We start from the raw sequence: 56,423 nt of genomic DNA, 5'->3' as shown, positions 1-56,423 counted from the left end.
AGATCCGCTGGCGCCGCTGGATGACGAGTAAATATCTCGGCGAATGGCTGCACGATGCCAACCACTACCGCATGCAGCTTCACGGCGATGCCGCCGACAACCCGGACCAGCGCATCAGCGACGACATCAAGATGTTCGTCAGTCAGACGCTGGGGCTAGGCATCGGGCTGTTGAGCTCGATCGTGACGCTGGCATCCTTCGTCGTAATTCTCTGGGGCCTGTCCGCGGCGGCGCCGTTGCATCTGTTCGGTAGCGACGTGTCGTTCCCCGGCTATCTGGTGTGGGGCGCGCTGGTCTACGCCATCTTCGGCACGGCTCTGACACAGTGGATCGGCTCGCCGCTGGTGCGGCTCGATTTCGATCAGCAGCGGCTGGAGGCCGATTTCCGTTTCAACCTGGTGCGGGTCCGCGAAAACTCCGAACAGATCGCGCTGCTCAAGGGCGATCGCGCCGAACGCGAGCAGCTATCGACGCGCTTCGGCAGCGTGGTCTCCAACTGGTACGGCATCATGAGCCGGACCAAACGGCTGACTGCGTTCACGCAGAGCTACTCGCAAGCCGCAGTGGTGTTTCCCGTCATCCTGTCCGCGCCGGCCTATTTCGCCAGCAAGATCCAGCTCGGAACCGTGATGCAGATCATGGAAGCGTTCGGCAAGGTGCAGGATGCGCTGTCGTTCTTCATATCGGTCTATCGCACCATGGCGGAATGGCGTTCGGTGGTCGCCCGTCTCGACGGCTTCGAACGATCGATCGCGGAGGCGGAGAGGCTCGCGACCGATCCCAGCGCAGTCAAAGCGGCCCCCGCGGCGAGCGATGCGATCGCGCTGCAACAGCTTCTGGTGCGACTGCCCAACGGCGCGCCGTTGGTCTCAACGACCGAGCTCAAGCTTCGTCCTGGCGAACGCACGCTGGTGACCGGGCCGTCCGGCGCGGGCAAGTCGACGCTGTTCCGGGCCGTCGCCGGCATCTGGCCGTTCGGCAGCGGCTCGATCGTCATTCCCGAGCACGCCTCGCTGATGATGCTGCCGCAAAAGCCCTATTTCCCGATCGGCTCGCTGCACGCGGCGATCGTCTATCCCGCCGAAGCAGAAAAGTTCAGCGCTGACAGGATCAGGGAAGTGCTCGGCCAGATCGGACTGCCCCAGCTCGCTTCACGGCTAGAAGAAGAGGGACACTGGAACAGAATGCTGTCGCTCGGCGAGCAGCAGCGCCTGGGGCTGGCGCGCGCGCTCTTGCATGCACCCGACTACCTGTTCCTCGACGAGGCCACCGCCTCGCTGGACGAGCCCTCGGAAGCCGCGCTCTATCGTTTGCTGATGGAGGAATTGCCGGCCACCACGATCGTCTCGATCGGCCACCGCTCGACGCTGGAGGAATTCCACCAGCGCAACATCGCGCTGGTCCGCGATGGCGACCGGTTTGGGTTGCGGGACGCGACCAAGATCGCGGCGTCGCCTTAGACTAGAGCGCGGTGCGCGAGCCGCGCTGATGAGCTTCGTAGCCCGGGTGGAGCGGAACGCGCAACCCGGGACACCTGTGCCAGCGTCTACCGGCGGTCCCGGGTTACGCTGGCGCTCCACCCGGGCTACGAGACTACAGGACGCAGTCGGCCTGCTCGCGCAGCACGCGCCACCGGAACAAATGAAAAGGGCGGCGGATTGCTCCGCCGCCCTCTTGATCCACGTGTATGGAACTTACTTCAGGTTCGAGATCGCGGTCAGGTCAGCCGAGAGCTTGGCGATACCCGTGGCGCCGCACCAGTTGGAGCTGAAGCCACCCGGGTTGATCGGCGTGAAGCTGCCGTCGAAGCGGGCGGTGTAGTCGCTGGTGAAGGCGTTGCAATCACCCTTCGAGAGGTTGGTGTCGGTGTAGCGCAGATCGAGCGTGAACACCTTGTAGGTGAAGCCGATGCCGATATTCCAGGTGTTGTAGCTCGGCTCCGGGATACCACCGGGGAACGGTCCGCCGCCAAGCGGGCTGGCAACGGTGGTGCCATAGAAGGAGTCGGAGGTGCCGAGCCACTGCCGACCGAACTCGCCCGAGATGTACATGCCGACGCCGGAAGAACCGAAGATGGTCGAGGGCGCGGTCCACTTGGCGGTGACCGACGCGTAGTTGCCCCAGGCGCCGAGGTTCAGGAAGTTCGGCGAGTAGTACTCGTTGAAGCCAACCGCCCACTGGTCGTTGATGTTGATGTTGAGCTTGGCGTAACCTTCATAGAAGCTCGCGCTCTTCTTGGCGAAGTTGCCGTTGATCGGCAGGCCACCCGTGATCGGGTCTGAATTGCCGAACGGGCTGGCGGCGCAGCTCGAGTCCGACCCCGGAATGCCGGAGCCCGGGAGCGCGGCGGAATTGAAGCACGAGCCGCCCGGATACAGGTAACCCCAAACACCGAAGTCGAAGGCGAAGATGCCGAAGGTCGGGCGGATACCGCCGTAGATGTCGATCTCGGCAGCGGCGCGGTTCGGGAAGGAGATGCTCTCACCGGCGGCGCCGATGTAGAGCTGCAGGTCCTTGGTGACGTTGTAGCGCGGTTCGAAATAAGCCGCGACCGAAGGCTTATGGTTCGACTGGGTGATCCCGCGGAACACGTAGTCGCTCATCAGTGCAGCGCCGAAGGCGAAATCCCAGGGTTCGAACGCGGGCGGCGGCGGCGCCTTGACGGCCTTCACCGCCATATCGGCAGCCATTGCCGAGCTTGAGAACGTTGCCAGCGCCGTTGCTAACAAGGCCAGTTTCTTCATGAAGGATCCCCACACGTTCAAAAAACAGTCCAGCTCTTCCGGCCCCCCGGGGCGAGCGATCACCGACTGCGACCAAAATCCGCAGCCAATCTGGAACGCGACCCCCCTTGTGTTGAAGCAAAAAAGACGAGCATGTGCCGACTTTTTAGGCGTTCTGCCCCTTTTGAAAGAGGTTGTTGACGGGTGTTGCAATCTCACAACAACTTTACCGACTTCCCCTCCTCGTGAAGTGCGCCCGCGCCGCCCAACCGTGGCGGGCTGAGTCTCTTCTGCAACGGTCCGACGAATCATCCCTGTAGCGCTACGATCCATGCGCCTGAAAACGAAAGAGCCGCAGCGGTAAAGCGCTGCGGCTCTTGCGTCAGGTTTGGCTTGGTTGCGTCAGGACGGACTGGATGAGTCCTCCGAGCCTTCCGACCTCTCCGAAGGGCTGGGGGTAGCCCAGCTCGGACCGAGTTCAGGCTCCGGCGCGGGAGTGGGGGCAGCGACCGGGGCCGCCGGCTTGGGAGCTGCAGCTTTCTTTGCCGCGCTCTTCTTGGCAGCCTTCTTCGGCGCGGCCTTTTTGGGCGCCGCCTTCTTGGCGGCTTTTTTCGCGGCCTTCGTTACCGACTTCTTCGCGGTCTTCTTGGCAGCCTTCTTGGCAGATTTCTTCGCGGCCTTCTTGGCGACCTTCTTCGCAGACTTCTTCGCCGCTACCGCCTTCTTAACCTTCTTGGCCTTTTTCCCCTTCTTACCCTTCTTCGCTTTAGCCATCGTGATCCTCCTGTTGCCGCTGATTCAGTCTGTCGAGCGCTTCGAATAGTCCGCTTGCCCGGATCAGGATCGTGCTTGTTCGAAGCACCTCCCGCCCCGTCCTTGGTCGTGCATGGCCTCCGCGCAAACGCGTGCGTCTGTCGTGGAGAAAACCGCTACCCGCATCGCCCCAACACGGCCCCCGGGTCCGGTTCATGCTCGATAGGCAATCGATCAATTCACCCCTGGCCGAGGACCTCCTGTCGCCCAATCGAGAAGCTCAATCGTGTGCACCACAGGAACTGACGTACCGCTGGCAATCTGAACCATGCAGCCAATATTGCCCGCAGCGATCATGTCCGGCTTGATTGTCGCGAGGTTGGCGAGCTTCCGATCGCGCAACCTCATCGCAACGTCGGGCTGGAGAATGTTGTAGGTCCCCGCCGAACCGCAACACAAATGGCTCTCCGGTACATCTTTCACCACGAATCCATTCTTGGAAAGCAATACTTTCGGAAGGCCTGTGATTTTCTGCCCGTGCTGCAGCGAACAAGCGGAGTGATAGGCGATGGTGACCTCGTCTTCGAGGCGCGGCGGATCGAGCTCGATGCCGGCCAGATATTCGGTGATGTCCTTTGCCAGCGCGGAGACCTTTGCGGCCGGAGCAGCGAATTCGCGGTCCTCGCGCAGCATGAAACCATAGTCCTTGATCACGGTGCCGCAGCCTGACGTGGTCACCAGGATGGCGTCGAGGCCGCGCTGTTCCGCCTCCCTCCCCCATGCCGTGATGTTGGCCCGGGCGCGCGCGAGCGCATCGCCATCCTGTCCGAGGTGATGGGTCAACGCGCCGCAGCATTGCTCGTCCTTGACCAGCACCACCTCGATGCCGTGGCGGGTCAGTACGTTGACGGCGGCCTTGTTGATGCGCGGCGCGAGCACCTGCTGGGCACACCCCTGCAACAGCGCGACCCGTCCCCGCCGTGTCCCAACCGCCGGAAACACGCTTCCCGATGGCGGGCCCGCCGGCGGCAGATTGGATGGCGCCAGCGCCAGCATCGCCTTGATTCGCCGGAGCAGGCTTGGGGTGGGTTCAGCCTTGGGCGTCGGCAATAGCGCCGCGAACGGACGAGCCAAGCGGGCGAGCACCATGCTGGTGCGGAAGGCGGCGGGTCGCGGCAGCACGAAGCCGAGCACGGAGCGCAGCAGTCGCTCGGTGAACGGCCTCTGATAGTCCCGCTCGATCCTGCCCCGGGCCTGGTCGACGAGATGCATGTAATGCACGCCGGACGGACAGGTGGTCATGCAGGCGAGGCAAGAGAGGCAGCGGTCGATATGCTTGACCACCTCCGCCGTCGGCGGCTTGTCCTTCTCCAGCATCTCCTTGATCAGGTAGATGCGGCCGCGCGGACTATCGAGCTCGTCGCCGAGCAGCACATAGGTCGGGCAGGTCGCGGTGCAGAAGCCGCAATGGACACAGGCGCGCAGGATCTTGTCGGCCTCGGCGATATCGGGATCGGCGAGTTGAGCGAGCGAGAATTCGGTCTTCATGATGCATTCCCCCGCGTCAGTCGGCCGCGGTTGAGGATGTTCTTGGGGTCAAAGCTCTGGCGCACGCGCTCGCTGAGATCGGCGAGCCCGCGCGGCTGCGGATGGAACACGTCGACGGCGCGCCGGACCTCCTCGGATGCGCGGATCAGGGTGGCGTGGCCGCCGGCAGCCTCGACGCGGCCCCTCACCTGCGCGGCCTGCGCATCCGCCTTGGGCGGCACCGCCGCCCAGATCAACCCGCCGCCCCAATCGTAGATCACATCAGCGCCGGTCTCCCGTGCCAGTGCCTGCCCCAGCGCGCCGCCCGAGGCCGGGGGACAGACGATCCGCCATACCGGCCAGGCGCCGAGCGTGCCAGCCGCCGCGAACGGCGCGACGTCGCGCAGCGCGCTCCAGATCGAGAGGGAGGCGGCGTCCTCGATGGCCTCGACCGCGCCGTAGGAGGCGAGCGTCTTGGCGAGGTGGGCCGCACGGTGCGCGGCCGATGCCGCAATCCCCTCGAGCCGCAACAGCGTGACGGCCTGCTCTGGCGCCCCCAGAGCAGCGAGCGCGGCAACGGTCAGCCGGAACGCCGAGTTGGGCAGATGCGCCGCACCGGAGACATCGAAGGGCGAGCCGAGCGCCGCGGTCATGGCACGGCCCGCCGTGACGTCGTCCAGACCGCGCAGGACGAGCGTCCGCTCGGCTTCCGGCTTCGGCATCACCTTCAGCGTCACCTCCGTCATTACCGCGAGCGTTCCCCAGGAGCCACTGAGCAATTTGCAGAGGTCGTAGCCGGTGACGTTCTTCACCACCTTGCCGCCGGTCTTGAAGCTGTCGCCGAAGCCGGAGACGGCATGGGCGCCGAGCAGATGGTCGCGGACGCCGCCGGACTTGATCCGGCGCGGCCCGGCGAGTCCCGCCCCGATCATGCCGCCGATGGTGCCGCTCCCTTTGGTGCCGAGCAGCACCGAGCTATCGACCGGCTCGAAGGCGAATTGCTGGTTCTTGGCATCGATCAGCGACTGCACGTCGGCAAGCGGCGCGCCGGCCTGCACGGTGATGATCAGCTCGTTCGGCTGATAGGAGACGACCGCGTTCAGCGCGGCGAGATCGACCACCGCATTGGTCGCCATCGGATGGCCGATTTCTCGCCTGGAACCGTGGCCGATGATCTCGAGCGGCTGCTCGGCGGCGATCGCCGCCCGGACCACCTGCTCGACGTCTGCAGCATCCCGTACCTTCCTGATGTCCACGCCTACCGCCTTGCCCTTCCACCGCAACCGCTGCTGTTCTTGCCATCCCTTCTATAGGCATCGATGCCGGACACAAGGGCACGATGGTGGAAGATAACGGTTTCGCAGTCGCCCGCCGCCGATCGATTCGGCACGCGATCCCGGCGCCTCCATCCGCTTAGATATTTCGATCACCATCGAATCGATTTCGAACATCCTTCGCTCGATATCGAATTATCTACGGCGGCAGGAGATGTAGGAAGCAGCTTCCACGCAACCCAATCAAAGGAGCAACGGCTATGGGTCAATATGCAATCGACAAGACCGTGAGAGACGCCGTCGAGGGCGGCGGCTTGCTGGTGGTCGCGCAATGGGAGGCGAAGGAAGGCCAGGCCGACCGGATCGCCGATATCCTGTCGCGCTTCCTGCCCGAGGCGCAGCGCGAGGCGGGTGCAAAGCTGTTCCTGATCTCGCGCGCCAACGACAACCCAGCGCAGTTCCTGTTCTACGAACTGTTCCGCGACGAGGCCGCCTTCAAGGCGCATCAGGACAGCGCGCATTTCAAGACCTACATCGCCGGCGAAGCGCTGCCGCTATTGGCGAAACGCGAACGCACGCAATACGCGCTGCTGTGATGGTCGATAGTCGCGTGCCGCGGCGCCAATTGCCGCGCCCTCTCCCCTTGTGGGAGAGGGCTACTCCGGCCCGAGCAACGTATTCGCTAGGATGAGGGATCTCTCCCCACGAGCGCCTGCGCCCGCCCAGAGAACCCCTCATCAGGCGCTTCGCGCCACCTTCTCCCGCAAGGGGAGAAGGGAAGAACGCCTTCGCGGCGCCAGTTGATGCGCCCTCTCCCCTTGTGGGAGAGGGCAGCTCCGCTGCCGGCAGCGAGCTCGCTTGGGTGAGGGGTCTCTCTCCACGAACACCTGCGCCCATGGAAACAAGCCCTCATCTGGCGCTTCGCGCCACCTTCTCCCGCAAGGGGAGAAGGAAAGGCTAGAACCGCGGAATATCCGGAAATGCCAGCTTGCCGCCATGCACGTGCACGCGGCCGAGTTCGGCGCAGCGGTGCAGGGTCGGAAACACCTTGCCGGGGTTGAGCAGGCCTTGCGGATCGAAGGCGCATTTCAGGCGCTGCTGCTGGTTGAGATCGATCTCGGAAAACATTTCCGGCATCAGGTCGCGCTTCTCGATGCCGACGCCATGCTCGCCGGTGAGCACGCCGCCGAGCTCGACGCAGCAGCGCAGGATGTCGGCGCCGAAAGCTTCCGCCCGCTCCATCTCCCCGGGCTTGTTGGCATCATAGAGAATCAGCGGATGGAGGTTGCCGTCGCCGGCGTGAAACACGTTGGCAACGCCAAGCTGGTACTTTTCCGACAGCTCGCGGATGCGCGCCAAGGCCTTCGGCAGCGCGCCGCGTGGGATGGTGCCGTCCATGCAGAGGTAATCGGGCGAGATCCGCCCGACCGCGGGGAAGGCCGCCTTGCGGCCGGCCCAGAACAGGTTGCGCTCGGCTTCCGAATTGGAGATCTGGCAAGTCACCGAGCCACAGCCCTGCGCGATGGTCTCGACCCGCCGGATCAACTCGTCGACCTCGATGCTAGGGCCGTCGAGCTCGATGATCAGGAGCGCCTCGACGTCGAGCGGATAGCCGGCATGGACGAAGGCTTCGGCGGCATGGATCGCCGGCTTGTCCATCATCTCCATGCCTCCCGGGATGATGCCGGCGCCGATGATGCGCGCGACGCATTCGCCGGCGGCCTCGACTTCGGCAAAACCGACCATCAGCGCGCGCGCCGTCTCCGGCTTCTGCAGGATGCGCACGGTGATTTCGGTGATGACGCCGAGCAGGCCCTCCGAGCCCGTGATGATTCCCATGATGTCGTAGCCGGCGTTCTCCGCCGACTTGCCGCCGATGCGCAGGACCTCGCCGTTCATCAGCACGATCTCGCAGCCGAGCACGTTGTTGGTGGTCATGCCGTATTTCAGGCAATGGACGCCGCCGGAATTCTCCGCGACATTGCCGCCGATCGAGCAGGCGATCTGCGATGAGGGATCAGGCGCATAGTAGAAGCCGGCATGCGCCACCGCCTGGCTGATCGCGAGATTGGTGACGCCTGGCTCCGTCACGACGACGCGGTTGTCGAAATCGATCTCGCGGATGCGCTTGAATTTGCCGAGGCCCAGCAGCACGCCGTCCGCCAGCGGCAGCGCGCCGCCGGACAGCGACGTGCCGGAGCCGCGCGGCACCACCTTGATGCTCCGCTCATGGCAATATTTCAGGACCTTGGAGACCTGCTCGGTGGTATCGGGCAACACCACGACCATCGGCGGCTGGCGATAGGCCGTGAGGCCGTCCGATTCGTAGGCCAGCATCTCGGCCGCACTGTCGATCACGCCCTCGCCCGGCACGATCGCCCGCAATGCAGCAACGATCTCGCTGCGGCGATTGAGAACCGCCTGATCGGCAGCCGGCATCATGATGGCCATGCGGGTCCCTCCAAGCTTTGCGCTTTATCGGTTTATCCGGGAAAATCAAGCATTTCCGGGCCCAAATGGGAAGCCCGGGCGAAACTTGCCGCCCCGCAGATCAAAGTTCTCTCTCGGGCAAGCCTGCCGCCGTGAACACTGTCAAAGTTTCGTCACTTGTCCAATCGAGGCAGGCCTGCCACAAGCGACCCGCCCACCTACCAGGGAAGAAACAAAGAGCACCACATGAAAACATCGATCTTGAGCGCGCTGGCCGTCGTCACCTCAGTGTTCGTTGCGTCGGGCGCGCAGGCGCAGGATGTTGCCGCCGGCAAGACCTCGTTCAACAAGTGCCTCGCCTGCCATGCGATCGGCGAAGGCGCCAAGAACAAGGTCGGCCCCGAGCTCAATGGCATCGACGGCCGCCACTCCGGTACCGCGCCTGACTACAACTATTCGGACGCCAACAAGAACTCCGGCATCACCTGGAACAAGGAACAGTTCCTCGAATACATCAAGGACCCCAAGGCCAAGATTCCCGGCACCAAGATGGCATTCGCCGGCATCAAGAACGAGACGGAAGCCAACAACCTCTGGGCCTTCCTCTCGCAGTTCGACAAGGATGGGAAGATCAAGCAGCAGTAACGCTTCTTGACGGGCTACGGCGCTTGGGCGCGCCGTAGCCGGCCTCTTCACTTCCGACGCGTGAAGCGTTTCTACTATCCTCCCGCCACAGCGCTATGCGGCTTCCTAATCATCTCCTCGATCTCCCGGATCACCAAGCTAGGTGCAGCGTTCTGGATCATGTGGCCGGTGCCCGGCAGCACGATCAGCTTGGCATGCGGCACGGCGGCCGCGAGCGGGCGGGAGTGGATGTCGGTCGACACCGTCTTGTCGGCGTCGCCGGTGATGATGGTGAGGGGCGCCTTGATCATGCCGTAGCGCGGCGCCTGCTCGGCCACCGCTGCCTTCAACGTCACCAGGTCACGCGCGTTGGCGATGAATTCGCGCGGCCGCAGCAAAAGCGGCGTCGCGGTGTCTTTTACGAAACCGTCCGGCATGGTCTGCGGCAGGAATACACCGCGTGCGCCCGGGCCGGCGAGCAGGGTACCAAGCGGCAGAGTGATCGTGTAGGCGAACAGCGGGCCGATCACAGGCGTGGCGATCAGCTCGTTATACCTGCCGACGCCGCCCCTCCAGGGATAGGCGACCGGCGCGAGCAGCACGAGGCCGGCTATGCGGTCGGGATCATCGAGCGCCAATCTCAGGCCCAGCGCGCCGCTCCAGGAATGCGCGACCACGACCGCCCGCTCGATGCCGAGCTTCGTCAGCGCCTCCGAGATCATCCGGCCTTGGATGGCAGGCGTGGAGTCGCTGGCCCGTGCGCGGGTGCTCCAGCCATGGCCGGGACGGTCGATCAGGATCACGCGGTGATCTCGGGCGAGGCGCTCGCCGAGCGGGCGGCGCATCACCTCGAGATTGGAGCTTGCACCGTGCAGCATCACGATCGGTGGCGAGGGCGCCTCGCGCGGGCCGATATCGAGGACATGCAGCACATCGCCTGTCACCTCGATCATCACGCCCTGCGCGGGAAAGGCCCGTTGCACCAGCGCGACGCCTAGCTGCGTGGCTGCGGCCAGCAACGCCAGCGCCGCCACCGCGATCACAATCGTCATCAATGAGGCCCGGTTGATCTGTTGCAGGGGAAATTACGGCGTCCGGCGATGCCGATGTCGTATCGTCAGGCCCCTCCGGTTTTCCACAATGCGTCCCGCCTGTGGATAGCGGGTTCATACCAGCGTCATTACCTATTCCGTAGATTCTCGCCGGCATTCTGCCAAAACACGCGGCTTGATCGAGATGGAACACGGCAAGCCTGTCCACGCAATCCACAGGAACAGGACGCCGCAGCAACAGTTCATAAGGAAATTCGGAGGAGTATCAATGAGTTCCGATCCGTGCGAGGCGGCTATCGACCAGATCGTCGCAAGCTGCAATGGTGACCTGCATGGCGCATTGAGGGCGCTGCTGTTGGTCAATGAACAACTCGAGGCCGAGCTGCAACAGCTCTATGCGGCAGCGGCGCGCGACCAGTTCACCCGCAGCGGCAGACTGCTGCATTAAGTTCAAGGGCTCGATCCGGCGCCGTCACTTGAGCCCCTATTTGGGGTTGTCGGCCGGCGGTTGATCCTTTGGGCATTGGCTGATCGTGGAGCGCGCGAGCTTGGCGTCATCGACCGAGTTGTAGGGGCCGTCGGCAAACCAGATGTTCCCGTCGACGATCGGGTTGCTGGTGACGATGTCGCAGGTGTTGGTGGCGCGATTGCCCACCACCCAATAGAGGCCTTCGGCAAGACCGACGGCGGTCGTTGCGACGATCACCGTGCCAGCCAACAGCAAGGATTTCATGGCTTCGCTCCAGGCGGGTTCGAGCGTGAACCAAGCCGGGTAGCGGCAATTGTTCCGCGCTGCAATCGGCTGCCGGAAGTCGTGGTTAATCCCGTGAGACTAGATATCGCGGCCTTCGACCTTTTCGCCGAGCTGCTTCACCAATTCCGGCACCTTCTCCAGGTGCGGATTGATAGCAAGCGCCTTGCGGAAGGCGTCCAGCGCGCGCCTGTCGTCGCCGAGGTCCTGCATGATCATGCCAAGGCCGGCCAACGCGCCGAAATGGCGAGGTTCGCGGATCAGGACCTGCTGGATGTCCTCCAGCGCATGCGCATAGTCATTCTTCAGGTAATAGAGCGTCGCGCGCCGGTTCCAGCCCTCGATATAGTCGGGGCGCAGCTTGATGACGGCATCGAGCAGTTTCAGCGCGACATCGGCGTTCTGGGCGTCCATAGCCGCTTTGGCGCGCACCATCAGAAGCATAGCGGTATCGCTCGGCGTCTGCAGCCACTGCGCCCAAATCCGCGCCTCCACGTGCTTGGCGCTGGCCTCATCAGGCGCCGCTTTCAGCGCCCCGAACAGGAAATCCAGTCCGCGGGTGCGGTCGGCGCCAACCTTCGGCAACTTGCTGGGCGCTTCGGGGAGCTTCTTCTGCTCCTTAGGGGGAGGGATGACCCGGGGATCGCCCTGGGCAAGCGCTGCCGCCGGCGCCGCAATCACGATCGCGGCGATCAGGAACGCAAGCTTGCGGGTTATGAGCGTGAGGAATCTCAATTCCATCAGCATAGCTTAAACGCACAACGTCGCGCTGCAAAGCAGCGCGACGTCAAAGACGTGTGAAACGATTGCGTCCGGGCGAGCCGGCGGAGCGACCCGCGATCAGCCTTGGCGGGCCTTGAAGCGGCGCTGCACCTTGTTGATCACATAGACCCGGCCCTTGCGGCGGACCAGACGGTTGTTGCGATGGCGGCCGCGCAGCGATTTCAGCGAGTTACGGACCTTCATGGTACAATCCTGATGCGTTGAAAGGCCGTGCTCAAGCCCGAACCTAAAACCTGCCCAAATGTGGCAAAATGGGATTCATCCCGAAAAACGGCCCTGCCGCCCGGGACGGCCGCGTTCTAAGCGATCGCTGGCATAAATGTCAATCCGAATAGGCTGCAACCCGCGGGGTTTCTGGCTGCCTTGCGGAATTCGTTATATAGTATAATCAATTTTGGAAACCCCAGCAAACAAGCCGCCGGGAACCCCAAGGACGCCCAAGAATGCCCAAGCTCAAGCTGCCCGACATCGACAATGTCGTCGCGATCGACATCCACACCCACGCCGAGGAGCCCTGCGGCATGCATGGCGACGACGGCTATGACGATTTCCAGGCGCAGATGGCGGAGTACTTCAAGTCGCCGCATAAGCATCCGCCGACCGTGCCGGAAACCGCGGCCTATTACCGATCCAAGAACATCGCGGCCGTGATCTTCCCTGTCGATGCCGAGCGCGAGACCGGCTTCCGCCGCTACAACAATTACGAGATGCTGGAAGTCGCCTCGGAAAATCTTGATGTGCTGATTCCCTTCGTCAGCATCGATCCGCACAAGGGCAAGCTCGGCGTGCGCGAGGCGCGGAAGCTGATCGAGGACTACGGCGTCCGCGGCTTCAAATTCCACCCGACCATGCAGGGGTTCTATCCGAACGACCGCCTGGCCTATCCGCTCTATGAAGCGATCAATGACGGCGGCGCGATCGCGCTGTTCCACACCGGGCAGACCGGCGTCGGCAGCGGCATGCCGGGCGGCATGGGGATGCGGCTGAAATATTCCAATCCGATGTATATGGACGACGTCGCCGCCGACTTCCCCGACCTTAAGATCATCCTCGCGCACCCATCCTTCCCCTGGCAGGAAGAGGCGCTCTCGGTCGCGACCCACAAGCCGAACGTCTACATCGACCTCTCCGGCTGGTCGCCGAAATATTTCCCGCCGATCCTCGTGCGCTACATCAACTCGATCCTGCAGGACAAGATGCTGTTCGGCTCGGACTGGCCGGTGATCACGCCGGACCGCTGGCTTGCGGATTTCGCCAAGCTCGACATCCGCGAGGAGATCCGCCCCAAAGTGCTGAAGGCCAACGCGCGGAAGATTTTGGGTATATAAGCGATCTTTGGATCATGATCCGATTAGACGAAATCGGATCATGATCTTATCTCTTTTGTTTGAGCATGATCTCCGCGCAAACGCTTCGCGTTTGTCGCGAGGGAAAACCGGTTTCCACTTTTCCCGATCATGCTCTAGATCGCCGGCAGGCGAGCGAACGGGAGGTGGTCGATGCCAAGCCTCGCCAAGGTCGCTTCCACTATCGCTGCCATCGTCGCTGCACTCCTGACCGCGTGCCTCGCGACTGATCTACCCGAAGGCCGTCTCGTCGAGATCGAAAATCCGCTTGCGAGCTCCCAGCCCCTGCAAGGTTACCTGCGGCAGCCCCGCGATGCCGGCTCGTTGCCGGCCGTGGTGCTGCTTCATGGCTGCAATGGCGGCTGGCGCCAGCTCGACCAGCGCTGGGGCAAGCTGATCGTCTCCTGGGGCTATGTCACGCTCACGGTGGACCGCTTTGGTCCGCGCGGCCTCAGCAGCACCTGCACCGGCGGTCCGCCGCCCGCAACCGTCTTCGACGCCTATCGGGCGCTGGACTTCCTCGTACAGCAGCCTTTCGTCGATCGCGATCGTGTCGCGGTTCTCGGCTTCTCGCAGGGCGGATTGCTGGCGCTGACCTCGGTCGAGCGCGGCATGATCGAGCGGATATCGAACGACAAATTCCACGCGGCGATTGCATTCTATCCGCCGTGCCTCGGCATCAAGGACAGCATGACTGTGCCGACGCTGATCCTGATCGGCGAGCTCGACGACTGGACGCTGGCGAAGGAGTGCCGCAACCTTGTCGAAGGCCGCGATGACTACGGCATCTCGCGCCAGAAGGGCCTCGGCGTTCCGATCGAATTCATCGTCTATCCCGGCGCCTATCACGCCTTCGATGTTCCGGGCCTCGCAACGCCGATACAGTTTCTCGGGCATCGTCTCGAATTCAACCAGGCAGCCCGGGATCAATCGGTCGACGCGGTCCGCAAATTCCTGTATGCGACGATCGGCGGGCAAGAGAAGTGACAATGACCATCAAAGCCGTCGTCTTCGATGCCTATGGCACGCTTTATGACGTCCAATCGGTCGCAGAAGTGACCGAGGATGCGTTTCCCGGCTATGGCGAGATCATTACGCAGATCTGGCGGATCAAGCAGCTCGAATATAGCTGGCTGCGCTCGCTGATGCGGCGCTACCAGGATTTCTCCGTCGTCACGCGCGACTCGCTCGCCTACACACTGCGTAGCCTCGGCCTGCAATATGATGCCGGAACATTCGACAGGATCATCGACAAATACCTGCATCTTGATCTCTATCCGGATGCGCTCGCCTCACTCGAGGCGATGAAGGACAAGAAACTCGCAATCCTCTCCAACGGCAGCCCGGACATGCTGAATGCGCTGGTGCGGAACAGCGGGCTCGACCGCGTGCTCGACGCAACCATCAGCGTCGATACCAAGAAGGTCTTCAAGCCGAGCCCGGAGGCCTACACGCTGATCGAAGACGTGCTTGGCGTGCCCCCCCGCGGACGTCCTGTTCATCTCCTCGAATCCGTGGGACGCCTGCGGTGCCAAGGCGTTCGGCTTGAATGTCGCCTGGATCGAGCGGGTGACGCCGCAGGCCATGGCGCTCGCCTGCGTCGAAAGCGAGACCTTGCCACCGCTCACGATGTTCAAGGCGCTGCGCACCCAGATGGACGAGCTCGGCGTTGTGCCGGATTATCGCATCCATGGTCTATCCGATCTCCCCGCTCTGGTGTCTTCCCACAGGTCCTAGAATATGAGTCTTGAATCCGTTCGCGCCTTCTTCGCCGAGAAGGCGCCCGACATTGCCGTGATCGAATCGACCAAGAGCTCCGCGACCGTAGCGCTGGCGGCGGAAGCCTATGGCGTCGAGCCGGGACGAATCGCCAAGACACTGTCGCTGCGGGTCGGCGAGCGCGTGGTGCTGATCGTCACCAGCGGCACTTCGCGGATGGACAACAAGAAGGTGAAGGCGCTGTTCGGCGTCAAGCCGAAGATGCTGGGGCTGCACGAGGTCGCCGATATCACCGGGCACGAGGTCGGCGGCGTCTGCCCCTTTGGCCTGAGGACGCCATTGCCGATCTATTGCGATGTGTCACTGAAGGCTTTCGACATCGTCGTACCCGCCGCGGGCTCGACCCACAGCGCAGTCAGGATCGCGCCGGCGCGGATGGCGGAATTGACGTCGGCCGAATGGGTTGACCTCTGCGAGCATCGGCCGCAGGAAGAAGTGTCGGCCTATTCGTCGTAACGTCTCGACGGCGCCGACTGATGCTGCTGCACCGGCGGTGGCGCTCCCCGTGCACGCGGAGTGGCTTGTGGCGACGCACGCGAAGGCGGCTGCTGGGCGCTCGCGCTGGATTCGAATACCGCACGGCAATCATGGGAGAGTTGCGGCGTGTTCTGCCGCAAACATGCCGTGATCCGGTTGGCATCAGGAATTTGATCGCTGCAGAGCCGCCAGACGTCGGGCGTGCAGGCCATCTGCTGTTCCCAGGTTCCGCGATACTCTTCGGAGAATGCCGGGTTTTGCACGAGTAGTCCGGAGCCGATCAGGATTACATAACCCAAGGCAACGCGCGGCGTTCGCATGCGGGATCCTCTTCCAATATCTCGTCGATAAACATCTCGTTCAATTGCATCTCGGCGCGCCGGTTCCAGCACACGCCACGTTTTAACTATGACAAATGAATGAGACTGCGGAAGGTTCGCGACCCGCAACAAAACGTGAAATCGCCTACTCCACTTTGCCGATTTTCTTGACCGCCGCGATCAGCCGCGCGCTGTCGTCGTCGACGAATTTGGAAAACTCCGGCGCATCGAGATAGGCAACCGGACTGCCGGCGGTCTCGAAGGTCTTGACGACCTCCGGCGCCTTCACTGCTTCCGCCATCGCCTCGCGCAGTCGCGTCATGACCGGCGCCGGCAATGCGCGCTGCGCAAACAGGCCGGCCCAGATGTAGAACTCGACATCCTTGTAGCCGAACTCCTTGAACGTCGGCAGGTCGGGAAAGCTGGCGACGCGTTCGGCGCCCCAATTGGCAAGCACCCGCATCTTGCCGTCGGCGACCTGCTGTTTCAGCGTGCCCGGGGCAGATGCCACCGCCTGCACCGTGCCGCTCAGCAGCGCGGTCAGCGCCGGGCCTGCGCCGCGGAACGGCACGTGCAGCAATTTGATGCCGGCGCTCGCGGCAAACATTTCCATCGCGACGTGAAGCGTGCCATAGGGACCGGACGAGCCATAGGGAATCTGGCCCGGGCGCTGTCTGGCATCATCGACAAAATCCTGCAGCGTCTTCCATGGGGCGGAGGCCGGCACCGCGAGCAGCGTCGGATCGGCGAGCACGCGCGCGACCGGCGCGAATTGCGAGACCTCATAGGCGACGGGGCGATCGAACAGCCGATCGGCTTCGGGCAGCACGGCGAGCGAGGACAGGGTCATCAGCAGCGTGTAGCCGTCCGGCTCGGCGCGTGCCGCCTGCGCATTGCCAACGGAGCCGCCAGCTCCGCCGGCGCGGTTGTCGACGATCACGGGCTTGCCGAGGATCCGCTCCAGCGCCAGCGCCACCGGCCGCGCCGCAAGATCAGCCTGCCCACCGGCCGGAAACGGCACGATCATGGTGACGTTGCGGTTGGGATAGACAGCGCCTTGCGCAAAGGCAGCGTGCGAAAGCGCGGCATGCGCAAGCGGCAAGACGGCGGCAGTTTTCAAAAGCTCGCGGCGATTCATCGGCATTTTCTCCCCGTTGATTTTATTTGGTTTGGTTTGTGGGGAAGAGCGTAGCCGATAGAAGGCGTAGTGGGCAAAGGTGGCGTTCGCCTCACCGCCTCCTGCCCTTTACGAAATGCTTCGCCAGGAAATCGGCGAGCACTTCGACGCGCGCGGGGCGCGGGCCGCCGGGGGGCGTCACCAGGTGCACGGCGGCTTCTGGCTGCTTCCAACCCTTGAGGATCACCTCGACCTCGCCGCGCGCGATGGCTTCTCCGATGATGAAATCAGGGAGATCGGCGATGCCGAGGCCGGCGATAACCGCCGGCAGCAGCGCTTCGCCATTGTTGACGCGCAATTGCCCGGCGGGACGCACGCTCGCCTGCTCGCCGGCCGCGTTGGTGTAGTGCCAGACGCCCGCAGTCGGGAGATAGGCGTAGCCGAAGCACTTGTGCTCGGCGAGATGCATCGGATGCGTCGGCCGGCCGTAGCGCTTCAGGTAGGATGGCGCCGCCACCGTGTAACGCGGCATCGGGCAGAGCCGCCGCGCGATTAGGGATGAATCGGGCAGGCGCGCGATGCGCAGGCCGGCATCGAAACCTTCGCCGATCAAGTCGACAGTGGCGTCGCTCAAATGCAGGTCGATCGACACTTCCGGATATTTCTCCAGAAATTCCGGCAACAGCGGCGCGACCGATTTCACCCCGAAGGTCATGGGCACTGCGAGCCGCACCAGGCCGCGCGGGGTGACTGATTGTGCCAGGGCCTCATTCTCGGCCGCCTCGCCGTCGGCAAGCAGCCGCGCGGCGCGCTCGGACAGTTTTTGCCCGGCATCCGTCAGCGCCAGCCGCCGCGAGGTGCGGTTGAACAATCGGGCCCCGAGCCGATCCTCAAGCCGGCTGACCGCCTTGGAGACAGTGGCCTTGGACAGCGCAAGCTCGGTTGCGGCGGCCGCAAATGACCGTAGTTCCACGACTTTTGCGAAGATTGCGAGCGCCTCGAAATCCGGGAGCTTTGACATTCTGGCGACCGCCCTCTGCCACAAACGGAAACAATGAGTTTCGATAGTTTCTATTTCTATACCACACTCGACGGCGTATCCAAACGCAATCGAAGTTTGAGGAAATACCCCGATGATCGAACACAGACCCTATGCGAAGCTCGGCGGCGCCGACCATGGCTGGCTGAAGGCCAAGCACCACTTCTCGTTCGGCAGCCACTACGACCCGAACAATATGAACCACGGCGCTTTGCGGGTGTGGAACGACGACGAGATCGCGCCGAACACCGGCTTTCCGCCGCATCCCCATGCCAACATGGAGATCATCACCTATGTCCGCGAAGGCGCGATCACGCACCAGGATTCGCTCGGCAACAAGGGCCGGACCGAGGCCGGCGACGTGCAGGTGATGAGCGCGGGAAACGGCATCCGCCACGCTGAGTACAATCTCGAGCCGTCGAAGACGAAGATCTTCCAGATCTGGATCGAGCCGACGACGCAAGGCGGCGAGCCGACCTGGGGCTCCAAGCCGTTTCCAAAAGGCGACCGCTCCGGCAAGCTCGTCACGATCGCGAGCGGCTTTGCGGACGATGCCGATGCGCTGCCGATCCGCGCCAAGGCGCGGGTGCTCGCCACCACGCTGAAAGCTGGCGAAAGCGCGGAATATGCGCCGGAGCAAAAGCGGCATCTTTACCTTGTGCCCGCGGTCGGCAGCATCGAAGTCAACGGCGTGCGTGTCGATGCCCGTGACGGTGCCGCGATCCGCGACGAAGCCAAGCTGACAATCACCGCGCTGGAAGATTCCGAGCTGGTGCTGGTCGACGCGGCGTAACTCCACTCGTCATGCCCGGGCGCCTATCCCCAGCCTGATCGGGGACGACTTCAACAACACCCAACCAAAGGAGAGCCATCATGGCCAAAGTTCTCGTCCTTTATTATTCCGCCTATGGTCACATCGAGGCCATGGCCAACGCGGTCGCCGAAGGCGCGCGCGAAGCCGGCGCCAGCGTCGATATCAAGCGCGTGCCCGAGCTGGTGCCGGCCGAAGTCGCAAAAGCGTCATACTATAAGCTTGACCAGGCGGCGCCGGTCGCGAAGATCGATGATCTCGTCAATTATGATGCGATCATCATCGGCACCGGCACCCGATTTGGCCGCATGTCCTCGCAGATGGCGAACTTCCTCGATCAGGCCGGCGGTCTCTGGGCGAAGGGTGCCCTGCATGGCAAGGTCGGTGGCGCCTTCACCTCGACGGCGACCCAGCACGGCGGGCAGGAAACGACCCTGTTCTCGATCATCACCAACCTCCTGCATTTCGGCCTCACCGTGGTCGGGCTCAATTACGGATTTGCCGGCCAGATGAAGCTTGACGAGGTCACCGGTGGATCGCCCTATGGCGCCACCACGATCACCGGCGGCGACGGCAGCCGGCAACCGAGCGCGAATGAGCTTGCGGGGGCGCGTTATCAAGGACGTGTGATCGCGGAGACCGCGAAGAAACTGCATGGCTGATGCGAGTTCGAGGGCGTTCTCGTTTGCGAGCATCGCCCTATGTAGAGCATGCGGTCGGAGCCTTCATTTCGATCGCACCTTCATGTTCAAAACCGCATGACTGCAGCCGCCAGGTCCCTGCCCCCCGGACCTGGCGGCACATGCGCGTCGGGGACCACGACATGGTTGAAATGCTTTTCATGGCGCAGTTGGTGCGCAGACCGCTGCAGGCGATGGCGCGACGCTGGTGGTGCAAGAGTCTTTTCCGTGCCACGCGCGGGCAACGCCGTTGCCCGGAATGCACGAAGTCGTGATGTCGATTTGTCGGCCCGCATGCTTGAAGCTGCCATAACGAACTCGTGATAAGGTGATTACCTTCACGGTCACTAAGCAGCGAGATGCTGGCATGAGCAACACCAAGCAAACTCAATGGCCGGAACTGCCGACCGCGGCATGGCGTGACACCTGTGCCACTCTGCATCTCTGGACCCAGATCGTCGGCAAGATCCGGTTGGCCAAGTCGCCCTGGCTGAATCATTCGTGGCACGTCACGCTTTATGTCACCGCGCGCGGGCTGACCACCTCGCCGATCGCTAACGGCACTAGAACCTTTCAAATCGATTTCGACTTCATCGATCACGCCTTGCGCATTTCGACCAGTGACGGAGCCGAGCGGCACTTTGCGCTGGCCGGGCTCTCGGTGGCGAGCTTCTACGCGGCGGTGCTCGCGGCGCTGAAAGAGCTCGACATCGACGTTGCGATCGACGACATGCCGAACGAATTACCGGACCCGATCCGTTTCCCGGAAGACAGCCAGCACCGGTCCTATGATGCGGACGCGGTGCGGCGCTTCTTCCAGATCCTCTTGAACTGCGACCGGCTGTTCAAGCAGTTCCGCACCGGCTTCCTCGGCAAAGCCAGCCCTGTACATTTCTTCTGGGGCAGCTTTGATCTCGCGGTGACGCGTTTCTCCGGCAGGAGCGCACCACGCCATCCCGGCGGCGTGCCGAACCTGCCGGATGCGGTGGCACACGAGGCCTATTCGCACGAGGTGAGCAGCGCGGGTTTCTGGCCAGGCGGCGGCGCCATCGATTATCCGGCGTTCTATTCCTATGCCTATCCCGAACCCGCGGGCTTCCGCACCGCCAAGGTGCGACCCGACGCAGCCTTCTTCAGCGAGGCCCTCAGCGAATTCGTCCTGCCCTATGATGCCGCGCGCATCTCCGCCGATCCCGACCGGGCGGTGCTGGAATTCCTGCAAAGCACCTATGAGGCCGCCGCTATTGCCGCAAAATGGGATCGCGATGCGCTGGAATGCCCGCTTGGTCGACCCGGCGTGGTGCGGCACCTCTGAGGCACGCCGGCCTTGGATCGTGATCCGATCAGGTTTGATCGGCTCTAATTCAACAGCTCCGGCTGTGTCACCGTTTGCCTGATCTGCGCACCACAATCGGAGCATTCATAGGTGAAGTCGATCTTGGCCAGGCTCCAATGCGGCGCGACATCCGTGACGAACATCGGAAGACCTGCGCAGCTCGGGCACATGATGAAGTCCGGTTCCACGGCATGGTGATGGATGTAGGCTGGCATGTCGGCTCTCCTTGCGGAACATTCCCCGGTGGCCCAACCCGGAAGCCAGCATACGGCGCTGCAGCGATCACAATTGTGGACTTTTGCGAACATAGAAGGAACACCCACACAATCCTCGTGAGTGTGACAATTCTGCATTGAAGCGGCGTTGGTGCGTAAGGTGGGCAAAACGAAGCGTGCCCACCATCACGAGCGGAGTGTTGATGGTGGGTACGTCGCTGTGCTCATTTGCCCACCTTCTGTGTCGCGATCAGCTCTCTTCGCGTGAAGGCGGCTTACCGAGCGCGCGTTTCAGATACGTCGTCAGCCTCGGATATCTGCGCAATTCCTGCGCGGCCCGATCGCGGAGCGCATGGGGCAATCCGCGCCAGCTCAAGGCAGCGCTGATATCGAGCAATGGCAGGCGCTTGACTCCAAAACGGCGCTTGTAGGCGTAGTTGCCGATCGAGAAATCGAACTCGCGCACACCCTGCTTGTGCAGCGCCGCCATGGTGCGCTCGATGATCAGCCGGCCCGGCGAACAATTGCTCCATTTGTCGCCGGCGTTGCTGATGCGGATCATCACATAGCGCGAACCGTTGCGGACACCGAGCAGCGTTGCCACCACCTCCTCGCCCGCTGTCAGTGCCGACACGATGGCGTAGCCGCTGCCGGTGCCGCTGCCGACCAGGCCGCGATAGAACGCGGCGCAATTCTCGTCATTGAGAATGAAATTGACTCCCAGGCTCTGCATCCGCGAGCTTTGCTGAGCCTCGGTGGTCGTGAGAATCCGAAGCGCTTCATCACTGTCCGCGGCGATCGCGAAGTTCGCCGTCGGATCGCGCGTAAACACGCGCCAGCTCCGCTCCAGCTCCTTGCGCACCGTCCGCTCCAGCGTGTAGCGCCAGGCGTCGTAATCGTCGCCCGTGGTGACGAGGTTGCCATTAACCGGGCAAACCGCCGCGCCATCGAGCAGCGCCAACGGATTGGGCCGGCCGTCGAGATCGGATGTGACCTTGCGCAAGCGGATGAGATCGGCGCCGCCGGGCAGCTTGCGCAACGCGGCGCGCAGGTCGCGCCAGAAGACACGCGCTGCCGCGGCATCGCGCGGCGCGGCGGGCCCAAGCAACGGCGCGTTGTAATCGGTGAGATCAAGGTCTGCGAACGCGATGGTTTGCATGCTGCCTTGCCGATGACGGATCAACGGCAACAGCGCGGCGGGCTCGCCGGTCGCGGCATCGGTGACGAAGGCGATCACCGGCGAGACGCCGTCGGTATCGGCGAAGGCGGCGTACCAGGCTTCATACCATAGCGGATTTTGGAACGCTGTCGGCGGAGCGAATGCGCCCCACCGCGCCGCGGCCTGCTTCCAGTCCGCAAGAATCTCGATGCGGTAGCCGGCCGCGCGTGCTTCTGCCCGCGCCGAGAGCCTGCCCGCCGATGTCGCAAGGACCGTCATCGCCGCATGCCGCGCTCACGCCGCCTTCGGCAAGTCGACGATCTTGCCAAGCTCGATCTCGTCGAGACGGAAGTCGATCGGGCGGCGCACGGCACGCTCGCGCTTCACCCACTTACCGTCGCGCAGGAGCTTCTGCATCACCTGCTTGGCAAAGAAGGACGGACCGTGCAGGCTGCGGCTCTTCGGCGTGTAGCCGAAACGATGACGCAACATGCCATTGGCGAGATTGAGGATCTGGGCGCGCCGGATCTCGTCGTCGACGTAGGACACCGTCATCGAGATGTTGACGACACCGAGATTCTCGACCCGATGCGGCGCATTCAGCGGCCAGTTCAACATCTGGCCAGGCTCGAGATCGATCACCTGCGCATGCTGGTCGTACCAGGACGCATAGGGAATATCGACCTCGACGTCGAACAGCGCGATGTCTTCGAGGTGCTCCGGCCGGATGAACGGCGGCGTGTTCGGATAGATATAGACGCGCTTGCGGCCGGCGATCTGGATCAATCCCTGCCCCGGCAGGTCGGAGTGGTAATAGACCTGCGCGTCTGGCGAGGAGATGAGGATGCCTGCCTGATGCGTCGGCGCATCAAAGCTGGGAACCTTGGCCGCGACCTCCGCAAACATCTGGTCGACCATCACGCGGAAACGGCGATCGACGGCAGTGACGTTGCGCAGGTTGAGCCAGAGACCGCCACGTGAGATTGCCTCGATCACCTCGCGGCCACTGAGCTTGCCGATCTCGCCTTCGCGCCAGACCCGGCTGGAACCCTTCGCACCTGTCTTGACCAGGCTGTAATGCTCGCGCGGATAGTTCTCGATCAGCTTCGCGAGTTCGTCCATCGAGAACGCGGGCTGCTTGTGCATCGCATGCTCGAGCCGGATCGGCTGATGGCTCCAGAGCTCCGAATGGGTGTCGTCCCATTTGGTGAAGATCTTGCCTGTCGTCATGTCGCGCTCCTGGTCGCCTTGCGTCGTTTTGATCATCCGATGTCCCGTTACGGGACGAACGGGCAGCCTTCACGCCAGGATTGGCAAAATCGGTGCCGGCACTGTTTCGGGCGCTTACCGGAAGCTAAGGTCTGCGCGGTATGGCTAACCGAGATCACCCCGGAAGCCCTGCCGCTGCGCGATGACCTCCACACCCCGATATCGGGCGCTGTTCCTCGGCGCGGGAGCCGAGATGCATTGCGGCGTCGGGCAGTTCACGCGCTTGTTGACTGACGCGATCGAAAAGCTCGATCCCGGCAGTAGCCAAACGTTAACCCTGACGCGCGGCCGGGGATCGCTCCGCGACATCTGGCGCGCGGTCGGTTCGGCGCAGAGCGTGATCTGCAATTTTCCGATCGTGGCCTGGAAGCGTGTGATCCTGCGGCCGCTCATCGCGCTCGCAATCGCGAAGCTCCGGCGGCGCAAGGTCGTCCTGGTCGAACATGAATGGGCGGGGCTGAACTGGATGCGGCGGATCACCTACATCCCCGCGGTGTGGTTTGCCGACAGCATCGTCATGTTCTCGCCGCTGGTGCGGAAGGAGCTTGCCGACGACGCTGCGGTCAGCTCCGCCGTGACGAAATCCGTGTTAGCGCCACTGCCGCCCAACGTCGAGGCGCCCTCGAAGATCGAAGACTCCGAATTGCGGCAACGGCTATCAGCGGCACGCGCCAGCGGGCAATTGGTGATCGGCCATTTCGGCTCGATCTATCCGGGCAAGCAGCCGAATGCGCTGCTCGAGATCGGCGCAATCCTGAAGGCTCGCGGATTGCGGCCGCTGCTGGTCTATATCGGCTCCTTTATTCGCGGCGTCGACAAGGTCGAGGAGAATTTCCACGCCCGCGCCGCCGAGCTTGGCCTCGGTGAGGACGTGATCGTCTCCGGCTACGTTGCCTCGGATGCCGAAGTGTTCGGCCTGTTCGGCGAGGTCGATGCCTTCTGCTATCCGCTGGACGAAGGTATCACAGCCCGCCGTTCGAGCATCCTCACCTGCGCGCAGGCCAGCCGGCCGCTGGTCGCGACCGGCCCCGCACTAGCGGACGAGTTCGACCATCATCCGCGCTTCAGGCAGTTGATCGATCGCGGCGCGATCGTCCTGGTTCCGCGCGGATCGGCGGGCGAGGCCTATGCTGATGCGATCCTGGCCGCGGCGAAGCAACCACCGCCGCAGGCGCCCTTCGATTTCACCGGCTGGTGGCACGATGTGGCAACGACGGTGGCGACCGTCATCTATGCCCGCAAACGGAAGCGCGCGAGATAGTGCAGGCCGAACACGGCGATCAGAAACGTCGCCCAGATCGGATCGGCGCGGTCGAGGAAGAAGCTCTCCATCGACGACAGATAGAGCCCGAACAGCCATATCCGCAGGAACATCATCGACAGCGGGCCGTCATTGCCGCCCTCGTCGGCAGCCTGGAAGTCGCGCAGCGGCTTGACGACAACAGCGGCGATCAGAAACACGAGACCCGGCAGGCCGGTGCCGAGCGCGGTGTCGAGATAACCGTTATGGCTGTGCGAGGCGTAGCCCGCCCATTCCTTGCCTTCCTTCAGATTCGTGATCGCGTTGCTGCCCCAGAAGGCTTCGAAGCCATAGCCGGTCAGGAGCCGCTGATGCAGCGAATCGACGGCAAAGACCCAGATGTCGGAACGGCCGGTGAAGCTGGTATCCAGCGGCAGCAGCTTTGCGATTGACGCCAGCGTGTCGCTCAGCACCGTGCCTACGCTAAACAGATTGAGCACGATGAGCGGCAGCAACAACATCAATCCGCGTCCCCACAAGGAACGAACGAACGACGTCAGCGAGGTCAGCAGCAGCACGGCCAGGCAAAGCGAGAGCGAGCTCTTGCCCGCGGAATAGACCAGGAACAAGGCCGAGAGCGCCATGACGATGACGCCGGAGATCCATCCGCCGGCGCGGATGAAGTAGACGCCGAGGAACATCATCATCGCCATTATCGCAGCGGCGACGTTCTTGTGCCCGAAGGCGCCACGCCAATTGCCGGCGAGCGCCGGCTCCTGCGGGTCCGTCGCCAGGTGGATCGACAGGTTCGGAGCCAGCAAGATTCCGAGATAGCAGGTCGCGAGCAAGACCAGCGCGGCGATGCTGAACCAGCGCATCAACTCGCTCTGCGACTTCGGCAACAGCATTACCGTTGCCGTCACCACCACGACGAATACCGACAGCGCAAAGCGGCGGCTCGAGGTGGCCGGATCGAACGACAGTACGACCGTCAGGCAAAGCCAAACCCCGAACAGCACATAGGCCGGGGTCAGCAGCGACGCCAACGCGGGCATGTTGTCGCGCATGGTCAACACGAGCATCAGCACCATGAGCAGGCCGAACAGCGCGTAGAGCACGGCCTCCTTGCCGGAGGTCACCTCACCGACGCGCATGTCGCTGAGATCGTCGAACGGATGCAGCGAGATCCACACCAGTAGCAGGATGCCGATGAAGGCCGCGGCGCGGACGAAATCCATCACCGGCCGCCGCCACACATCGGCGAAGACAGCCCGGGCTTCGGACGTGATGAGGAACTCGGTCACGAAACGATCTTCGAGGCGGCGTAAGGCCGTGGCTCGATGCCGAGCACTGCAAGCGCGCTGCCCACCGCGACCATCATCGGATGCATGGCGATGATCGGTTGATGTTCTTTCAAGACAATGCGCGTAGCGCGGAACAGCGAGAACGGCACCAGGCCGAACATCTTGGCCATCACAGCGGCACGCGACCACGTCGACTGCGCACCCTTGCGCTCGATGTGATAATTGATCGCACCGATCCGCAGGCCGCGCCGCACGATCCAGCCGAGCTTGGTCCGGCTCCGCGGCACCGTCTCCGAGATGGTCGCATCCGTCGCCCAGTAGAATCGGAAGCCGGCGCGGCGGGAGCGTGCGAAGAAATCATGGTCCCCGCCACCCAGGAAATTGAAGCGCAAATCGAACGCGGGACTGCCGAGGCGGGCGAACACCTGTCGCCGGATCAGGCAATTGCCGCAGCCATAGATCACGGGCACCGGCCCGCTGCTATGATAGGCCGGCGCAAATGCCGGATGACGCTTCAGGCCGCGCTTGCGCTCGTCGTCGAAATGCGGCCAGACCGGCCCGCCGATCACGTCCGCCCCGGTCGTCTCGGCGGCCTCGATCATGCGCTCGAGCCAATCGGGCGAGGCGATCTCGTCATCGTCGATCATCAGGAAGTTCGCGGCCTGCGGGAAGGTTGCGAGCGCCGTCTCGAAAGCTGCATTGATGGCGTAACAGTTGCCCTGCCGCGGCTCGACGAGGCAGAGGCCATTCAGCCTTCCCGACGCCAAAAATTCCGCGGCCACCGGCGCGCTTTCACAATTGGCCGCATCGTTCTCGACCACCACGACCGCAAAGCGGCGCGCGGTGCGCTGTGCCGCGACCGATTCCAGCGTCAGCCGCAGATGCTGCGGCCGGCGGAAGCTCGGGATGCAGACCACGGTCTCGACCGAGCAGTCGAGCCCGGGCGAGGCCGCGACCCAGGCGCGGTCCGTTGCAAGAAACTCGGTCGCAATCGACATCTTGTTCATGGCTTCAATCCCAATCCGCGACACGCCGTCCCAGAACGGGTCACGCCACCATCATGGGACGCAATCGTCCCGAAATCGTTGATGAGCGGAGCCGCACCAAAGCGATTCGCAGGGTATGGCCGTGTCATGGCAAAATCCGATCCAGCCGCGCACGGCGCTGCGACGATCTCTTGCGAGGGTTAATCGGGGGACATTTCGCGCGGTTTGCGCTCGACCGCATTCGATTCGCACCGATGCGCGCGCGATGGCCTGCGCGTCGGCAGCAATTCGTTAAGGTTAAACGCGTCGCGAGCGCCGGCACGAAGAGCCTTCATCCCCACTGGCATTCGATTTGCTGTCTCTCGGTACGACAAAGAAATCGATCGAGACCGTAACAACACTCGCAAACGTCTGAGGTTTCACCTTGAAAGCGCTAGACCTCGTTTCGCTGGGCACAAAGCATGTCCGCAACGCGCTGTCGGAAGAGCTCTATCTGCGCACCGGCCGCGATGTCACCCGGCCAGCCGCGATCTTCGCGGAGGTCGTCGAGCGCTGCAATTACAAGTGCCGCTATTGCGATTATTGGCGTCGCCCGAACTACCGCGAGGAGATGTCGATCGAGGAATGGCAGCGCGCGCTCTCCAGCCTGAAGGAATTCATCGGCGCCTATCATGTCGAGTTCGCCGGCGGCGAGCCCTATATCAAGAAGGGTTTCCTCGACCTGGTCCGGTTCTGCCGCGACAACGACATCCATTGGGGCGTGACCACCAATGGCGGCGCCTATCTTAACAAGAAGATCGTCGCGCAGACGGTCGAGGCGCATCCCTTCAACATCAATATCTCGATCGACTCGCGGGATCCGAACATCCACAACTATTCGCGCGGTGTCGAGAATTCGCTGAACGACATCGTGCAGGGCATCCGGAATGTCTCCGAGAAGCGCCGCGCCGAAGGATTGGATTTTCCAATCATCATCAAGCCGGTCGTGCACCGGCTGAACTTCCGCCAGCTCCCGCAGATGGTCGACTGGATCCAGCAGATCGGCGCCACAGCGCTGAGCTTCCAGCCGGTCGAGATGGGCACGCAGGAGGTCGAGGACGAGTTGTGGATCGGCGAACGGGAGATGGACGATCTGATCGCCGTCCGCGACGAGCTGCTGCGGCTGAAGCGCCAGGGCGCGCCGATCCTCAACGGCGAGGCGGTGCTGAACGCCTGGCCCAGTCATTTCCGCCGCGAGAAGGCGCCGCCCGAGGTCATGCCCTGCAGGGTCGGCATGCGTAACTATTTCATCCGCTCCGACGGCCGCCTCGAGGTCTGCTGGTTCTTCAAGCCGATCGGCAACGTCCGCACGCAGACCGCGCGCGAGATCTGGTACAGCGAGGAAGCGCGCATGCGCCGCAAGGAAACCGTGGCCTGCGACAAGCTCTGCCTCTTCACCTGCCTTGCCCAGCGCACGCTGCAGGACAAGCTCAAGATGGGCCTGACCCTGTTGACCGGAACAAAGGCCCAGGCGAACGAAGTCAACAGCAATCGCACCCCGGGTGAAGCGGCAGCGTAACCCGGGGCTACAGAGCTGCTACCGCCCGAACAATGCCGTAGCCAGAGTGAAGCGCAGCGTAACCCGGGACCGCCGGTAAACGTTGCTGGAGATATCCCGGGTTGCGCTGCGCTCCACCCGGGCTACGAGGTCACCTACCTCCGAACAGCTTTCGGAACAGCTTTTCCGACTCCGGGAAGCGGCCGGTGTCGATCTGTGTCGGCCATAGGCCATCGACGTTGAAGTAGGCCGCATAGGCGATGCTGTCGCGGTTCTCGACGAACCAGTCGTGCATTTTCTGGATGAAGTAAGGATTGTCGCCGGCATGGCCGACGCCCCACTCCGGAAAGCTGATGCGCTTGCCGTGGCGCGCGGCGAAATCGCGATGCCATTCGAGACCGAACGGCGCCTTGAGGTAAAGCGTCTGCCAGCGCTCCTCCACCGAGCCTTCCGATTTGAAGTCGTAGACGTCGAGCCCGATATAGTCGACGACGTCGTCGCCGGGATAGGCCAGGTCGGCCGGCATCTCCTGCGCGCCCCAGCCGGGACACCAATCAAACTTGAACTCGCTGGACGCGCGGCGGAAGATCTCCGCAACGCGCCGGAACGCCCTGATATAATCGGCTTCCTGGCCCTTGGCGAACCAGCCCATCTGCGAAAGGTTCATCTCCCAGCCGAGCCGGATGATCGCGCGTGGCTGCGCATCGGAGATCGCGCGTGCCGCCGCCTCGAACTCGGAGTCGTGCAGGCCGTCCGCGACATCGACCAGCGGCGTTCCCGTGATCGTCAGCGGCATCGACCAGACCACGTTCCGTTTCGGATTAAGCCGTCTCCAGATGCCCGGCACCCAATCCACTTTGCGAAAATCTTCCCAGGTCGATTGGCCGTAGAAATCCATACCCAGCACAGATGACGGTTTCTGCTTCAGCCATTTCTCCCAGGCCTGCAACGCATGCTCACGGCCATCAGCCTCCCAGTTCACGAAGGCGCCGGCAAACCGCGCAGGATCGGCGCCGAGGCGGGAGGTTGCGCCGGCTGCGTCGCGCGCGGTGGCGACGCCGCCGAGAACTGCGCCGATCGAGGCCGTCAGCATCCCGCCGACGAACCGCCGCCGGCTCAATCGTTCAATTCCAGCCATGTGCTGTCCTCGCGAGCTTGCGAAGCAATGGCGTCAACCTCTTGCCCACCGTTTCAAAAGCGGACACCGCCGACGGAACGGCTGTGCCGAAACGAACTGATGGCACAGTCTTCGCATCACCCGCGGCGACCCCGCGCAGAAATCCCGTAGTCCCACATGCACGCATACCCGCTCCGAACGGCATCGGCGATTCGCGGGTCACGCTCTGCAATATACGGGCAAGCCGCGCCGACGCACACGGAGCACGGCTTCTTATGGTTACTTCGCGCCTTAACGGCGCGGCGATCATCAACGCAAACAAAATTAACCAACGGCGATCCCGGCCGCGGCCGATGCGCCGATTCGGCATCGATCTTGCTGAAAGGCTCACCGAGAAGAACCGCGGCTTGGAAAGCGACAACCGTGAACGTGATCGCCAGAGAGATCTACGAGATGGACCCAGTTGCGTTGTTAACCCCGACTTACGGGCGCGACCTGGAAATCTGTACCTTGCTTTGCGAGAGCGTGGACCGGCATGTCACCTCGTTCTCCAAGCATTATCTCCTGGTTCCCGATTGCGACCTGCCGCTGTTCGCGCCGCTCGCCAGCGAGCATCGCGTCATCATCCCGGCCTCGGCCTTCCTGCCCGACTGGCTGCGGCCGCTGCCGCGCATGATCCAGCGCCGCCGCCGCCAGTTCTGGTGGTCGCTGCGGGCCAAGCCGGTGAACGGCTGGCATGTGCAGCAGATCCTGAAGATCGCCGCCACCATTGCACTGCCTCACCAGCGCTTTTGCATCCTGGATTCCGACATTGTGTTCTTCCGCGACTTCGACCTGACGCGGTTCGAATATCCGAACGCGATCCCGATGCTGACCATGTCTGATATGGTGACCGCAGACCAGCCGCGGCATTCGCGCTGGCTTGTGACCAGCCATGAACTGCTGGGGCTGCCGACGCCGCCGTTCCCGGCCGACGATTTCATCGGGCACATCATCTTCTGGGACAAGCAGACCACCCGAGCGCTGGCCGAGCGCATCGAGGCCGTCACCGGTCTCGACTGGATCGAGGCGCTGTGCAAGACCCGCGAGTTCTCCGAATACATGCTGTACGGCTATTTCGTACAGAACGATGCCGCGGCCTCGCTGCGGCATACCGCGGTCCCGAGCACGCCCTGCGTCAGCTATTGGGACGATCCGCGGCTCAACAAAGGCGAGCTGCAGGATCTCTTGCGCCGCGCCAGCAAGGACGACGTCGCGTTCTCGATCGCATCCTTCTCCGGAACGCCGGTCGAGACCATCCGCGCCTCGATCGCCGACAGCAACGAGATCCTCTCGCTCACCAGCAGCGGCGACCGCACGGAGTTTGCGGCGCTATGCTGATCGGTCAAGCCAGCATCAACCTGACCGCCAACATCCTCTCGGCGCTGCTGGGGCTGCTCAGCGTGTTCGTTTTCACGCGGCTGTTCTCGCCGCATGATTACGGCGTCTATCTGCTCGGCATCGGCTTCGCCTCCGTGATCAGCGTGTTCCTGGTCGGCTGGTTCCGAAATCTGATCCTGAGCGAGCACGCCCGCAACGACGGCACCGACGTCCGCGGCCTTGTGCTGTCAGGCTATATGATCTGCTGCCTGACGGCGCCGATCGCCTATGTGCTCGCCCGGCTCGCGGGCCTCGACGGCACTGCGGCGTTCGCTACAGTTGTGCTCTCGGTCGCGATCGGCCTGTTCGAGCTGACGCAGGACCTGGTTCGCGCGCGGCTGATGGCGCTTTCGGTGATGAAGGCGACGCTGATGCGCGCTGTGTCCGTGCTCGCACTCGGCATTGTCGTCGCGCTGGTCAGCCCGAACGGCTTCTGGCTGTTGCTCTCTTCTGCCCTCGCTTATCTGCTCGCCGTGCTCGTGCAGTCGCGCACCGCCTGGCGCGGCACGCATATCAGCTTCGATCGCACCTCGCTCGTGGCCGTGGCCAGGACCGGCCTGCCGCTGACGCTCTCGCTGACCCTGCTTGCGATCGCCAGCGTCACCGACCGTTTCATGATCGCCAACCTGGTCGGTGCGGCCGATGCCGGCCGCTATGTCGCCTCGCTCGACCTGGTCCGCCAGACGCTGATGATGCCGGCGATGAGCATGGCGGCAGCGTTTTTTCCGCTCGCCGTCCAGATCCACGCCAAGCAGGGTGACGGCGCGGTGCGCTCGCATCTCGCCGAATGTCTCGAGTTGCTGTTGTCCATCACGCTGCCGGCTTCGCTCGGCTTTGCCGTGATCTCCGGGCATGTCGCCAACGTCATCCTCGGCGCCGATTTTCGCGAGGTTGCGGCCGAGATCATGCCGGTGATTGCGGTCGCCGTGGTGTTCCAGGTCCTGACGCAGCAATATCTGCATGCGAGCTTCCTGCTGTCGGGCCGCAACGGCTTCTATCTCGTCAACACCGCCTCGCTGATCGCGGCCAATGTGATCCTGTCCTATCTTTTGGTCAGCCACTACGGCACTGTCGGCGCGGCCTGGGCGCGGCTCGGCGCCGACATCATCGGCTTTGCCTGTGCGCTGGTGCTTACCCGCTATGCCTTCCGCGTTCCGCTGCCGCTCGGCCGGCTGGCGCTGGTCCTGATCGCCGCGCTCGCGATGGCGCTGACGGTCGCGGCGCTCGATCGCATCCTGCGCATTCCGGATCTCGCCGCCTGCATCGTGCTGGCGGTGGTTGGCATCCTCACCTACGCCGTCCTGGCCTGGCTGTTCGACATCGCACGCATTCGCGGCCGACTGAAGCATGGCCTCATGGCATTCAGAGCAAAATTCGCAAACAGCAACATTGGATAAGAGGCAATGACCGATACCCTTACCTTTGATCGCATTCATGCAACGCTCCCCGTGGTCGACGCGGCTGGGCCGGCCGCGCATCCACAGTCGCTGCTCGACCTGCCGCCGGGCGAAGCGCGGCAGAGTCTCCTCACCGTGCACAGCATCCTGGAGGCGGCGCTGCCGGCGGGCCCGCTCGCGATCTACGAGGCCGGCGGCGGCTCGACCAGCTTCCTGCCGCTCAAGGTGTTGCGCCGCAGCCATATTACCGTCGTCGACATCGACGAAGATCAGGTCAAGAACAACCAGTACGCACAGGCGACGATCCTGGGCGACATCCAGACCTATCGTTTCGCGCCGAAAAGCTTCGATTTCATCGTCTGCTACAACGTCATCGAGCACGTGCCCGATGTCGAGGCCGCGCTCAGCGGTTTCTGCGAGGCGATCAAGCCGAACGGCTTGATCCTGATCGGCGCCCCCAATCCGAAATCGCTATCGGGCATGGTGACAAAGTATTCGCCGCATTGGTTTCACGTCTGGTTCTATCGCTATGTCCGCGGCGACAAGAAGGCCGGCCTGCCGGGCGAGGCGCCGTTCCCGACCCATTTCCATCCGCTGGTCACGCTGGGCAAGCTCGAAGCCTTCGCCAGGGCACATGGCCTGCAAGTGATCTACCGCAAGGTCTATGAGAGCCCGCGCTATCCGGAGATGCGCCTGCGCAAGCCCCTGCTCGCCGCGCTGGTCGATGCCGCCGCGAAAGCGATGAACTTCTTTCTCCCCGGCAGGACCGACGTGCGGCACGGCGACTACCACGTGATCCTGCGGAAACTGTGAGAGAATGCGCGGGTTGTGGTCCGAAGCGGTCGTGAAGGTCAGCCACCGGCTGGCGATGCATCTGCCGGTCGATCGGGTTCGGCTGCGCAACGCCACGCCGATAGTCAGCTTCACCTTCGACGACCTGCCGAAGAGCGCGGTGACATCAGGCGCCGACTTGCTCGAGACACATGGCGCCCGCGGCACCTTCTATGTGTCGGGCGGCCTGGTCGGCGTCGATACGGCGGACTGGAGCTCCGGCGATGATGATGACGTGCTGTCGCTGCATCGCCGCGGTCACGAGATCGGCTGCCACACCTTCTCGCACCGGCGCGCCTGCGATCTCGATGAGACCTCGCTTGCCTGCGACATCGCCTGCAACCGCCGCTACTTCGACTTGCTCGATCCGTCGATGCAGATCGAAACCTTTGCCTATCCATTCGGCTATGGCTCGTTCGCGCACAAATATCTGCTCAAGTCCAGATTTGCGACCTGCCGCTCGATCGTGGAGGGCGTGAACTTCGGCAATGTCGACCTGCAGTTCCTGCGCGCGATGCCGCTGATCGATCGCCGGATGGATCGCGATGCAATCGAGCGCGCCTTCGACGAGGCGCAAATCCATAACGGTTGGTTAATTTTCTACAGTCACGACGTTGCCACGCGGCCCAGCCTGTACGGCTGCTCGCCGGAACTGCTGAATCACGCGCTGGAAACGGCGGCGAAGCGGAATATTCCGGCGCTCACCATGGCAGAGGCGTTCCGATGCGCGAGCGCTTAAACGCTTTGTTTGCCTTTTCAGTGAATAGTCTCTCAAAGACTATGGTTAATTTTTCCTGCTGCGTTGTTGCCGCGCGGTCCGCTCTCGCGCATCGCGCAGCCCGAAGAGTAACCCCTCAGCCGATGCGTGCGGCGTTTGGAATGGAAGCTGGGGTCGATGCTTGATTACGACCAGCCGATAAACAGCCAGGCCAAAAGCCGGGATGCCGGCGAGCCACGCCGAAGCCAGGGCTTCGACGTGATCGACCTGGTCATGCTGCTATGGCGGCGCAAAGCCGCGATCGCGGCTGCCGCGTTGCTCTGCGCCTGCATCGCGGTTGGGATCGGCAAGAGCCTCACTCCGAAGTACACCGCGACCGCGCAGCTCTATGTCGACCCGCGCGAATTGCAGCTCGTCGAGCGAGAGCTGACACCGCGCGCGCAGGACGTTTCGGGTCTCGCAATGGTGGTCGACAGCGAGGCGCGGGTGATCACCTCCAACAGCGTGCTGTTGCAGGTCATCAGGAACACCAATCTCGACAAGGACCCGGAATTCGGCGGCGGCGGCGACGGCAAGAGCCTCCTCGGCGCGCTGCTCGGCCTGGTCGGGATCGAGCAGCGTCCGACGGTGGAACAGCAGCACCAGGCGACGATGAGCGCGCTGGACGCCCTCAGTCGTCATATCAATGTGCGCAAGACCGACCGCACCTTCGTCGTCGACATCGACGTCTGGTCCTATGAGCCGGTCAAGGCGGCGATGCTCGCCAACGCGCTTTCTACGGCCTATCTCGCCGAATCCAAGCAATCGCAGGCCGCCGCCGCCCGGCGCGCCACCAGAGATCTCTCGGGGCGGCTGAAGGAACTGCAGGAACGGCTGCGCAACGCCGAGAACGTGCTTGCGGTCTACAAGGCGCAGAACAATTTCGTCGGCACCCAGGACACGCTGATCGCCGACCAGCAGCTTTCCGCCAGCAACCAGCGGCTCGCCGCCGCGCGGGCGCTGTCGCTCGATGCGCAGGCGAAATACGACCAAATCGAGGCCAGCCGGCGCAATGCGAGCGACCCCGGCGCGATCCCCGAGGCGCTGCAATCGCCGACCATCGCGAACCTGCGCGCGCAATATGCCGATGCCAAGAAGCGGCAGGCCGAGCTGCAGAGCGAACTCGGCCCGCGGCATCCGGCGCTCCGGCAGGTCGAGCAGCAGGTCGAGGATCTCCGCCGTACCATCAGGGAAGAGATCGACCGCTTCGCGCAGGCCGCGAAGAACGATTTGACACGCGCTCGCGACTATGAGGCATCGCTGAACAAGGCGCTCGACGCGCAGAAGCGCCAGAGCGTGCAGATGAGCCAGGCCTCGGTGCGCCTACGCGAGCTCGAGCGCGACGTCGAGGCGAGTCGCGACGTCTACCAGTCCTTCCTCAAGCGTTCGCGCGAGACGGAGGAACAGGAAAGCCTGAATACCTCGAGCGCACGTGTCATCGGCGAAGCCACAGTGCCGCAGCGGCGCACCTTTCCACCGGCTATGAGCCTGCTTGCCATGATCGGCTTCGTGCTCGGCGGGCTCGCGGCCGCTGCCTGGATCATCGCGGTCGACCAGCTTGCGCCCGGCGCCGACCCGCTGCGGCCGAGCAAGTCGACCTCGCCCGAGAAACAGGCGACGGCGGCGCCCGCGAAACAGCCGGTCCTCAGCAAGCCGGCGCCGCAGGCGGCGGTCAGCGTCATCGAGAAGCCGGTGATCGCCCGGCTGCAGGAATCCGACGTGATGCGCACGCTGGGTGGCATCCTCACCGGCGGCCAGATCGCCGACGTCACACGGCTGGGCTGGCCGACATTGCGCGCGGGTTTTCCGCTGATGACCTTCCTCGGCGCCATCCGCGACATGTCCGCGACCCTCAAGAAGCGCGCATCCGCGAGCGGCGTGCCGGTCATGGCGGTGATCGGCGCGGGACCATCCGTCGACCGCAGCGTGGTGGCGCTGAACGTCGCGCTCTCGGCCGCGCGCGACGGCGCCAAGGTGCTGATGATTGATGCCGATCATCGGAAACGCGAATTGTCGGGCAAGGTTACCAGGCTCGGCAAGCGCGAGGCCGGCCGCCTCGGCTGGCTCAGCATCGGCAGCAAGGCAACGCGTGCCATCAACACGGCGAACGGAATTTCCATCCTGCCCGTTATCGAGGGCGACGACGCCAGGGCCGCGGAAGCCATCCGCAAGTCGGTCACGCAGGCGCGATCCGTTGGCGGTTACGATCTCATCATTCTCGACGGGCCGGCGATGCCGTGGAGCGCGGCGGATCGCAAACTCCTCGAGCTCGCCGATGGCCTCCTCGCGGTGCTGCCGGTCCATCTCGATATCAACGACTGCATGGAAGACATCCTCAGCGCGCTGGGTGGAGCGGAGCGCAAGCTGGTCGGTGTCATCCTGAACGAGCTCAATCCCGTGGTGGAGAGCCGTCAGCAAGACAAGCAATATGCGTGAGCGCCGCTTCTTCACCTCCCCTTGAAAAGGGGAGGTCGGTTTTCGCGGACGCGCAAACCGGGTGGGGAGCATCTCTCTCCACCGAGCACCTGGGTTCGTGGTTCACCCCCACCCTGCCCTCCCCTTGCAGGGGAGGGAGAACCGTCACAACGGCTTGATCTGCACTTTCCGGAACTTGACCACGCCCGAGCCATATTGGAGCGCGATCGGACCGCTCGCGTGCTTGCTGTCCTGCGCGTCGACGGTCTTCTCGCCGTTGAGCACGACCACGAGATGCGGGCCCTGCGCCGTGATCTCAAAGGTATTCCACTTGCCCGCCGCCTTGGGCATCGGGTTGACCTTGCCGACATCGACGATCGCGCCGGTGCCGTAGGTCGGATCGGGCCGCTTGTCGAAGATATTGACCTCGTAGCAGACCTTGGAATCAATGGTCTTGTTGGTGTCGCAGCGGATGAAGATGCCGCTGTTGGCATCCTCGTCGGTCCAGAACTCCGCTCTGATCTGGAAATCCTTGTAGGGAGTCTTGCTGACGAGATAGGACAGATCCTTGCCGTCGAGCTTGTCGGCGACCAGCGCGCCGTCTTTCAACGTCCAGTTCGCCTTGCCCACCTCGTCCCAATCGCCCTTTTTGGTGCCGTCGACCAACGTGATCCAGCCGTCTCCCTCGGCGGCAGCGAGATTGAAGGACAGAGCGGTGCCGATCAGAAGACAGGCCGCAAGCGTCCACGCATGTTTCATGAAAAGCATCCTCCCGATGTTGTTTTGATTTGTGCGGGCAAACTAATCACGGCGGCGTGCGAGCGCAAATCGATTTCGATGCTGCAGTTGCGTTGTGCGGCAAGCCGCGCATCCGCCGATCACGCATGCATGCGTGCGTCTTGTCCTTTGCGAGCGCCCCCGACTAGCATCGAGGACAACGGAGATGGACGAGCCCAATAGACAGGCCTAAGCGTCCATCCGAAAACGGGAGGAAGTCATGATCGTCAGCACCTGGCGTTACCTTGCGATCCCGCTCGCCCTTGCCGCCACGCTGAGCATCGGCTCCGCCGCCGAGCTCAATCCCGCCGCCGTCGTCTATAAGTTGCCTGACCAGATCCCCTGGGGACCGGTGGATGCGCGCGGCGCGCAGAATGCCGTGGTGGTTGGTGATCCCGCAAAGCCCGGCTTCTACGTGGTCTATACCAAGTGGACCAAAGGCAACCATTTCAGCCATCCGCATTTTCATCCGAACGACCGCTATATCGTCGTGCTGCAAGGCACCTGGTGGGTTGGATCGGGACCGAAGTTCGATCCGGACAAGGGCACCGTGGCGATGCCCGCCGGCAGTTTCGTCACCCATTACGGCAAGCAGGTGCATTGGGATGGCGCCAAGGACGAGGACGCCGTGCTCCTGATCATGGGCGAAGGACCGGCGACGGCGACCGCGGCGGAGGAGAAGTGATTTCGTAGGGTGGGCAACCTTTGCGATCACCAAACGTTCATCTCCGCAAACGTGAAGGAGATAAAACATGGCAATGGCCGCAGAGATCAAGGAACATATGGACGTCATCTCGTCGGACCGGAAGACGGTCGGAAAGGTCGATCATCTCGAAGGAACCGACAAGATCAAGTTGACCAAGCAAAGCTCGCCCGACGGACAGCACCATCATTTCATTCCGCTGTCCTGGGTCGACCATGTCGACCAGCACGTGCATCTGAACAAGACGGGCACCGAGGTGACCACGCACTGGCAACACGGCCGGCAATAGACGGCGACAGCGCCTTTGCGCCGGTCGCGGAGGCGGATATCATCGGGGGCAGAACAGAGAGAGCCCCCGATGCATCCAGCCGCGAAACTGCAATTCGAGCGCATCGTCGACGAATACGGACGCTGGCGCGCCATTCCGGAAAGTGAACGGCCGCCGGCGCCGGCGTGGTGGTGGGGCCCGGCATTCGAACTGCGCGAATCCGTGGTCGAATTGCCGACCGACTGGAGTGTCCGATTGCGCCTTGCCAAGGGCGCGACTTATGCAGCAGGCGCCGCCATCCTGCTCAAATCGCTCGCCGGCCAGACTTATCTGCCGTGGCCTTATGATTTCTCGCGCAAGGTGAAGTCGACCGATTCGGATGTACGCGAGCTGCATGTGCAGCCGTCAGATGACAGCGCGTTCCCGCCCTAAATCCGACGCTGCCTGATCGTCCGCGGCATCTTCCTCCGGCTGCAGTGGCGGAGAGATAAGCGCCGGCGCCGAGCGCAACAACTCGGCGAGCTCGCGCGGCGGCAGCGGCTTGCTGAGCCGAAAGCCCTGCATCTCGTCGCAGCCATGGTCGCGCAGGAAGCGCTCCTGCTCGGCCGTCTCCACGCCCTCGGCGATCACGGTCATGCCGAGCGCCTTGCCCATGCTGATGATGGCCTGCGCGATCGCCTGGTCCTCGCTGTCGCGGGCGAGGTCGCGCACGAAGGAGCGGTCGATCTTGATGGTGTCGATCGGAAACTGCTTCATCAGCGACATCGACGAATAGCCGGTGCCGAAATCGTCGATCGCGAGGCGAATGCCGCGGCTCTGGATCGCATCCAGCACCCGGATCGCCCGGTGCACGTTGCGCATCACCATGCTTTCGGTGACCTCGAGCTGCAGCAACGCCGGCGACATGCCGCTTGAAAGCAGCGCGCCATCGATGTCGTGCAGGAGATTCTCGTCGCCGAACTGCCGCGGCGAGAGGTTGACCGCCATCGTCACCGGCCGCAAGCCGCGGCGCTGCCAGGCCATGTTCTGCGCGCAGGCCTCCTTCAGCACCCAGCGCCCGATCGGCACGATCAGCCCGATCTCCTCCGCGAGCGGAATGAACTGGGCCGGCGCGACCTGCCCGAGATCGGGATGGGTCCAGCGCAAGAGCGCTTCGACGCCAGTGATCTGGCCGCTCGCGATGTCGATCTTCGGCTGGTAGAAGAGCGAGAACTGATCGCGCTCCAGCGCGCGGCGCAGGGCATTCTCGAGCGTCAGCCGCTCAATCGACTGCGCCTTGATTTCCCTGGAGTAGAAGCGGAAGCCGTTCTTGCCGTCCTCCTTGGCGAGATACATCGCCATGTCGGCGTTCTTGGTCAGCGTCTTGGCATCTAAGCCATCAGCAGGATACATCGCAACGCCGATCGAGGCCGTGGTCTGGCATTCGTGGCCGCTCAGTTGCAGCGGCTGGCTGAGCGCCGACAACAGGCTCTCGGCGATCGTTTCGACGTCGGCACGGTCGGTCTCTTCCAGGATGACGACGAATTCATCGCCGCCGAGCCGGGCGATGACGTCGCTCGAACGCAAGGTCCCGCGCAACCGGTCGGCGATCTTGACGAGCAGCAGGTCGCCGGCGTCGTGGCCAAGCGAATCGTTGATGACCTTGAAACGGTCGAGATCGATGAACAGCAGCGCGAACTGACGCTGGTGGCGGCCGGCCACCTCGATCGCGTGACGAAGCAATTCGTTGAAGGTTTCCCGGTTGGGCAAGCGCGTCAGGCCGTCATGCGAGGCGAGATATTCGATCCGCTCGTCGGCCCTTGCCTTCTCGTCGGCGCGGTCGAAATTTTCCAGCGCGAACGAGACGTTTTCGGCGAGACGTCGCAACAGCCCGATCAACTCGGGGCTGAAGGCGCCGATCTCGCAGGAGAGGAAGATGATGGCGCCGATCGGCTTGCCGTTCTTCAATAACGGAAATGCGGCGCCAGAGCGGGTGCCAGCGTCGCGCAGGACCTGATAGAATGGGCTCGAATCGCCGAAGTCGCCGAGATAGTCGTTGCTGATGCAGGGTTTCCGGGTGCGGAATGCGATGCCGGTGAGGCTCCGCCCTTCCGGATGCGATGCATTGATGGACAGGCGCACGTTGAACGCGCGCTCGCCGTCCGGACCGGCCGAAGCGACGTTTTCCAGGTAATCGTCGCCTGGCCGCTCCAGCGCGATCGCGGTGGAGGTGAAATTGCCGCCGACGACGGCGGCCTCGCAGACCAAGTGGAACAGCTCGGTCCGCGACTTCGCCCGCATGATCGCTTCATTGGTGGCGCTGAGCGCCCCGAACATCCGCGTCAGCCGCTCCTTCTGCTCCTCGGTCCTCGCCTTCTCGTCCGCGCGCTCAAAGCTGCCGAGCGCGAACGACACGTTGTCGGCCAGCCGCTGCAGCAGTTCGGCGAACTCGGCGGTAAAGGTGTCGTGCTCGGACGCGATGAAGAGCATCACGCCGACCGGCTCACCGTCGACGAACAACGGGAACGCCGCGCCCGATCGCGCCCCCTCGCGTTCGATGATGTCCCGGAACGCACTGTCCGCAATGTCCTTCAGGAAGTTGTTGTTGATGCTGGCCCTCCTGGAACGGAATGCCGTCCCGCAAAGCCCGCGTCCCTCCGGAACGGCCTCGTCGATCGATACCTTGAGATTGCGGGCGTTCTCGGACGTCGGTCCTGCGGTCGCCGCCATCTCGAGATAGTCGCTGCCGGGCGCGACCAGGAAGATGCTGGTCGAGTTGAACCTGGCGCCCTTGCCGGCCGCCTGGCACACCAGCTTGAACATCTCCTCCCGTGACTTCGCCCGCATGATCGCTTCGTTGGTCGCGCTCAACGCCGCGAACATTCGCGACAACCGGTCCTTCTGCCGGTCGGCCCTGGCCTTTTCGTTGGCGCGTTCGAAATTTTCGAGCGCCACCGATACGTTCTCGGCGATCCGCGCCATCAGGGCGATGATCTCTTCGTCCGTCGCCAACGACCTGCCGACGAAGAACAACAAGACGCCGATGCTCTTGCCGAACTTGGTCACGGGGACCGCGATGCAGGCCATGACGCCAGCCTCGTGTCCCACCTGTCGCCACGGACCGTCCGATTTCGGGATATCGTTGTTGATGCACGGCCGCTGCGTCCGGAACGCCTGCCCGCAGACGCCCTTGCCGTAGATATTGTCCGGATCGATCGAGAAGCGCGTTTGCGTGATCAGGTCGATCGCGTCGCCGGTGCCAGCGACCGGCTCGAGCCAATGGTTGTCAGGCTCGGCGAGCAGGACCACGGCGGCGACCGATTTCCCGCTATGAACGGCGGCGTCGCAGACACGCTGATAGAGGTCGTGCTCGGTCTTGGCGCGAAGGATCGCTTCGTTGGTCGCGCTGATGGCGCCGAACATCTGGTTCAGGCGGCGCATCGCCCGCTCGCTGCTCTTGCGCATGCGCTCATGTTCGAAATTATCCAGCGCAAACGAAACATTCGCAGCCATGCGCGCCAGCAGCGACACGAGCTCGTTGTCGAGCGAGCCGACCTCGCGCCGGGTGACGAGGAAAACGCCGACGCTGCGGCCATTGCAGATCAACGGCATTGCCGCCGCCGCGGTGACCTCGCTATCGCGAGCGCCCGCACGCCAGGCGAGCGAGCGCGGGTCATTCAGATAGTCATTGCTGACGCAGGCCTGCTGGTCCCGAAACGCCTGTCCGCACACCCCCTCGCCCTCAGGCGTATTCGCAATGATCGAGATGTTGATGCCGCGCAGCCGCACGACATCGTCGCCGAACCCGACCGCAAAGCGCAGCAGGCTGGTCTCGGCATCCAGCAGGAAGATCGCCGTCGCCAGGAAGTCACCGCTTGAAAACGCGGCCTCGCAGACCTTGGCGTACAGCTCCTCCGGCGATTTGGCGTACAGGATCGCTTCGTTGCTGGCGTTCAACGCCGCGAAGGTACCCCTGATGGTCTGCTCCAAGCGATCAACTCCCTGCGGCCGGTCTCGGCCGGCCCCGCGGGATTTTATGCGGAGCAGAGACCTAAGTGGACGTTAGGAACAGCTATAAGTTGCGAGTCAAAGTAAATGTGTGACGAACAAAGTCGGATAGAACCCCCGCAAAATTGCCGGTTTGTTGACGATTTCCTCCGCCCGCGAGTGCGGTGCAATGCCTGCGAGGCACTGGTTCCCTGCCATGAGACCCGCCGCCCTGAAAAGCCGCGCCGGCGTCATGGCGGACCGGACATTCTGGCCTTGCTCGCCGGCCACGGCTTTGAGACCATTCTCGAACCACAAACAGGCAAGATCCGCCGCGTGACGCGGGCGTCGATACGAGGAAACCCCATGCCGATCGTCCACGCCGATCGTCTCACCCGCATCGGTGCGGCGCTGCTGCTCGGCGCCGGCGCCTTGGAGGAGGAAGCCCAGGCGGTCGCGATCGGCTGCGTCAACGCCAATCTCGCCGGACATGACTCGCACGGGATCATCGCGGTCCCGACCTATATCGACCGCATCAAGGCCGGCCATATCGTGCCCGGCGCGAAATGGACCATCGTCCAGGAATCGCCGACCACGACCGTGATCGACGGCCATTGGGGCTTCGGCTTCCACGTCAATGCCAAGGCGATGGAATTGACGATTGCCAAGGCGAAGACCGCCAATGTCGCCGCCTGCACTGTGTTCCGACAGAGCCATGTCGGGCGGCTTGCGCACTATCCCATGATGGCGATGCGCGAAGGCATGATCGGCATCGCCACCGCCGATTCCGGCCGCTCGCCAAAACACGTCGCGCCATTCGGCGGCCGCGAGGCGCGGCTCGGCACCAACCCGATCTCGATCGCGGTGCCGTCCGAGCTCGAGGCGCCGTTCTATCTGGACATGGCAACCTCGGCGGTCGCCGCGGGCAAGATCCAGCTCGCGGTCGCACGCGGCGAGCGGATTCCGACCGGATGGATCATCGACGCCGAAGGCCGCCACACCACCGACCCGACGGACTATCGCAAGGGCGGCGCGCTGCTGCCGCTTGGTGGCAGCGAGGGCTATAAGGGCTCTGGCTTGGCGGCCATGGTGGAAGTCCTGTGCGGCCTGCTCACCGGGCTTGGATTCGGCGTCGAGCCGACCGGACGCCACAATGACGGATGCTTCATGGCGGTGTTCAATGTCGCCGCCTTCCGTCCGTTGCAGGATTTCAAGCGCGAGGTGGCCGAGTTCGCCCGCTACCTGAAATCGACGCCGCCCTCGGACGGAAGTCCGGGCGTGTTCTATCCCGGCGAGGTCGAATTTCTGCGCGAACAGGAGCGGCGGAAGAACGGCATCGAGATCGAGGAAGCGACCTGGGACAAGCTGCGCGCGCTCGCCGGCGAGTACGGGCTGACAAAACAACTCGATCTGGCGTGAGGGGGGACAGCGGCATGACACGGCAAATGGCACTGGTCGGTTTCCTGCAGGCGCAGAACTGCACCAATCTGCCGGGCTCCTGGCGCCATCCGCAATCGCGCGACGATTCGATGTCGGCGGATTACTACCAGGAGATCGCGCGGATCCTCGAGGCTGGCAAATTCCACATGGCGTTCTTCGACGACCGCCTGGCGATGCCGGACCGCTATGGCAACGATCACGCCCACACCGTCGAATACGGCATCCGTTGCGTGAAGATGGACCCGGTCATCGTGCTGACCACGATGGGCATGGTCACCGAGAAGCTCGGCCTCGCCTCGACCTGTTCGACCACTTACTACGAGCCGTTCGACGTCGCGCGCCGCTTCGCCACCCTCGACCTCATGACCGGCGGCCGTGCCGGCTGGAATGTGGTGACTTCGGTCAATGACGGCGAAGCCCTCAACATGGGCCGCGAGCACCATCTCGAACACGATTTGCGCTACGACCGCGCCGACGAATTCATGGAGGTCGTGCTCGGCCATTGGGATTCCTGGGAGGACGGCGCACTCATCGTCGACAAGAAGAGCGGCCGTTTCGCCGATCCGACCAAGGTGAAGCGGCTCGATCACGACGGAAAGTTCTTCAAGTCGCGCGGACCCTTCACTGTGCCGCGTTCGCCGCAGGGTCATCCCGTCATTATCCAGGCCGGCGCTTCCGGCCGCGGCCAGCGTTTTGCCGGGCGATGGGGCGAGGTGATCTTCACCGCCGCGCGCAATCTTGCCAGCGCAAGGCAAGGCTATGAGGCGATCCGCAATGAGGCGGCAAAGGCCGGTCGCGATCCCGACCAGATGTTCCTCTGCAATCTGATCACGCCGGTGTGCGGCGCGACCAAGGCCGAGGCGGAAGACCGAATGGCGCTGATCCAGAAGCTGCCGCTGGAGATCGACGCGCTGTCCCTGCTCGCCGAGGGACTGAACTTCGACTTCGGCGCCAAGGGCATCGACGAGCCGCTGACGACGGAGGAACTGCAGGGCATGCAGGGCATGCTCGGCATCCGCGACGGCGTGCTGAAAACCTCCGGCAAGACCAATCCAACCACGCGCGACTTCATCACCTTCTCCGGCCGCGGCCTGGTGAAGGATGCGATCGTCGGCGGCCCGAAGGACATCGCCGATCGGCTGGAGGAGATGTTCGTCGGGCGCGGCTGCGATGGATTTGTCATTGCGGCGAGCTATGTGCCCGGTTCCTACGCTGATTTCGTTCGCCACGTCGTGCCGGAATTGCAACGCCGCGGGCTATTCCACCGTGACTATACCGGCAAGACGCTGCGCGAGAATCTCGGCCTGCCCCGTCCCGCGGCCGGAGCCTGGAAAATCTCGCCGCAGGTTGCGGCGGAATGAGAGAGCAGATCGATGCGCTGGCTTAAATTCACCGCCCAAGAGAAGACCTCCTGGGGTCTCGTCGAGGGTGAAAAGGTCGTCTCAGTGGACGGCGATCCCTTCGGCGAATGGCGGCGTACCGCGGAGACGCATGCGCTCCGAGACGTAAAGATCGAGCTGCCGCTGGTCCCGCGCACCTTCTATTGCGTCGGGCTCAATTATCTGAAGCACCTGAAGGAGGCCGCCGATAAGCGCGGCGAAATCCCCGCCGTGCCCGACCGGCCCGAAATCGGCTACCGCGCCCAGAACGCCCTGATCGCCCACGATGAGGACGTGGTGATCCCGGCGACCGCAACGGAAAAGATTCACTACGAAGGTGAGCTCGTGGTCGTCATCGGCAAGAAGGCAAAACACCTCGATGCGGCGAACGCGATGTCCTGCGTGTTCGGCTACACCATCGGCAATGACGTCAGCGAGCGCAGTTGGCAGAAGGCCGACCGCGGCCTCTGGCGCTCCAAGAACGCCGATACCTTCAAGCCGATGGGTCCATGGATCGAGACCGATGTCGATCTCGACAAGATGGAGACGGTGGTGCGGGTCAACGGCAAGGAGACCAACCGCTTTCGCACCAACGATATGATTTTCGGCATCGTCCCCTTCATCGTCGAACTGACGAAGTATTTCACGCTTTGGCCCGGCGACGTGATCTGGATGGGCACCGACGGCGCCTCGCCGGACCTGAAAGCGGGTGACGTCGTCGAGATCGACATCACCGGCATCGGCACCCTGCGTAACCGGTTCGTGAGGGAGTAGCGATAAGGTTTGTAGGGTGGGCAAAGCGAAGCGTGCCCACCATCACGAGCGGAGTGCTCGAAGGTGGGCACGCTTCGCTTTGCCCACCCTACGTCTCAATCCTTCCGCGGCCGCCTGGTATCGAACGGCAGGGCGACGCCGGTCTTGATCTCCTTCAGGATCATGTTGGTGCGGACGTAGCGGATGCCGGGCACGCGGAACATGAATTCGTCCAGGAACTGATTATAAGCGTGCATGTCGCGCACCACGACGCGCAGGTGATAGTCGGCGTCTCCCGTGGTCGCGAAACATTCCAGGACTTCGCTGCGCCGTTTCACCCGCGCCACGAACTCGTCGACGAATTTCGCATCATGCCGCTCCAGCGAAACATGAAGGATCGCCGACGTTGCAAAGCCGGCACGCTCACGTTCCACCAGCGCCGAATAGCCCGATATCACCCCGGATTCCTCCAGCCCGCGCACGCGCCGCCAGCAGGCTGAGGTCGACATGCCGACCGCCTCGGCAAGTTCCTGGTTGGTCGCGCGTCCGTTCTTCTGCAGTTCAGTGAGGATGCGTTCGTCCTGCTCTTCGGCCATGAGGGCATCTCCGTTTGGTAGATTCTACCAAGAACCATGACTTCTTACAAAAGCCTACCGATTGACGGCGTATCGCGGGGATGAATTGGTAACACTTGCCGAACGGACGGGATTACCGTCAGCCGACTCGAATCCGATCCGAGGCCGGCCATGGATGCCATTCCCTCCCTCGACACCTACCAGCTTTCCGACCGCTATGAACGCGATGACGGCCGCGTCTTCCTCACGGGCACGCAGGCCATCGTCCGTATCGTGCTCGACCGGGCCAGACGCGATCGCGCGGCGGGGCTGAACACCGCCGGCTTCATCTCCGGCTATCGTGGCTCGCCCCTCGGCGGCGTCGATCTCGAACTCTGGCGCATCGCCAATCGCCTCAAGGCGGAGCGCATCGAATTCCTGCCCGCGGTCAACGAGGACCTCGCGGCAACCGCAGTGCTCGGCTCGCAGCAAGTCGAGACCCAACCCGATCGCACCGTGCAGGGCGTGTTCGGCCTCTGGTATGGCAAGGGCCCTGGCGTCGACCGTTCCGGCGATGCGCTCAAGCATGGCAACGCCTATGGCTCGTCACCGCATGGCGGCGTGCTTGTTGTCGCGGGCGACGATCATGGCTGCGTTTCCTCCTCGATGCCGCACCAGTCCGACGTCGCCTTCATGAGCTGGTTCATGCCGACGCTGCATCCGGCCAGCGTCGCCGAATATCTCGAATTCGGCGAATACGGCTACGCGCTCAGCCGCTTCTCCGGCATGTGGGTCGGCTTCAAGGCGATCTCGGAGATCGTCGAATCCGGCGCCTCCGTCGCGCTGCGCCCGCCACGCGTTTTTCACGTCCCCGATTTCACGCCGCCGCCCGGCGGCTTGCACTATCGCTGGCCCGATCTTCCCGGACCGCAGATCGAGGAGCGATTGGAAGCGAAGAAGCACGCGGTCTACGCCTTTGCAAAAGCCAACCCGATCGACCGCCACATCTACGACATCCCGCACGCGACCTATGGCATCGTCACGACCGGCAAGGCGCATCTGGACCTGATGGAAGCGCTGCGGCTGATTGGCCTCGATGAGGCTGCCTGCCGCCGCCTTGGCATCGACATCTATAAGGTCGGCATGGTCTGGCCGCTCGCGCTGCACGACGCGATGGAGTTCGTGAAGGGCAAGCGCGAGATCCTGGTGGTGGAGGAAAAGCGCGGCATCATCGAGAGCCAGTTCAAGGAATATTTCTACGACTATCCGGGCTCGAAGCCGGAGCGGATGGTCGGCAAGCATGACGAGACCGGCGCACGGCTGATCTCATGGATCGGCGAATTGTCGCCGCGCGCGCTCGCCGAGGTGCTGGCGCGGCGCCTCGACCCGATCTTCCCCGGCCTCGATCTTGCGAAGCGCGCCGCCGCACTCACCCCTGACGCACAGCGCGTGATCACGATCGCGGGCGCGACCCGCACACCGTATTTCTGCTCCGGCTGCCCGCACAACACCTCGACCAAAGTGCCGGAGGGATCGAAGGCGCTCGCCGGCATCGGCTGTCATTTCATGGCGAGCTGGATGGACCGCGAGACCTCGTCCTTGATCCAGATGGGCGGCGAAGGCGTCAACTGGGCGGCATCGTCGCGGTTCACTAACCACAAGCACATCTTCCAGAATCTCGGCGAAGGCACCTATTATCACTCCGGATCGATGGCGATCCGCCAGGCCATCGCAGCCGGCGCCAACATCACCTACAAGATCCTGTTCAACGACGCCGTGGCCATGACCGGCGGCCAACCGGTCGACGGGCCTGTGAGCGTGCATGCTATCGCACACAGCGTCCGCGCCGAAGGCGTGGCGCGGATCGCACTGGTCTCGGACGAGCCCTCGCGGTTCGCGCCCGCCGACTTCCCCATCGGCGTCACCATCCATCCGCGCGAGGAGATGGATGGCGTGCAGCGCGAGCTGCGCGACATTCCCGGCGTCTCCGTGCTGATCTACCAGCAGACCTGCGCCACCGAAAAACGCCGCCGCCGCAAGCGCGGCCAGATCGAAGAGCCGCCGCGCTTTGCCTATATCAACGACCTGGTCTGCGAAGGCTGCGGCGACTGTTCGGTGGAATCGAACTGCCTCAGCGTCGAGCCGAAGGAGACGCCGTTCGGCCGCAAGCGCCGCATCAATCTCTCGACCTGCAACAAGGACTTCTCCTGCCTCAACGGCTTCTGCCCGAGCTTTGTCACTATCGAGGGCGCCAGGCGCCGCGCGAAGCCGGCAAGCAGCATCGATCCGCAGGCGCGCGCGGCCATGCTGCCGCTGCCGGTGCTTGCGCCGATCGACCGTCCCTATGATCTCCTGGTGACTGGCGTCGGCGGCACCGGCGTCATCACGGTCGGCGCGCTGATCAGCATGGCCGCGCATCTGGAGCGCCGCGGCGTCTCGGTGCTCGATTTCACCGGCTTTGCGCAAAAGTTCGGACCGGTTTTGAGCTATATCCGTATTGCCGCCCAGCCGGACGAACTGCACCAGGTCCGCATCGACCAGGGCGCGGCCGACGCGCTGATCGGCTGCGATGTCGTCGTCAGCTCCTCCGCCAAGGCATCAGGCACCTATCGGAATGGCATGCGCGCCGCGCTCAACAGTGCGGAGATGCCGACCGGCGACGTCGTGCGCTTCCGAGATGCGGACCTTGCCGCATCAACCCGCCTGCGCGCCATCGAGAAAGTGATCGGCAGCGGTCATCTCAGCACGATCGACGCCAATGCGCTGGCCGAGCGGCTGCTCGGCGACACCGTCTTTGCCAACATCATCATGCTTGGCTTCGCCTGGCAGCAGGGCCTCGTCCCGGTCTCGTTGAACGCGCTGCTCCGTGCGATCGAGCTCAACGGCGTCGCCATCGAGCGCAACAAGCAGGCCTTTGCCTGGGGACGCATCGCCAGCGTCGATCCGGACTTTCTGCCCGACGCGGATAGAGCGAGAACGATCGAAGCGGAAACGCTCGATCAGGTGATCGCGCGCCGCGCCGATTTTCTGACGGCCTACCAGGACGTAGCCTATGCTGCGCGATATCGGAAAACAGTGAAGCGGGTGCAGGATGCCGAGGCTTCGCTCGGAACGGAGGCGCTGACGGACGCGGTCGCGCGCGCTCTGTTCAAGCTGATGGCGTACAAGGACGAATATGAGGTGGCGCGGCTTCACATGGAGACCGGCTTCCTCGACGAGCTGCGCCAGCAGTTCGATGGCGATTTCTCGGTGAGATATCATCTGGCGCCGCCGTTCCTGCCGGCGAAGGAGGACGCGCGCGGTCGGCCGCGCAAACGCAGCTTCGGCCCATGGATCAGGACGCCGCTGAAGATTCTTGCGCGCCTGAAGACGCTGCGCGGCACACCGTTCGACGTCTTCGGCTACACCGCCGAGCGCCGCGCGGAGCGCGACCTTATCGCCTGGTATGAGGGACAGATCGATGCCCTGCTCGGCCGGCTCGATGCCCGGCGCATGCCTGACATCCTCGCGATTGCCCGAGCGCCGATGGACATCCGCGGCTACGGCCCGGTGAAGGACGCGGCGATCGCCAAGGTGAAGGCGGAGGTCGCGGGCCTGTCGGCGCAGCTCGCACAAGCTGCGCCGAACGAAGCTGCGTCAGGATCGCGCCGGGGCGCCGCGTTGAGCCGGCCGTGACAGCCAGCTCACGATCACGGTGGCGATCGCCGCAACGGCGATGTTGAGAATCAGCGCGCCGAGCCCGACATAGAAGGTGTAGCTGTCGCCGCCAAAATTGATCGTCGCCAGCGGCTTCAACCCATTGCTCCACGCCGTCCATGATCCCCAGCCGATGCCGGCCGCCCAGCCGAGCAGCAACCCCTCGGCACGGAACCAGCGCGTAAACAGGCTGAACACCAGCGCCGGCAGGATCTGCATGATCCAGAGGCCGCCGAGCAGTTGCAGGTCGAGCGCATATTGCGTCGGCAGGAACAGGATGAAGGCCAATGCGCCGACCTTCACCACCAGCGAAGCGATCTTCGCCACCGACGCCTCGCCGGCATGGGTGATATCTGGATTGACGTAGGACTTCCAGATATTGCGCGTGAACAGGTTGGCGGCGCCGATGCTCATCACCGCCGCCGGCACCAGCGCGCCGATCGCGATCGCCGAGAAGGCGAAGCCCGCAAACCAGGGTGGGAACAGCGCCTTGAACAGCATCGGCACGACGTCGTTCGGCGAGGACACCTGAATGTGCGCGGCATGGGCCATGTAGCCGAGCAGCGCGATCAAGCCGAGCAGCAGCGTATAGGCCGGCAGCAGGATCGCATTCTTGCGGATCGTGTCGGCAGATTTGGAAGCAAAGACGCCGGTCAGCGTGTGCGGATACATGAAGGCCGCAAGCGCCGAGCCGAGCGCGAGCGTCGCAAAGGCCAGCATCTGCGACGGTTTCAGGATCAGGCCGGTGTCGCCGCCCTTCGCCGTGAAGGCATCGTTGGCGGCAGCGAACACTGCGCCATAACCGCCGAGCTTCGCCGGCACCACCACGACCGCCACCAGCACAACGATATAGATCATGATGTCCTTGACGAAGGCGATCAGCGCCGGCGCGCGCAGGCCGGAACTATAGGTATAGAGCGCAAGGATGACGAAGGCCGCGACGAGCGGCAGTTCGCCGCTCAGCCCCATCGCCTTGATCACGACGCCCATACCGATCAATTGCAGCGCGATATAGGGCATCGTCGCGACGATGCCGGTGAGCGCGACCACGAATTCGAGCGCCCGCGAGTCATGGGTGCCGTGCACGACGTCAGCAGCGGTGACGTAGCCTTTCGAATGCGCCACTTTCCAGAGTAGAGGCATCACCGCGAACACGAAGGGATAGACGATGATGGTGTAAGGCAGCGCAAAGAAGCCGTAAGCGCCGACCGCATAGACCAGCGCGGGCACGGCGATGATGGTGTAGGCGGTGTAGAAGTCGCCGCCGACGAGGAACCAGGTGACCCAGGTGCCAAATTGGCGGCCACCCAGGCCCCATTCATCGAGATGCTCGCTGACGGCGCCGGATTTCCAGCGCGCCGCCATGAAGCCCATGACGGTGACGAGCGCAAAGAAGAAAACAAAGACGGAAAGCGGAATCCATTCGATCTGATCAGCCATGACGTGCACCTTCCTTCAGGCTTCGTCAGGCTTGCGGCTGCGATAGACCAGCCAGATCAAGAATGAAGTGATCGGCACCCAGGCGAGTTGATACCAATAGAAGAAGGGGAAGCCGAACAGCGACGGTTCCAGGAAATTATAAAATGGCACCCACAACAGGCCGACGAACGGCAGTAGCAACAAGATCCACATCGCGGGACTCTATCTCCAGGCTCGCCGGCGATCTTGCACCGGCTCGTGACTGGAAACGCTCTAATCAGTGGATCGTTGCTGAACCAAGCACATTTCGGCATTGCTGCGTTGCGCGAGTGGGCTTCATCTCAGGGCTTGGGAAAACAACCTCTAGAAAACAGCCTCGTAGCCCGGGCGGAGCGTCAGCGTAACCCGGGGAACTCGTAAACGCTGCTGCAGGTGTCCCGGGTTCCGCTCCACCCGGGTTACGAGACTAGATCATCCGCGCAACGAGCGGAATCCTGCGCAGCGCCACTGTTAGCGCCCAGCTCGCCGCAAGTGTGCCGGTGAACACGATGGCTGCCTTCAGGCCGGCTGGCCAGGCACGGTCGTAGACCAGGTACTGCAGGTAGATGATGAAGATGTAGTGCAGGAGATAGATGCCATAGGCCGAAGGCTGCATGGCATCTAACAGGGGCAGTTTGGCCCTCGCGAAACGCAGGAAGGTTGCCGGCAGCGCGAACGCCATCGCCGCGCTGAACAGCGCGAAGGCAAACGCGTAAGCCACTTCCCACCACGTCGGCGGATTGTTGAAATCGATCCAGTTGTGGTGAGCGTAGACCAGGAGCAGGATCGCGCCGTAGAACGCGAGCGCGTAGCCAAGCCACAGCAACCAGCGATTTGCCATTTCGCCGTTCTCCGCGAAAATGCCCGTGCGCAGGCTGACCACGCCGATGCCGACGCCGGTGAAGAAATAGGCGGCATAAAGCAAGATGCGGCTGGTCTGGATCGGCAGCGGATAACCGCCCGGCTCGAGCCAACTCGCATCACCAAAGATGAGGCGCATCGGCACGTAGGAAACAAGCGAGACCACCAGGAATGCCGCGAACGCCGTCATCGGCAGGTTGCGCGTCAAGAAGATCACCTGGCCCAAGCCCTTGAGCAGCCGCGGCCCGACCGACCACACGATGACGGTCAGAATATTGAGCGCGAGCAGCACCCACAGGAACCAGGCCGGTCCCGACGGCCATGGCCCGATGGTGAGCGTGTGCCACCAGAAATGGAAGAAGTTGAAATCGGTCGTGCCAGGCAGATGATAGCGCAGGAAGGTCGGATAGTAGGCCACCGGCATCAGCACGAAGATCGACACCAGATAGGGAACGCCGAGGCGCCAGGCGCGGGCCGCGATGAAATTCGCTCCGCCCCGGCGCGTCAGGCTGTCGTGCACGAACAGGCCCGAGATCATGAACATGCAGGCCATGAAGAAGCTGTCGTTGAACAACACGACAAGGTCGAAGCCGAGCCAGCGCGCTTTGTCGCCGCTGCCGAAATGAGTGTAGTTCACCACCGAATGATGGATCAGCACCAACAGGATGATGAAGGTGCGCGCGCGGTCGAGCGCAACGATGCGAGACGTCGCAATTGCGCATTGATCGGTTCCATCGGTCTTGCGCAGCATCGGGCTGTTCCGGATCAGATTTCTGTTCGATCACTTTTCGAATGCGTCGTAAACGATCTTCTTGACATTGACCTCAACGTGCCACCGCCCGGAGGGCGCGTTCAAGAGCAGCACGAAGAACATGTCCTGCAACGGGTCGACGACGATATACGCCCCCGAAGCGCCGTCCCACTTGATCTCGCCGGGCGAGCCCGGCGGAGGCGGCACGGCATTGCCGGCATCGGTGCGGATCCCGAACCCGTAGCCGAAGCCGAAGCCGTCGCCCGGATAGTAGAAATAGTTGCGGGCGACGCCCGATCCCGGCCCGATATGGTCAGTCATCATCGCCTTGAAAGTTTTCGGGCCGAGAATGGTCTTGCCATTCAGCGTGCCGCCATTGAGCAGCATCTGGCCGTAACGCGCCATGTCGGCAACCGTCGATACCAGGCCGCCGCCACCGGACTCCCAGCGCGTCACGTCGAGCGGATTGCGCTCGATGCGCTCGTCACTGCGCAGCCGCCGCGCATAGCGGGCGCGCTCCGCCGGGTCGGTCAGGAAATATTTGGTCGTGGTCATGCCGAGCGGCTCGAACAGCGCCGTCTTCTCGAACTCATAGAGCGATTGTCCCGATGCGACCTCGATGACGCGGCCGAGTACATCGATCGAATGGCCGTAGTCCCATAATGTGCGCGGCTGCTCGGCAAGCGGCAGCTTCGCGATCCGCTCCGCGAATTCGGCATTGTCGAAGTCGCCGAGATAGATGCCGTCATAGGCCGCCTTCACCAGCCCCGCGCCATAGAAGCCGTAGGTGATGCCCGACGTGTGCAGCAACAGATCCTCGATCGTGACCGGACGGATCAGCGGCACCAGATCGAGCACCGGGCGACCCGACTCGTCCTTGCGCTCGACGCCGACCTTCATGTTGGCAAAGGAAGGGATGTATTTGCTGACGGGATCGTCGAGCGCGATCTTGCCGCGGTCGATCAGGATCATCGCCGCCACGCTGGTGACCGTCTTCGTCACCGAATGCAGTGGAAAGATCGTATCCGCAGTCATATCGATGTTCGCTTCGACGTCGCGCTTGCCGAAGCATTTGAAATAGATCGGCTTGCCATGCCGCTGGATCAGCAGCGCCGCGCCGGGAATCTTTCCGGTCGCGCTTTGCTCGGTGAGGAAGTCATCGAGACGCGAGAGCTTTTCCATCGACAGCGGCGCATTCGGTGGCGGCCCGAACGCCGCGGCCGGCAACGGCGCGAGCAAGCAGGCGAGCATCACGGCAAGCGGCGTCATGGTTCGGCACAATGACACCCGCTTCAGCGCAAACATGCCGCTCCCTCCTGCCCTATTCTCATGCAATCTATTGGATTACGCTTCGCCGCGCCATCACCTCGTTACAAGCGATGATTTATCGGCGGGCGAATAGGAAAAGGCCGACGAATTGTAGGGTGGGCAAAGCGCAGCGTGCCCACCGTCCATCCACCACCACCCGTGAATGGTGGGCACGCTGCGCTTTGCCCACCCTACGCTTCCCAATACTACGAATAGGGGTCGATCAGCTTCTGCTGCTCGGCGCTGTGGTTTACCAGCATGTCGATGAAGGTCCGCACCTTCGCCGATAGATGATGGCGATGTGGATAGACTGCGTTCAACGAAAGCTCGACGGGCCGGTATTCCGGCAGCAGGCGGACCAGCCGTCCCGCTTCGAGATCGCCGTGAACCAGGAAGCCCGCTGCGAGGCAGATGCCGGCCCCCTGCAGCGCCGCCATGCGCAGCGCCTCGCCGCTGTTCGTGGTGAAGCGGCCGGATACCTTCACTGATGCCGGCGCGCCTGTGCGGTCGATGAACCGCCACTCGTCCTGGTACGGATAGTTTACGTGCCGCACGCAATCGCGCTCGCTGAGCTCGGCAAGCTCATGCACCGCGCCGTGCCGTTCGATGTAGTCGTGGGAGCAGCACAGCACGTGGCGCCAGGTGGCGAGACTGCGCACGATCAGGCTTGAATCCGGCGGCCGGATCATGCGCACGGCCACGTCAAAGCCCTCGTCGATCATGTCGACCGTGCGCTCGCCCATCGAGAGATCGACCCTGACCTCCGGATAGGTCTTGAGGAACTCGGCGACGACGGGCGCGACATACGGCACGGTGTGGGCATGGGTATAGACGCGTAGCGTGCCGCGCGGCGTCGAATGCAGCGCGCCGGCGATGTCGTCGGCCTGCTCGATGTCGGCGAGGATCTGCACGCAGCGGTCGTAATAGGTGCGCCCGACCTCGGTGAGACTCACCTTGCGCGTGGTCCGGTTGAGCAGGCGGACGCCGAGGCGGTCCTCCAGCGCCTGGACATGGTTGCTGACCATGGTCGTGGACATGTTGAGGCGGCGGCCGGCGGCCGAAAAGCCGCCGCTATCCACCACCCGGACAAAGGCCGTCAGGCTGGTCAACCGGTCCATGCGCGAGTTCCCGATTATTTGCTCTCACTGGATAATCCTTCCAGTTTTGGCGGGATTATCACAGCGCTGGAGACATCGCATGTATGTCGCGGATTTGGCGCCCTCCCGCCCGGGAGGCGCGCCTAAACGTATTCGGGGTAGCCATGTCGACGACATCCTATGTCACTGATACAACAGAGAAAATAAGCCTGCGCCCGTCGCGGCTGGTGATCAGGCGGGCGGCATTGGCGCTGGTCGCCGTGCTCGGCGTCGTCGGCATTGCCGATTTCGGCTACGACTATCTCACCACCGGCCGCTACCTCGAATCGACCGATGACGCATATGTGAAGGCCGATTCCACGATCGTCTCGCCGAAGGTCTCCGGCTATATCGCACAGGTGCTGGTCAGCGATAACCAGCCGGTCAAGGCCGGGCAGTTGCTGGCCGAAATCGACGACCGCGATTTCCGGGCCGCACTGGCCCAGGCCCATGCCGACGTCGACGCCTCCGAGGCTGCGGTGCGCAACCTCGATGCCCAGCTTGCCCAGCAGCAGCCCATCATCGAACAGGAAACGGCCGACGTCGCGGCCGCCGAAGCCAATCTCAAATTCGCCCAGGAGGAGCAGGCTCGCTACGAGGGGCTGATGAAGACCGGCTCCGGCACGGTGCAGCGCGCGCAGCAGACCGACGCCGCCCTCCGTGCCAACAACGCGCAATTGCAGCACTCCAAGTCCGGCCTGCTCGCCGCCCAGCGCAAGGTCGATGTGCTCACCACCGAACGTGCCAAGGCGGTCGCGCAGCTCGATCGCGCCCGCGCGGTGGAGCGGCAGGCATCGCTGAACCTCAGCTATACGCGGATCACCGCGCCAGTCGACGGCACCGTCGGCGCACGCTCGCTCAGGGTCGGACAATATGTTCAGGCCGGCACGCAGTTGATGGCGGTG

General features: G+C 63.4%; 51 protein-coding genes and 1 pseudogene (2 of these 52 only partly in view). 27 read left to right on the top strand and 25 right to left on the bottom strand.

From position 1 onward, the window contains the following. Positions 1-1,460, top strand: the 3' portion of a protein-coding gene (locus AC5ZG5_RS18845) for an ABC transporter ATP-binding protein/permease (protein ID WP_456643195.1). The gene continues 286 nt to the left of window position 1, outside the view; 1,460 of the gene's 1,746 nt are visible here — the last part of the coding sequence; its start codon lies beyond the left edge, outside the window; the stop codon is at positions 1,458-1,460. A gap of 234 nt (positions 1,461-1,694) precedes the next feature. On the opposite strand, the gene AC5ZG5_RS18840 is transcribed toward AC5ZG5_RS18845, so the two are convergent. Then, positions 1,695-2,744: a TorF family putative porin gene (locus tag AC5ZG5_RS18840; protein WP_130226837.1), complete on the bottom strand. Its 1,050-nt coding sequence runs from the start codon at positions 2,742-2,744 to the stop codon at positions 1,695-1,697. 376 nt (positions 2,745-3,120) lie between these two features. Here AC5ZG5_RS18840 and AC5ZG5_RS18835 point away from each other — a divergent pair, with 376 nt between their 5' ends. Then, positions 3,121-3,546: a hypothetical protein gene (locus AC5ZG5_RS18835; RefSeq protein ID WP_165435288.1), complete on the top strand. Its 426-nt coding sequence runs from the start codon at positions 3,121-3,123 to the stop codon at positions 3,544-3,546. Between the two features lie 164 nt (positions 3,547-3,710). Here AC5ZG5_RS18835 and glcF read toward each other — a convergent pair whose 3' ends face one another. Both glcF and AC5ZG5_RS18825 read right to left on the bottom strand, forming a co-directional pair. Next, a complete protein-coding gene (glcF, locus tag AC5ZG5_RS18830; protein ID WP_456643196.1) occupies positions 3,711-5,024 on the bottom strand; it encodes a glycolate oxidase subunit GlcF in 1,314 nt (437 codons plus the stop codon). Continuing rightward, on the bottom strand, positions 5,021-6,259 hold the full coding sequence (locus tag AC5ZG5_RS18825; protein ID WP_456643197.1) for an FAD-binding protein: 1,239 nt from the start codon (positions 6,257-6,259) through the stop codon (positions 5,021-5,023). Before AC5ZG5_RS18825 ends, glcF begins: the two co-directional genes overlap by 4 nt. Positions 6,260-6,537: 278 nt before the next feature. On the opposite strand from AC5ZG5_RS18825, the gene AC5ZG5_RS18820 reads away from it, so the two are divergent. Continuing rightward, complete coding sequence (locus AC5ZG5_RS18820; RefSeq protein ID WP_456643198.1) at positions 6,538-6,873, top strand: putative quinol monooxygenase; 336 nt, start codon at positions 6,538-6,540, stop codon at positions 6,871-6,873. 361 nt (positions 6,874-7,234) lie between these two features. Here the strand turns inward: AC5ZG5_RS18820 and AC5ZG5_RS18815 are convergent, their stop codons facing one another. Next, positions 7,235-8,728: an FAD-linked oxidase C-terminal domain-containing protein gene (locus AC5ZG5_RS18815; RefSeq protein ID WP_208823798.1), complete on the bottom strand. Its 1,494-nt coding sequence runs from the start codon at positions 8,726-8,728 to the stop codon at positions 7,235-7,237. 225 nt (positions 8,729-8,953) lie between these two features. Here AC5ZG5_RS18815 and cycA point away from each other — a divergent pair, with 225 nt between their 5' ends. Continuing rightward, positions 8,954-9,352: a cytochrome c-550 CycA gene (gene cycA, locus AC5ZG5_RS18810; protein WP_028166970.1), complete on the top strand. Its 399-nt coding sequence runs from the start codon at positions 8,954-8,956 to the stop codon at positions 9,350-9,352. Between the two features lie 74 nt (positions 9,353-9,426). On the opposite strand, the gene AC5ZG5_RS18805 is transcribed toward cycA, so the two are convergent. Then, the gene (locus AC5ZG5_RS18805; RefSeq protein WP_456643199.1) at positions 9,427-10,383 is read right to left on the bottom strand and encodes an alpha/beta fold hydrolase; all 957 of its coding nucleotides are present in this window, start codon (positions 10,381-10,383) and stop codon (positions 9,427-9,429) included. A 268-nt stretch (positions 10,384-10,651) separates the two neighbouring features. Between AC5ZG5_RS18805 and AC5ZG5_RS18800 the strand changes: the two genes are divergently transcribed. Then, positions 10,652-10,831 (top strand): hypothetical protein, encoded by a 180-nt coding sequence (locus tag AC5ZG5_RS18800; RefSeq protein ID WP_454616855.1) that lies wholly within the window; start codon positions 10,652-10,654, stop codon positions 10,829-10,831. Between the two features lie 36 nt (positions 10,832-10,867). Here AC5ZG5_RS18800 and AC5ZG5_RS18795 read toward each other — a convergent pair whose 3' ends face one another. From AC5ZG5_RS18795 to ykgO, 3 genes are all read right to left on the bottom strand, one after another. Then, complete coding sequence (locus AC5ZG5_RS18795) at positions 10,868-11,116, bottom strand: hypothetical protein (RefSeq protein WP_130226843.1); 249 nt, start codon at positions 11,114-11,116, stop codon at positions 10,868-10,870. Between the two features lie 99 nt (positions 11,117-11,215). Further along, positions 11,216-11,875, bottom strand: coding sequence for a tetratricopeptide repeat protein (locus AC5ZG5_RS18790; RefSeq protein ID WP_456643200.1), 660 nt, complete (start codon positions 11,873-11,875; stop codon positions 11,216-11,218). Between the two features lie 99 nt (positions 11,876-11,974). Continuing rightward, complete coding sequence (ykgO, locus tag AC5ZG5_RS18785; RefSeq protein WP_002718645.1) at positions 11,975-12,100, bottom strand: type B 50S ribosomal protein L36; 126 nt, start codon at positions 12,098-12,100, stop codon at positions 11,975-11,977. Positions 12,101-12,360: 260 nt separating this feature from the next. On the opposite strand from ykgO, the gene AC5ZG5_RS18780 reads away from it, so the two are divergent. The 4 genes and pseudogenes from AC5ZG5_RS18780 to AC5ZG5_RS18765 all read left to right on the top strand — a co-directional run bounded on the left by AC5ZG5_RS18780 (position 12,361) and on the right by AC5ZG5_RS18765 (position 15,498). After that, the gene (locus AC5ZG5_RS18780) at positions 12,361-13,245 is read left to right on the top strand and encodes an amidohydrolase family protein (protein WP_028166975.1); all 885 of its coding nucleotides are present in this window, start codon (positions 12,361-12,363) and stop codon (positions 13,243-13,245) included. Between the two features lie 171 nt (positions 13,246-13,416). After that, positions 13,417-14,250, top strand: coding sequence for a dienelactone hydrolase family protein (locus AC5ZG5_RS18775; RefSeq protein ID WP_456643201.1), 834 nt, complete (start codon positions 13,417-13,419; stop codon positions 14,248-14,250). Between the two features lie 2 nt (positions 14,251-14,252). Further along, positions 14,253-15,000, top strand: a pseudogene (locus AC5ZG5_RS18770) (haloacid dehalogenase type II). Between the two features lie 3 nt (positions 15,001-15,003). Beyond that, on the top strand, positions 15,004-15,498 hold the full coding sequence (locus AC5ZG5_RS18765; protein WP_028166978.1) for a YbaK/EbsC family protein: 495 nt from the start codon (positions 15,004-15,006) through the stop codon (positions 15,496-15,498). Here AC5ZG5_RS18765 and AC5ZG5_RS18760 read toward each other — a convergent pair. From AC5ZG5_RS18760 to AC5ZG5_RS18750, 3 genes are all read right to left on the bottom strand, one after another. Further along, positions 15,486-15,839 carry a hypothetical protein gene (locus tag AC5ZG5_RS18760; protein ID WP_456643203.1) on the bottom strand — a complete coding sequence of 118 codons (354 nt, stop codon included), beginning with the start codon at positions 15,837-15,839 and terminating at the stop codon, positions 15,486-15,488. The genes AC5ZG5_RS18765 and AC5ZG5_RS18760 overlap by 13 nt on opposite strands. Positions 15,840-15,984: 145 nt before the next feature. Further along, positions 15,985-16,977, bottom strand: coding sequence for a tripartite tricarboxylate transporter substrate binding protein (locus AC5ZG5_RS18755; protein WP_456643204.1), 993 nt, complete (start codon positions 16,975-16,977; stop codon positions 15,985-15,987). Positions 16,978-17,068: 91 nt separating this feature from the next. Then, the gene (locus AC5ZG5_RS18750) at positions 17,069-17,977 is read right to left on the bottom strand and encodes a LysR family transcriptional regulator (RefSeq protein ID WP_456643205.1); all 909 of its coding nucleotides are present in this window, start codon (positions 17,975-17,977) and stop codon (positions 17,069-17,071) included. 112 nt (positions 17,978-18,089) lie between these two features. On the opposite strand from AC5ZG5_RS18750, the gene AC5ZG5_RS18745 reads away from it, so the two are divergent. The 3 genes from AC5ZG5_RS18745 to AC5ZG5_RS18735 all read left to right on the top strand — a co-directional run bounded on the left by AC5ZG5_RS18745 (position 18,090) and on the right by AC5ZG5_RS18735 (position 20,801). Continuing rightward, on the top strand, positions 18,090-18,788 hold the full coding sequence (locus AC5ZG5_RS18745; RefSeq protein ID WP_456643206.1) for a pirin family protein: 699 nt from the start codon (positions 18,090-18,092) through the stop codon (positions 18,786-18,788). Positions 18,789-18,868: 80 nt separating this feature from the next. Then, a complete protein-coding gene (gene wrbA / locus AC5ZG5_RS18740) occupies positions 18,869-19,468 on the top strand; it encodes an NAD(P)H:quinone oxidoreductase (protein ID WP_456643207.1) in 600 nt (199 codons plus the stop codon). Positions 19,469-19,853: 385 nt separating this feature from the next. Next, on the top strand, positions 19,854-20,801 hold the full coding sequence (locus AC5ZG5_RS18735; RefSeq protein WP_456643208.1) for a DUF5996 family protein: 948 nt from the start codon (positions 19,854-19,856) through the stop codon (positions 20,799-20,801). Between the two features lie 44 nt (positions 20,802-20,845). Here the strand turns inward: AC5ZG5_RS18735 and AC5ZG5_RS18730 are convergent, their stop codons facing one another. From AC5ZG5_RS18730 to AC5ZG5_RS18720, 3 genes are all read right to left on the bottom strand, one after another. Continuing rightward, positions 20,846-21,037 (bottom strand): hypothetical protein, encoded by a 192-nt coding sequence (locus tag AC5ZG5_RS18730; RefSeq protein WP_028166985.1) that lies wholly within the window; start codon positions 21,035-21,037, stop codon positions 20,846-20,848. A gap of 250 nt (positions 21,038-21,287) precedes the next feature. Then, complete coding sequence (locus tag AC5ZG5_RS18725; RefSeq protein WP_456643209.1) at positions 21,288-22,475, bottom strand: GNAT family N-acetyltransferase; 1,188 nt, start codon at positions 22,473-22,475, stop codon at positions 21,288-21,290. Between the two features lie 15 nt (positions 22,476-22,490). Further along, complete coding sequence (locus AC5ZG5_RS18720) at positions 22,491-23,462, bottom strand: cupin-like domain-containing protein (protein ID WP_456643210.1); 972 nt, start codon at positions 23,460-23,462, stop codon at positions 22,491-22,493. Positions 23,463-23,607: 145 nt separating this feature from the next. Here AC5ZG5_RS18720 and AC5ZG5_RS18715 point away from each other — a divergent pair, with 145 nt between their 5' ends. Further along, positions 23,608-24,726 carry a glycosyltransferase family protein gene (locus AC5ZG5_RS18715; protein ID WP_456643211.1) on the top strand — a complete coding sequence of 373 codons (1,119 nt, stop codon included), beginning with the start codon at positions 23,608-23,610 and terminating at the stop codon, positions 24,724-24,726. Here AC5ZG5_RS18715 and AC5ZG5_RS18710 read toward each other — a convergent pair. After that, a complete protein-coding gene (locus AC5ZG5_RS18710) occupies positions 24,696-26,009 on the bottom strand; it encodes an O-antigen ligase family protein (RefSeq protein WP_456643212.1) in 1,314 nt (437 codons plus the stop codon). The genes AC5ZG5_RS18715 and AC5ZG5_RS18710 overlap by 31 nt on opposite strands. Next, a complete protein-coding gene (locus tag AC5ZG5_RS18705) occupies positions 26,006-27,016 on the bottom strand; it encodes a glycosyltransferase family 2 protein (RefSeq protein WP_456643213.1) in 1,011 nt (336 codons plus the stop codon). Before AC5ZG5_RS18705 ends, AC5ZG5_RS18710 begins: the two co-directional genes overlap by 4 nt. A 403-nt stretch (positions 27,017-27,419) precedes the next feature. Between AC5ZG5_RS18705 and AC5ZG5_RS18700 the strand changes: the two genes are divergently transcribed. Next, positions 27,420-28,553 carry a radical SAM protein gene (locus AC5ZG5_RS18700; protein WP_130226859.1) on the top strand — a complete coding sequence of 378 codons (1,134 nt, stop codon included), beginning with the start codon at positions 27,420-27,422 and terminating at the stop codon, positions 28,551-28,553. A gap of 130 nt (positions 28,554-28,683) precedes the next feature. Here the strand turns inward: AC5ZG5_RS18700 and AC5ZG5_RS18695 are convergent, their stop codons facing one another. Continuing rightward, entirely contained in the window at positions 28,684-29,670 is a 987-nt protein-coding gene (locus AC5ZG5_RS18695; RefSeq protein WP_456643214.1) for a glycoside hydrolase family 26 protein, read from the bottom strand. Between the two features lie 402 nt (positions 29,671-30,072). Here AC5ZG5_RS18695 and AC5ZG5_RS18690 point away from each other — a divergent pair, with 402 nt between their 5' ends. The 5 genes from AC5ZG5_RS18690 to AC5ZG5_RS18670 all read left to right on the top strand — a co-directional run bounded on the left by AC5ZG5_RS18690 (position 30,073) and on the right by AC5ZG5_RS18670 (position 36,489). After that, positions 30,073-31,029, top strand: coding sequence for a DUF6492 family protein (locus AC5ZG5_RS18690; RefSeq protein ID WP_456643215.1), 957 nt, complete (start codon positions 30,073-30,075; stop codon positions 31,027-31,029). Further along, positions 31,023-32,465: a lipopolysaccharide biosynthesis protein gene (locus AC5ZG5_RS18685; protein WP_456643216.1), complete on the top strand. Its 1,443-nt coding sequence runs from the start codon at positions 31,023-31,025 to the stop codon at positions 32,463-32,465. The genes AC5ZG5_RS18690 and AC5ZG5_RS18685 overlap by 7 nt, the downstream gene beginning before the upstream one ends. A 6-nt stretch (positions 32,466-32,471) precedes the next feature. Then, entirely contained in the window at positions 32,472-33,278 is an 807-nt protein-coding gene (locus AC5ZG5_RS18680) for a class I SAM-dependent methyltransferase (RefSeq protein WP_130226863.1), read from the top strand. A gap of 4 nt (positions 33,279-33,282) precedes the next feature. Then, positions 33,283-34,035 (top strand): polysaccharide deacetylase family protein, encoded by a 753-nt coding sequence (locus AC5ZG5_RS18675; RefSeq protein ID WP_130226864.1) that lies wholly within the window; start codon positions 33,283-33,285, stop codon positions 34,033-34,035. A 156-nt stretch (positions 34,036-34,191) separates the two neighbouring features. Further along, positions 34,192-36,489, top strand: coding sequence for a GumC family protein (locus AC5ZG5_RS18670; protein ID WP_456643217.1), 2,298 nt, complete (start codon positions 34,192-34,194; stop codon positions 36,487-36,489). Between the two features lie 144 nt (positions 36,490-36,633). On the opposite strand, the gene AC5ZG5_RS18665 is transcribed toward AC5ZG5_RS18670, so the two are convergent. Beyond that, positions 36,634-37,227 carry a 3-keto-disaccharide hydrolase gene (locus AC5ZG5_RS18665; protein ID WP_130226866.1) on the bottom strand — a complete coding sequence of 198 codons (594 nt, stop codon included), beginning with the start codon at positions 37,225-37,227 and terminating at the stop codon, positions 36,634-36,636. 238 nt (positions 37,228-37,465) lie between these two features. Here AC5ZG5_RS18665 and AC5ZG5_RS18660 point away from each other — a divergent pair, with 238 nt between their 5' ends. The 3 genes from AC5ZG5_RS18660 to AC5ZG5_RS18650 all read left to right on the top strand — a co-directional run bounded on the left by AC5ZG5_RS18660 (position 37,466) and on the right by AC5ZG5_RS18650 (position 38,648). Further along, positions 37,466-37,930: a cupin domain-containing protein gene (locus tag AC5ZG5_RS18660; RefSeq protein ID WP_130226867.1), complete on the top strand. Its 465-nt coding sequence runs from the start codon at positions 37,466-37,468 to the stop codon at positions 37,928-37,930. Positions 37,931-37,997: 67 nt separating this feature from the next. After that, positions 37,998-38,237, top strand: coding sequence for a DUF2171 domain-containing protein (locus AC5ZG5_RS18655; protein ID WP_028168725.1), 240 nt, complete (start codon positions 37,998-38,000; stop codon positions 38,235-38,237). Positions 38,238-38,306: 69 nt separating this feature from the next. Beyond that, positions 38,307-38,648: a hypothetical protein gene (locus AC5ZG5_RS18650; protein WP_028168724.1), complete on the top strand. Its 342-nt coding sequence runs from the start codon at positions 38,307-38,309 to the stop codon at positions 38,646-38,648. Here the strand turns inward: AC5ZG5_RS18650 and AC5ZG5_RS18645 are convergent. Continuing rightward, positions 38,622-42,185, bottom strand: a complete 3,564-nt coding sequence (locus AC5ZG5_RS18645; RefSeq protein ID WP_456643218.1) for a bifunctional diguanylate cyclase/phosphodiesterase — start codon at positions 42,183-42,185, stop codon at positions 38,622-38,624. The genes AC5ZG5_RS18650 and AC5ZG5_RS18645 overlap by 27 nt on opposite strands. A gap of 363 nt (positions 42,186-42,548) precedes the next feature. Between AC5ZG5_RS18645 and AC5ZG5_RS18640 the strand changes: the two genes are divergently transcribed. Genes AC5ZG5_RS18640 through AC5ZG5_RS18630 form a run of 3 tightly spaced genes read left to right on the top strand, consistent with a single transcriptional unit; the run spans position 42,549 to position 45,775 of the window. Then, complete coding sequence (locus AC5ZG5_RS18640) at positions 42,549-43,601, top strand: Ldh family oxidoreductase (protein ID WP_456643219.1); 1,053 nt, start codon at positions 42,549-42,551, stop codon at positions 43,599-43,601. 14 nt (positions 43,602-43,615) lie between these two features. After that, positions 43,616-44,983 carry an LLM class flavin-dependent oxidoreductase gene (locus AC5ZG5_RS18635; protein ID WP_456643220.1) on the top strand — a complete coding sequence of 456 codons (1,368 nt, stop codon included), beginning with the start codon at positions 43,616-43,618 and terminating at the stop codon, positions 44,981-44,983. Positions 44,984-44,995: 12 nt separating this feature from the next. Further along, positions 44,996-45,775, top strand: a complete 780-nt coding sequence (locus AC5ZG5_RS18630; RefSeq protein WP_456643221.1) for a fumarylacetoacetate hydrolase family protein — start codon at positions 44,996-44,998, stop codon at positions 45,773-45,775. A 95-nt stretch (positions 45,776-45,870) separates the two neighbouring features. Here the strand turns inward: AC5ZG5_RS18630 and AC5ZG5_RS18625 are convergent, their stop codons facing one another. Beyond that, on the bottom strand, positions 45,871-46,350 hold the full coding sequence (locus AC5ZG5_RS18625; RefSeq protein WP_456643222.1) for an Lrp/AsnC family transcriptional regulator: 480 nt from the start codon (positions 46,348-46,350) through the stop codon (positions 45,871-45,873). A 150-nt stretch (positions 46,351-46,500) separates the two neighbouring features. On the opposite strand from AC5ZG5_RS18625, the gene AC5ZG5_RS18620 reads away from it, so the two are divergent. After that, the gene (locus AC5ZG5_RS18620) at positions 46,501-49,983 is read left to right on the top strand and encodes an indolepyruvate ferredoxin oxidoreductase family protein (protein ID WP_456643223.1); all 3,483 of its coding nucleotides are present in this window, start codon (positions 46,501-46,503) and stop codon (positions 49,981-49,983) included. Here the strand turns inward: AC5ZG5_RS18620 and mctP are convergent. The 5 genes from mctP to AC5ZG5_RS18595 form a co-directional block, all read right to left on the bottom strand. Next, entirely contained in the window at positions 49,945-51,444 is a 1,500-nt protein-coding gene (gene mctP, locus AC5ZG5_RS18615; RefSeq protein WP_456643224.1) for a monocarboxylate uptake permease MctP, read from the bottom strand. The two genes, AC5ZG5_RS18620 and mctP, sit on opposite strands and share 39 nt — an antisense overlap. 15 nt (positions 51,445-51,459) lie before the next feature. Beyond that, entirely contained in the window at positions 51,460-51,636 is a 177-nt protein-coding gene (locus tag AC5ZG5_RS18610; RefSeq protein ID WP_028169316.1) for a DUF3311 domain-containing protein, read from the bottom strand. 253 nt (positions 51,637-51,889) lie between these two features. Next, the gene (locus AC5ZG5_RS18605) at positions 51,890-53,074 is read right to left on the bottom strand and encodes an acyltransferase family protein (protein WP_456643225.1); all 1,185 of its coding nucleotides are present in this window, start codon (positions 53,072-53,074) and stop codon (positions 51,890-51,892) included. Between the two features lie 30 nt (positions 53,075-53,104). Further along, entirely contained in the window at positions 53,105-54,379 is a 1,275-nt protein-coding gene (locus tag AC5ZG5_RS18600; RefSeq protein WP_456643226.1) for a serine hydrolase domain-containing protein, read from the bottom strand. A gap of 209 nt (positions 54,380-54,588) precedes the next feature. Beyond that, the gene (locus AC5ZG5_RS18595) at positions 54,589-55,500 is read right to left on the bottom strand and encodes a LysR family transcriptional regulator (RefSeq protein ID WP_456643227.1); all 912 of its coding nucleotides are present in this window, start codon (positions 55,498-55,500) and stop codon (positions 54,589-54,591) included. A gap of 143 nt (positions 55,501-55,643) precedes the next feature. Between AC5ZG5_RS18595 and AC5ZG5_RS18590 the strand changes: the two genes are divergently transcribed. Beyond that, positions 55,644-56,423, top strand: partial view of an HlyD family secretion protein gene (locus AC5ZG5_RS18590; protein WP_456643228.1) — the 5' portion only. It continues 372 nt past the right edge of the window; the window shows 780 of its 1,152 coding nt (coding positions 1-780); its start codon is at positions 55,644-55,646; the stop codon falls past the right edge of the window.

It is taken from the genome of Bradyrhizobium sp. Ses1 (assembly GCF_059512365.1).
Note: the sequence above shows the minus strand (reverse complement) of the source record. Positions and strands in the feature narration are given on the sequence as shown.

Coding starts and splice junctions, on each gene's coding strand:
- glcF (WP_456643196.1), bottom strand. CDS start 5,024: ATGAAGACCGAATTCTCGCTCGCTCAACTCGCCGATCCCGATATCGCC.
- AC5ZG5_RS18605 (WP_456643225.1), bottom strand. CDS start 53,074: ATGCTGCGCAAGACCGATGGAACCGATCAATGCGCAATTGCGACGTCT.
- AC5ZG5_RS18595 (WP_456643227.1), bottom strand. CDS start 55,500: ATGGACCGGTTGACCAGCCTGACGGCCTTTGTCCGGGTGGTGGATAGC.
- AC5ZG5_RS18630 (WP_456643221.1), top strand. CDS start 44,996: ATGCGCTGGCTTAAATTCACCGCCCAAGAGAAGACCTCCTGGGGTCTC.
- AC5ZG5_RS18695 (WP_456643214.1), bottom strand. CDS start 29,670: ATGGCTGGAATTGAACGATTGAGCCGGCGGCGGTTCGTCGGCGGGATG.
- AC5ZG5_RS18820 (WP_456643198.1), top strand. CDS start 6,538: ATGGGTCAATATGCAATCGACAAGACCGTGAGAGACGCCGTCGAGGGC.
- AC5ZG5_RS18680 (WP_130226863.1), top strand. CDS start 32,472: ATGACCGATACCCTTACCTTTGATCGCATTCATGCAACGCTCCCCGTG.
- AC5ZG5_RS18720 (WP_456643210.1), bottom strand. CDS start 23,462: ATGATCAAAACGACGCAAGGCGACCAGGAGCGCGACATGACGACAGGC.
- AC5ZG5_RS18780 (WP_028166975.1), top strand. CDS start 12,361: ATGCCCAAGCTCAAGCTGCCCGACATCGACAATGTCGTCGCGATCGAC.
- AC5ZG5_RS18755 (WP_456643204.1), bottom strand. CDS start 16,977: ATGAATCGCCGCGAGCTTTTGAAAACTGCCGCCGTCTTGCCGCTTGCG.
- AC5ZG5_RS18670 (WP_456643217.1), top strand. CDS start 34,192: ATGCTTGATTACGACCAGCCGATAAACAGCCAGGCCAAAAGCCGGGAT.
- AC5ZG5_RS18675 (WP_130226864.1), top strand. CDS start 33,283: ATGCGCGGGTTGTGGTCCGAAGCGGTCGTGAAGGTCAGCCACCGGCTG.
- AC5ZG5_RS18600 (WP_456643226.1), bottom strand. CDS start 54,379: ATGTTTGCGCTGAAGCGGGTGTCATTGTGCCGAACCATGACGCCGCTT.
- AC5ZG5_RS18655 (WP_028168725.1), top strand. CDS start 37,998: ATGGCAATGGCCGCAGAGATCAAGGAACATATGGACGTCATCTCGTCG.
- AC5ZG5_RS18730 (WP_028166985.1), bottom strand. CDS start 21,037: ATGCCAGCCTACATCCATCACCATGCCGTGGAACCGGACTTCATCATG.
- AC5ZG5_RS18610 (WP_028169316.1), bottom strand. CDS start 51,636: ATGTGGATCTTGTTGCTACTGCCGTTCGTCGGCCTGTTGTGGGTGCCA.
- AC5ZG5_RS18725 (WP_456643209.1), bottom strand. CDS start 22,475: ATGACGGTCCTTGCGACATCGGCGGGCAGGCTCTCGGCGCGGGCAGAA.
- AC5ZG5_RS18765 (WP_028166978.1), top strand. CDS start 15,004: ATGAGTCTTGAATCCGTTCGCGCCTTCTTCGCCGAGAAGGCGCCCGAC.
- AC5ZG5_RS18795 (WP_130226843.1), bottom strand. CDS start 11,116: ATGAAATCCTTGCTGTTGGCTGGCACGGTGATCGTCGCAACGACCGCC.
- AC5ZG5_RS18750 (WP_456643205.1), bottom strand. CDS start 17,977: ATGTCAAAGCTCCCGGATTTCGAGGCGCTCGCAATCTTCGCAAAAGTC.
- AC5ZG5_RS18790 (WP_456643200.1), bottom strand. CDS start 11,875: ATGGAATTGAGATTCCTCACGCTCATAACCCGCAAGCTTGCGTTCCTG.
- AC5ZG5_RS18745 (WP_456643206.1), top strand. CDS start 18,090: ATGATCGAACACAGACCCTATGCGAAGCTCGGCGGCGCCGACCATGGC.
- AC5ZG5_RS18760 (WP_456643203.1), bottom strand. CDS start 15,839: ATGCGAACGCCGCGCGTTGCCTTGGGTTATGTAATCCTGATCGGCTCC.
- AC5ZG5_RS18685 (WP_456643216.1), top strand. CDS start 31,023: ATGCTGATCGGTCAAGCCAGCATCAACCTGACCGCCAACATCCTCTCG.
- AC5ZG5_RS18705 (WP_456643213.1), bottom strand. CDS start 27,016: ATGAACAAGATGTCGATTGCGACCGAGTTTCTTGCAACGGACCGCGCC.
- AC5ZG5_RS18660 (WP_130226867.1), top strand. CDS start 37,466: ATGATCGTCAGCACCTGGCGTTACCTTGCGATCCCGCTCGCCCTTGCC.
- AC5ZG5_RS18620 (WP_456643223.1), top strand. CDS start 46,501: ATGGATGCCATTCCCTCCCTCGACACCTACCAGCTTTCCGACCGCTAT.
- AC5ZG5_RS18805 (WP_456643199.1), bottom strand. CDS start 10,383: ATGACGATTGTGATCGCGGTGGCGGCGCTGGCGTTGCTGGCCGCAGCC.
- AC5ZG5_RS18665 (WP_130226866.1), bottom strand. CDS start 37,227: ATGAAACATGCGTGGACGCTTGCGGCCTGTCTTCTGATCGGCACCGCT.
- wrbA (WP_456643207.1), top strand. CDS start 18,869: ATGGCCAAAGTTCTCGTCCTTTATTATTCCGCCTATGGTCACATCGAG.
- AC5ZG5_RS18650 (WP_028168724.1), top strand. CDS start 38,307: ATGCATCCAGCCGCGAAACTGCAATTCGAGCGCATCGTCGACGAATAC.
- AC5ZG5_RS18735 (WP_456643208.1), top strand. CDS start 19,854: ATGAGCAACACCAAGCAAACTCAATGGCCGGAACTGCCGACCGCGGCA.
- ykgO (WP_002718645.1), bottom strand. CDS start 12,100: ATGAAGGTCCGTAACTCGCTGAAATCGCTGCGCGGCCGCCATCGCAAC.
- AC5ZG5_RS18775 (WP_456643201.1), top strand. CDS start 13,417: ATGCCAAGCCTCGCCAAGGTCGCTTCCACTATCGCTGCCATCGTCGCT.
- AC5ZG5_RS18715 (WP_456643211.1), top strand. CDS start 23,608: ATGACCTCCACACCCCGATATCGGGCGCTGTTCCTCGGCGCGGGAGCC.
- AC5ZG5_RS18640 (WP_456643219.1), top strand. CDS start 42,549: ATGCCGATCGTCCACGCCGATCGTCTCACCCGCATCGGTGCGGCGCTG.
- AC5ZG5_RS18635 (WP_456643220.1), top strand. CDS start 43,616: ATGACACGGCAAATGGCACTGGTCGGTTTCCTGCAGGCGCAGAACTGC.
- cycA (WP_028166970.1), top strand. CDS start 8,954: ATGAAAACATCGATCTTGAGCGCGCTGGCCGTCGTCACCTCAGTGTTC.
- AC5ZG5_RS18840 (WP_130226837.1), bottom strand. CDS start 2,744: ATGAAGAAACTGGCCTTGTTAGCAACGGCGCTGGCAACGTTCTCAAGC.
- AC5ZG5_RS18800 (WP_454616855.1), top strand. CDS start 10,652: ATGAGTTCCGATCCGTGCGAGGCGGCTATCGACCAGATCGTCGCAAGC.
- AC5ZG5_RS18625 (WP_456643222.1), bottom strand. CDS start 46,350: ATGGCCGAAGAGCAGGACGAACGCATCCTCACTGAACTGCAGAAGAAC.
- AC5ZG5_RS18815 (WP_208823798.1), bottom strand. CDS start 8,728: ATGGCCATCATGATGCCGGCTGCCGATCAGGCGGTTCTCAATCGCCGC.
- mctP (WP_456643224.1), bottom strand. CDS start 51,444: ATGGCTGATCAGATCGAATGGATTCCGCTTTCCGTCTTTGTTTTCTTC.